This is a genomic window from Abyssibius alkaniclasticus (genome assembly GCF_020447305.1).
Taxonomy (GTDB): Bacteria; Pseudomonadota; Alphaproteobacteria; order Rhodobacterales; family Rhodobacteraceae; genus Abyssibius; species Abyssibius alkaniclasticus.
This window is the reverse complement of sequence record NZ_CP095732.1, coordinates 2,992,906-3,046,913: the sequence shown is the minus strand read 5'-3', so window position 1 is coordinate 3,046,913 and position 54,008 is coordinate 2,992,906. Positions and strand designations below refer to the sequence as shown.

At 61.8% G+C, this 54,008-nt stretch carries 58 protein-coding genes, 1 tRNA gene and 1 other RNA gene (2 of these 60 only partly in view); 32 read left to right on the top strand and 28 right to left on the bottom strand.

What is annotated here, in order from left to right:
• A protein-coding gene (gene serA / locus LGT41_RS15190; RefSeq protein WP_274127772.1) for a phosphoglycerate dehydrogenase crosses the window boundary here: on the top strand, positions 1–1,032 show its 3' portion. Its footprint begins 576 nt before the window's first position; the window shows 1,032 of its 1,608 coding nt (coding positions 577–1,608); its start codon lies beyond the left edge, outside the window; its stop codon occupies positions 1,030–1,032.
• Between the two features lie 22 nt (positions 1,033–1,054).
• On the opposite strand, the gene LGT41_RS15185 is transcribed toward serA, so the two are convergent.
• On the bottom strand, positions 1,055–1,807 hold the full coding sequence (locus LGT41_RS15185; protein WP_274127771.1) for a hypothetical protein: 753 nt from the start codon (positions 1,805–1,807) through the stop codon (positions 1,055–1,057).
• Positions 1,808–1,961: 154 nt separating this feature from the next.
• Here LGT41_RS15185 and LGT41_RS15180 point away from each other — a divergent pair, with 154 nt between their 5' ends.
• Genes LGT41_RS15180 through LGT41_RS15170 form a run of 3 tightly spaced genes read left to right on the top strand, consistent with a single transcriptional unit; the run spans position 1,962 to position 4,113 of the window.
• Positions 1,962–3,254: an adenylosuccinate synthase gene (locus tag LGT41_RS15180; protein WP_274127770.1), complete on the top strand. Its 1,293-nt coding sequence runs from the start codon at positions 1,962–1,964 to the stop codon at positions 3,252–3,254.
• On the top strand, positions 3,254–3,481 hold the full coding sequence (locus LGT41_RS15175) for a DUF2842 domain-containing protein (protein WP_274127769.1): 228 nt from the start codon (positions 3,254–3,256) through the stop codon (positions 3,479–3,481). Before LGT41_RS15180 ends, LGT41_RS15175 begins: the two co-directional genes overlap by 1 nt.
• Complete coding sequence (locus LGT41_RS15170) at positions 3,478–4,113, top strand: thiamine diphosphokinase (RefSeq protein WP_274127768.1); 636 nt, start codon at positions 3,478–3,480, stop codon at positions 4,111–4,113. The genes LGT41_RS15175 and LGT41_RS15170 overlap by 4 nt, the downstream gene beginning before the upstream one ends.
• Here LGT41_RS15170 and LGT41_RS15165 read toward each other — a convergent pair.
• A complete protein-coding gene (locus tag LGT41_RS15165; RefSeq protein ID WP_274127767.1) occupies positions 4,070–5,011 on the bottom strand; it encodes a DMT family transporter in 942 nt (313 codons plus the stop codon). The genes LGT41_RS15170 and LGT41_RS15165 overlap by 44 nt on opposite strands.
• A gap of 9 nt (positions 5,012–5,020) precedes the next feature.
• Positions 5,021–6,412, bottom strand: coding sequence for an L-serine ammonia-lyase (locus LGT41_RS15160; RefSeq protein ID WP_274127766.1), 1,392 nt, complete (start codon positions 6,410–6,412; stop codon positions 5,021–5,023).
• Positions 6,413–6,581: 169 nt separating this feature from the next.
• Here LGT41_RS15160 and rpiA point away from each other — a divergent pair, with 169 nt between their 5' ends.
• The 6 genes from rpiA (at position 6,582) to LGT41_RS15130 (ending at position 12,668) form a co-directional block, all read left to right on the top strand.
• Positions 6,582–7,334 carry a ribose-5-phosphate isomerase RpiA gene (rpiA, locus tag LGT41_RS15155; protein WP_274127765.1) on the top strand — a complete coding sequence of 251 codons (753 nt, stop codon included), beginning with the start codon at positions 6,582–6,584 and terminating at the stop codon, positions 7,332–7,334.
• Positions 7,331–8,695 (top strand): glutathione-disulfide reductase, encoded by a 1,365-nt coding sequence (gene gor / locus LGT41_RS15150; RefSeq protein ID WP_274127764.1) that lies wholly within the window; start codon positions 7,331–7,333, stop codon positions 8,693–8,695. The genes rpiA and gor overlap by 4 nt, the downstream gene beginning before the upstream one ends.
• Before the next feature lie 56 nt (positions 8,696–8,751).
• Positions 8,752–9,906, top strand: a complete 1,155-nt coding sequence (gene hflK / locus LGT41_RS15145) for an FtsH protease activity modulator HflK (RefSeq protein WP_274127763.1) — start codon at positions 8,752–8,754, stop codon at positions 9,904–9,906.
• Positions 9,903–10,907, top strand: a complete 1,005-nt coding sequence (hflC, locus tag LGT41_RS15140; RefSeq protein WP_274127762.1) for a protease modulator HflC — start codon at positions 9,903–9,905, stop codon at positions 10,905–10,907. The genes hflK and hflC overlap by 4 nt, the downstream gene beginning before the upstream one ends.
• Positions 10,904–11,089, top strand: a complete 186-nt coding sequence (locus LGT41_RS15135; RefSeq protein WP_274127761.1) for a DUF2065 domain-containing protein — start codon at positions 10,904–10,906, stop codon at positions 11,087–11,089. The genes hflC and LGT41_RS15135 overlap by 4 nt, the downstream gene beginning before the upstream one ends.
• Before the next feature lie 130 nt (positions 11,090–11,219).
• Positions 11,220–12,668, top strand: a complete 1,449-nt coding sequence (locus LGT41_RS15130) for a DegQ family serine endoprotease (RefSeq protein ID WP_420720191.1) — start codon at positions 11,220–11,222, stop codon at positions 12,666–12,668.
• Between the two features lie 89 nt (positions 12,669–12,757).
• On the opposite strand, the gene LGT41_RS15125 is transcribed toward LGT41_RS15130, so the two are convergent.
• The gene (locus LGT41_RS15125) at positions 12,758–13,858 is read right to left on the bottom strand and encodes a calcium-binding protein (protein ID WP_274127760.1); all 1,101 of its coding nucleotides are present in this window, start codon (positions 13,856–13,858) and stop codon (positions 12,758–12,760) included.
• A 75-nt stretch (positions 13,859–13,933) separates the two neighbouring features.
• On the opposite strand from LGT41_RS15125, the gene LGT41_RS15120 reads away from it, so the two are divergent.
• Genes LGT41_RS15120 through LGT41_RS15110 form a run of 3 tightly spaced genes read left to right on the top strand, consistent with a single transcriptional unit; the run spans position 13,934 to position 15,132 of the window.
• A complete protein-coding gene (locus LGT41_RS15120; RefSeq protein ID WP_274127759.1) occupies positions 13,934–14,056 on the top strand; it encodes a hypothetical protein in 123 nt (40 codons plus the stop codon).
• 33 nt (positions 14,057–14,089) lie between these two features.
• Positions 14,090–14,413 (top strand): 2Fe-2S iron-sulfur cluster-binding protein, encoded by a 324-nt coding sequence (locus LGT41_RS15115; RefSeq protein ID WP_274127758.1) that lies wholly within the window; start codon positions 14,090–14,092, stop codon positions 14,411–14,413.
• Entirely contained in the window at positions 14,413–15,132 is a 720-nt protein-coding gene (locus LGT41_RS15110; RefSeq protein ID WP_274127757.1) for an FG-GAP repeat domain-containing protein, read from the top strand. Before LGT41_RS15115 ends, LGT41_RS15110 begins: the two co-directional genes overlap by 1 nt.
• Here the strand turns inward: LGT41_RS15110 and purD are convergent.
• Positions 15,129–16,394, bottom strand: coding sequence for a phosphoribosylamine--glycine ligase (purD, locus tag LGT41_RS15105; protein WP_274127756.1), 1,266 nt, complete (start codon positions 16,392–16,394; stop codon positions 15,129–15,131). The two genes, LGT41_RS15110 and purD, sit on opposite strands and share 4 nt — an antisense overlap.
• A gap of 71 nt (positions 16,395–16,465) precedes the next feature.
• Here purD and xseA point away from each other — a divergent pair, with 71 nt between their 5' ends.
• Positions 16,466–18,022: an exodeoxyribonuclease VII large subunit gene (gene xseA, locus LGT41_RS15100; protein ID WP_274127754.1), complete on the top strand. Its 1,557-nt coding sequence runs from the start codon at positions 16,466–16,468 to the stop codon at positions 18,020–18,022.
• 8 nt (positions 18,023–18,030) lie between these two features.
• Here the strand turns inward: xseA and LGT41_RS15095 are convergent, their stop codons facing one another.
• Together LGT41_RS15095 and nudC are read right to left on the bottom strand one after the other, a co-directional pair.
• Positions 18,031–18,486: an SRPBCC family protein gene (locus LGT41_RS15095; protein ID WP_274127753.1), complete on the bottom strand. Its 456-nt coding sequence runs from the start codon at positions 18,484–18,486 to the stop codon at positions 18,031–18,033.
• Between the two features lie 2 nt (positions 18,487–18,488).
• Positions 18,489–19,463: an NAD(+) diphosphatase gene (nudC, locus tag LGT41_RS15090; protein ID WP_274127752.1), complete on the bottom strand. Its 975-nt coding sequence runs from the start codon at positions 19,461–19,463 to the stop codon at positions 18,489–18,491.
• Between the two features lie 67 nt (positions 19,464–19,530).
• On the opposite strand from nudC, the gene LGT41_RS15085 reads away from it, so the two are divergent.
• The 3 genes from LGT41_RS15085 (at position 19,531) to rsgA (ending at position 21,900) form a co-directional block, all read left to right on the top strand.
• Positions 19,531–20,616, top strand: coding sequence for an NAD(P)/FAD-dependent oxidoreductase (locus LGT41_RS15085; protein WP_274127751.1), 1,086 nt, complete (start codon positions 19,531–19,533; stop codon positions 20,614–20,616).
• A gap of 30 nt (positions 20,617–20,646) precedes the next feature.
• Positions 20,647–20,745, top strand: an RNA gene (ffs, locus tag LGT41_RS15080) — signal recognition particle sRNA small type.
• Positions 20,746–20,892: 147 nt separating this feature from the next.
• Positions 20,893–21,900, top strand: coding sequence for a ribosome small subunit-dependent GTPase A (gene rsgA, locus LGT41_RS15075; protein ID WP_274127750.1), 1,008 nt, complete (start codon positions 20,893–20,895; stop codon positions 21,898–21,900).
• Here the strand turns inward: rsgA and LGT41_RS15070 are convergent.
• Both LGT41_RS15070 and LGT41_RS15065 read right to left on the bottom strand, forming a co-directional pair.
• Complete coding sequence (locus tag LGT41_RS15070) at positions 21,897–22,679, bottom strand: Hint domain-containing protein (RefSeq protein WP_274127749.1); 783 nt, start codon at positions 22,677–22,679, stop codon at positions 21,897–21,899. The two genes, rsgA and LGT41_RS15070, sit on opposite strands and share 4 nt — an antisense overlap.
• A 302-nt stretch (positions 22,680–22,981) precedes the next feature.
• Positions 22,982–23,473, bottom strand: a complete 492-nt coding sequence (locus LGT41_RS15065; protein ID WP_274127748.1) for a phosphatase domain-containing putative toxin — start codon at positions 23,471–23,473, stop codon at positions 22,982–22,984.
• 109 nt (positions 23,474–23,582) lie between these two features.
• Between LGT41_RS15065 and LGT41_RS15060 the strand changes: the two genes are divergently transcribed.
• The 4 genes from LGT41_RS15060 to LGT41_RS15045 all read left to right on the top strand — a co-directional run bounded on the left by LGT41_RS15060 (position 23,583) and on the right by LGT41_RS15045 (position 26,896).
• Positions 23,583–25,334, top strand: coding sequence for a DNA polymerase III subunit gamma/tau (locus LGT41_RS15060; RefSeq protein WP_274127747.1), 1,752 nt, complete (start codon positions 23,583–23,585; stop codon positions 25,332–25,334).
• A gap of 57 nt (positions 25,335–25,391) precedes the next feature.
• Positions 25,392–25,736, top strand: coding sequence for a YbaB/EbfC family nucleoid-associated protein (locus LGT41_RS15055; protein WP_274127746.1), 345 nt, complete (start codon positions 25,392–25,394; stop codon positions 25,734–25,736).
• Entirely contained in the window at positions 25,736–26,332 is a 597-nt protein-coding gene (gene recR / locus LGT41_RS15050) for a recombination mediator RecR (protein WP_274127745.1), read from the top strand. Before LGT41_RS15055 ends, recR begins: the two co-directional genes overlap by 1 nt.
• A gap of 246 nt (positions 26,333–26,578) precedes the next feature.
• Positions 26,579–26,896 (top strand): DUF6280 family protein, encoded by a 318-nt coding sequence (locus LGT41_RS15045; RefSeq protein WP_274127744.1) that lies wholly within the window; start codon positions 26,579–26,581, stop codon positions 26,894–26,896.
• A 51-nt stretch (positions 26,897–26,947) separates the two neighbouring features.
• On the opposite strand, the gene LGT41_RS15040 is transcribed toward LGT41_RS15045, so the two are convergent.
• The 4 genes from LGT41_RS15040 to hisA are packed head-to-tail and all read right to left on the bottom strand — an operon-like array spanning position 26,948 to position 30,186.
• Entirely contained in the window at positions 26,948–28,366 is a 1,419-nt protein-coding gene (locus LGT41_RS15040; protein WP_274127742.1) for a mannose-1-phosphate guanylyltransferase/mannose-6-phosphate isomerase, read from the bottom strand.
• An 18-nt stretch (positions 28,367–28,384) separates the two neighbouring features.
• On the bottom strand, positions 28,385–28,702 hold the full coding sequence (locus LGT41_RS15035; RefSeq protein ID WP_274127740.1) for a phosphoribosyl-ATP diphosphatase: 318 nt from the start codon (positions 28,700–28,702) through the stop codon (positions 28,385–28,387).
• A 1-nt stretch (position 28,703) separates the two neighbouring features.
• A complete protein-coding gene (gene hisF, locus LGT41_RS15030) occupies positions 28,704–29,462 on the bottom strand; it encodes an imidazole glycerol phosphate synthase subunit HisF (protein ID WP_274127739.1) in 759 nt (252 codons plus the stop codon).
• A gap of 1 nt (position 29,463) precedes the next feature.
• Positions 29,464–30,186: a 1-(5-phosphoribosyl)-5-[(5-phosphoribosylamino)methylideneamino]imidazole-4-carboxamide isomerase gene (gene hisA, locus LGT41_RS15025; protein ID WP_274127738.1), complete on the bottom strand. Its 723-nt coding sequence runs from the start codon at positions 30,184–30,186 to the stop codon at positions 29,464–29,466.
• Between the two features lie 120 nt (positions 30,187–30,306).
• On the opposite strand from hisA, the gene LGT41_RS15020 reads away from it, so the two are divergent.
• Positions 30,307–30,690, top strand: coding sequence for a DUF2147 domain-containing protein (locus LGT41_RS15020; RefSeq protein ID WP_274127737.1), 384 nt, complete (start codon positions 30,307–30,309; stop codon positions 30,688–30,690).
• Here LGT41_RS15020 and LGT41_RS15015 read toward each other — a convergent pair.
• The 4 genes from LGT41_RS15015 to LGT41_RS15000 form a co-directional block, all read right to left on the bottom strand.
• Entirely contained in the window at positions 30,687–31,613 is a 927-nt protein-coding gene (locus LGT41_RS15015; protein WP_274127736.1) for a glutaminase, read from the bottom strand. The two genes, LGT41_RS15020 and LGT41_RS15015, sit on opposite strands and share 4 nt — an antisense overlap.
• Positions 31,613–32,254, bottom strand: a complete 642-nt coding sequence (hisH, locus tag LGT41_RS15010; protein WP_274127735.1) for an imidazole glycerol phosphate synthase subunit HisH — start codon at positions 32,252–32,254, stop codon at positions 31,613–31,615. Before hisH ends, LGT41_RS15015 begins: the two co-directional genes overlap by 1 nt.
• Positions 32,251–32,844, bottom strand: a complete 594-nt coding sequence (hisB, locus tag LGT41_RS15005) for an imidazoleglycerol-phosphate dehydratase HisB (protein ID WP_274127733.1) — start codon at positions 32,842–32,844, stop codon at positions 32,251–32,253. Before hisB ends, hisH begins: the two co-directional genes overlap by 4 nt.
• A 61-nt stretch (positions 32,845–32,905) precedes the next feature.
• Entirely contained in the window at positions 32,906–33,712 is an 807-nt protein-coding gene (locus LGT41_RS15000) for a DUF4198 domain-containing protein (protein WP_274127732.1), read from the bottom strand.
• A 21-nt stretch (positions 33,713–33,733) separates the two neighbouring features.
• On the opposite strand from LGT41_RS15000, the gene LGT41_RS14995 reads away from it, so the two are divergent.
• From LGT41_RS14995 to LGT41_RS14965, 7 genes are all read left to right on the top strand, one after another.
• Positions 33,734–34,855 carry a HupE/UreJ family protein gene (locus tag LGT41_RS14995; RefSeq protein ID WP_274127731.1) on the top strand — a complete coding sequence of 374 codons (1,122 nt, stop codon included), beginning with the start codon at positions 33,734–33,736 and terminating at the stop codon, positions 34,853–34,855.
• A gap of 75 nt (positions 34,856–34,930) precedes the next feature.
• A complete protein-coding gene (locus LGT41_RS14990; RefSeq protein ID WP_274127730.1) occupies positions 34,931–36,094 on the top strand; it encodes an isovaleryl-CoA dehydrogenase in 1,164 nt (387 codons plus the stop codon).
• A 13-nt stretch (positions 36,095–36,107) separates the two neighbouring features.
• Positions 36,108–36,551 carry a lysozyme inhibitor LprI family protein gene (locus LGT41_RS14985; protein ID WP_274127729.1) on the top strand — a complete coding sequence of 148 codons (444 nt, stop codon included), beginning with the start codon at positions 36,108–36,110 and terminating at the stop codon, positions 36,549–36,551.
• Positions 36,511–38,160, top strand: a complete 1,650-nt coding sequence (locus LGT41_RS14980; protein ID WP_420720190.1) for a carboxyl transferase domain-containing protein — start codon at positions 36,511–36,513, stop codon at positions 38,158–38,160. The genes LGT41_RS14985 and LGT41_RS14980 overlap by 41 nt, the downstream gene beginning before the upstream one ends.
• A gap of 88 nt (positions 38,161–38,248) precedes the next feature.
• A complete protein-coding gene (locus tag LGT41_RS14975) occupies positions 38,249–40,174 on the top strand; it encodes an acetyl-CoA carboxylase biotin carboxylase subunit (RefSeq protein ID WP_274129744.1) in 1,926 nt (641 codons plus the stop codon).
• Positions 40,167–41,018, top strand: a complete 852-nt coding sequence (locus LGT41_RS14970; RefSeq protein WP_274127728.1) for a hydroxymethylglutaryl-CoA lyase — start codon at positions 40,167–40,169, stop codon at positions 41,016–41,018. The genes LGT41_RS14975 and LGT41_RS14970 overlap by 8 nt, the downstream gene beginning before the upstream one ends.
• The gene (locus LGT41_RS14965; RefSeq protein WP_274127727.1) at positions 41,015–41,797 is read left to right on the top strand and encodes a crotonase/enoyl-CoA hydratase family protein; all 783 of its coding nucleotides are present in this window, start codon (positions 41,015–41,017) and stop codon (positions 41,795–41,797) included. The genes LGT41_RS14970 and LGT41_RS14965 overlap by 4 nt, the downstream gene beginning before the upstream one ends.
• A 120-nt stretch (positions 41,798–41,917) precedes the next feature.
• Here LGT41_RS14965 and LGT41_RS14960 read toward each other — a convergent pair whose 3' ends face one another.
• The 3 genes from LGT41_RS14960 to LGT41_RS14950 are packed head-to-tail and all read right to left on the bottom strand — an operon-like array spanning position 41,918 to position 44,925.
• On the bottom strand, positions 41,918–43,666 hold the full coding sequence (locus LGT41_RS14960) for a SulP family inorganic anion transporter (protein ID WP_274127726.1): 1,749 nt from the start codon (positions 43,664–43,666) through the stop codon (positions 41,918–41,920).
• Between the two features lie 48 nt (positions 43,667–43,714).
• The gene (locus tag LGT41_RS14955) at positions 43,715–44,041 is read right to left on the bottom strand and encodes a protein tyrosine phosphatase family protein (protein ID WP_274127724.1); all 327 of its coding nucleotides are present in this window, start codon (positions 44,039–44,041) and stop codon (positions 43,715–43,717) included.
• Entirely contained in the window at positions 44,038–44,925 is an 888-nt protein-coding gene (locus LGT41_RS14950; RefSeq protein WP_274127723.1) for an MBL fold metallo-hydrolase, read from the bottom strand. Before LGT41_RS14950 ends, LGT41_RS14955 begins: the two co-directional genes overlap by 4 nt.
• Positions 44,926–45,085: 160 nt before the next feature.
• On the opposite strand from LGT41_RS14950, the gene LGT41_RS14945 reads away from it, so the two are divergent.
• Positions 45,086–45,598, top strand: a complete 513-nt coding sequence (locus LGT41_RS14945; RefSeq protein ID WP_274127722.1) for a hypothetical protein — start codon at positions 45,086–45,088, stop codon at positions 45,596–45,598.
• Positions 45,599–45,884: 286 nt separating this feature from the next.
• Here LGT41_RS14945 and thrS read toward each other — a convergent pair whose 3' ends face one another.
• Positions 45,885–47,834 carry a threonine--tRNA ligase gene (gene thrS / locus LGT41_RS14940; RefSeq protein WP_274127721.1) on the bottom strand — a complete coding sequence of 650 codons (1,950 nt, stop codon included), beginning with the start codon at positions 47,832–47,834 and terminating at the stop codon, positions 45,885–45,887.
• Between the two features lie 126 nt (positions 47,835–47,960).
• Here thrS and LGT41_RS14935 point away from each other — a divergent pair, with 126 nt between their 5' ends.
• Positions 47,961–48,704 carry an alpha/beta hydrolase gene (locus LGT41_RS14935; RefSeq protein WP_274127720.1) on the top strand — a complete coding sequence of 248 codons (744 nt, stop codon included), beginning with the start codon at positions 47,961–47,963 and terminating at the stop codon, positions 48,702–48,704.
• On the opposite strand, the gene LGT41_RS14930 is transcribed toward LGT41_RS14935, so the two are convergent.
• Positions 48,701–48,913, bottom strand: coding sequence for a hypothetical protein (locus LGT41_RS14930; protein ID WP_274127719.1), 213 nt, complete (start codon positions 48,911–48,913; stop codon positions 48,701–48,703). The two genes, LGT41_RS14935 and LGT41_RS14930, sit on opposite strands and share 4 nt — an antisense overlap.
• Before the next feature lie 128 nt (positions 48,914–49,041).
• Here LGT41_RS14930 and LGT41_RS14925 point away from each other — a divergent pair, with 128 nt between their 5' ends.
• Positions 49,042–49,311, top strand: a complete 270-nt coding sequence (locus tag LGT41_RS14925; RefSeq protein WP_274127718.1) for a DUF2312 domain-containing protein — start codon at positions 49,042–49,044, stop codon at positions 49,309–49,311.
• A 191-nt stretch (positions 49,312–49,502) separates the two neighbouring features.
• On the opposite strand, the gene LGT41_RS14920 is transcribed toward LGT41_RS14925, so the two are convergent.
• The 6 genes from LGT41_RS14920 to LGT41_RS14895 all read right to left on the bottom strand — a co-directional run.
• Positions 49,503–49,577: transfer RNA gene (locus LGT41_RS14920), tRNA-Glu, on the bottom strand.
• Positions 49,578–49,677: 100 nt separating this feature from the next.
• Positions 49,678–51,417 carry a single-stranded-DNA-specific exonuclease RecJ gene (gene recJ, locus LGT41_RS14915; protein WP_274127717.1) on the bottom strand — a complete coding sequence of 580 codons (1,740 nt, stop codon included), beginning with the start codon at positions 51,415–51,417 and terminating at the stop codon, positions 49,678–49,680.
• Complete coding sequence (locus LGT41_RS14910; RefSeq protein WP_274127716.1) at positions 51,414–51,962, bottom strand: cysteine hydrolase family protein; 549 nt, start codon at positions 51,960–51,962, stop codon at positions 51,414–51,416. Before LGT41_RS14910 ends, recJ begins: the two co-directional genes overlap by 4 nt.
• Before the next feature lie 100 nt (positions 51,963–52,062).
• Complete coding sequence (gene glpX, locus LGT41_RS14905; RefSeq protein ID WP_274127715.1) at positions 52,063–53,034, bottom strand: class II fructose-bisphosphatase; 972 nt, start codon at positions 53,032–53,034, stop codon at positions 52,063–52,065.
• Positions 53,031–53,291 (bottom strand): hypothetical protein, encoded by a 261-nt coding sequence (locus tag LGT41_RS14900; RefSeq protein ID WP_274127714.1) that lies wholly within the window; start codon positions 53,289–53,291, stop codon positions 53,031–53,033. The genes glpX and LGT41_RS14900 overlap by 4 nt, the downstream gene beginning before the upstream one ends.
• A gap of 38 nt (positions 53,292–53,329) precedes the next feature.
• Positions 53,330–54,008, bottom strand: partial view of a homoserine dehydrogenase gene (locus tag LGT41_RS14895; RefSeq protein WP_274127712.1) — the 3' portion only. The gene runs 623 nt beyond the window's last position; 679 of the gene's 1,302 nt are visible here — the last part of the coding sequence; its start codon lies beyond the right edge, outside the window; its stop codon occupies positions 53,330–53,332.

Below are 54,008 nucleotides of genomic sequence, written 5' to 3'. Positions count from 1 at the left end.
GACCTGCTCGAAAAGGCCGATTTCGTCACGCTCCACCTGCCCAAAACCGAGAAAACCGCAAACCTGCTTTCTGCCGAGCGCATTGCCAGAATGAAACCCGGTGCGCGGCTGATCAACTGCGCGCGTGGCGGGCTGGTCGATGAGGTGGCTTTGGCGGCCGCGCTGGAATCTGGGCATCTGGCGGGCGCGGCACTTGATGTGTTCGAGGTTGAACCGGCGACCGACTCGCCGCTGTTCAACGCACCCAACGTTGTTTGCACCCCGCATCTGGGGGCGGCAACCTCCGAAGCGCAGGAAAATGTGGCGCTACAGGTGGCCGAACAAATGTCGGCCTATCTGATGGTCGGGGCCATTTCCAACGCGCTGAACGCGCCAAGCGTAACGGCGGAAGAAGCACCGGTGCTGAAGCCGTGGATCGAGCTTTGCGAATTGCTTGGCGGCTTTGCCGGGCAGGTGACAGACAATGCGATCAAGGAGATCGAGGTCGAGTTTGTGGGTGATGTTGCTTCCATGAACCTGCGCCCGCTGATGGCGGCCACCACCGCCAGCCTGCTTTTGCCATTGCTGGGTGAAGGTGGCGTGAACATGGTCTCCGCCCCCATCAAGGCGCGCGAAATGGGTATCAAGATTTCGGAAACCCGGCGCGATGCTCAGGGGGCTTTTGGCAGCTATATCCGGCTGATTGTGACCACCGAAAAGCAGCAGCGCGCGGTGGCCGGCACGATCTATTCCGATGGCCGCCCGCGCTTCATCCAGATCAAGGGCATCAACCTTGAAGCCGAGCCGATGCCAAACATGCTCTACACGACGAATACCGATATGCCCGGCTTTATCGGGGCGCTTGGCACCCAGCTTGGCGCGCTGAATATCAACATTGCCACATTTGCGCTGGGGCGCGCCAACAAGGCGGGCGAGGCGATTGCGCTGATCGGAATCGATGAAACGCTGGATGCCGCTGCTCTGGCCGCGATCGAGGCATTGCCACAGGTGCGGCAGGCAAAATATCTGCGTTTTGCGCGGTATTCATCGTAAGCCGCGTCGCCAATGGCACGGGTCAGGTTTCGCCCTGATCATCGGGCGCGGTTTTGGCAGTTTGCCGCTTGAAAAACCGCGCCCGCTTGGCCTTTAGCCGGGCGTGGGGCACGAATTTCGGGCAACCGCTTCCGATGCCCTGATAGCCAAGCAGGCCAAAATAATGGGGAAAGCGCGCCTGAACCAATGCGACCAGTTCATCATCAAACAGCCGCTGAACCCCCTTTGCACCGCGATAAAGATCGGGGCGCGTATCGGTTTTGAGAGTGTGGCTGACAACCGAGCCTGCGGGCAGGCCAAGATCGCGCACAACCTCGGCAAAATCCTCATGCAGATGCTCGTAGCGAATGACATGGTCGGCCAGAATCTTGCCGCTCAGCGTATAGTATTTTGGCGACATGATCCGGTCATACTCGCCCGCCCGCAATCGGTTGGCAAAATCCGCCCTGTAATCCGTATCGGCGCTTAGATACTCCAGCCGTTTGCCGCGAAAGAAATAGGCCGAAACGAGTTTGTCAAACGGGTTGCGTTCGCTGGTGACCACGCGGAACGCAGATATTTCCGGCCCGAATACCTTGTAGGTTTTACGCAAAAACGCGTGCTGGCCCAATTGGTCCAGTTTTTCATTGTCCATCGGCGTCGCATGGTCGTCGCCATCGCGTGGTGCCCGCAAAACGCCCTCACCCGCGGCCCCGCGAAATGCCGCGGCCAATGTGGAGCCTGCGGTTTTCATGGTTTTAATATAGATGAACCGGTATTCGCGGCTGATAATCATATGATCGCCTTTTTGTCTGGCGGCAGTTTGGCAAAGCTTCTGTGCAAAGGCCAGCAGGTGCCGGCGTTTTTGCGGCCATCAGGCGCATTGGCTGTTTCCCTTGGCCGCGCGTGGCGGTATAAGCCTGCCGTAACCGTTCGGGAGATCATCACACATGGCCAATGTCGTTGTCGTCGGCGCCCAATGGGGCGACGAAGGTAAAGGAAAGATTGTCGACTGGCTCAGCGAGCGCGCCGATGTCATCGCGCGGTTTCAGGGCGGGCATAATGCCGGTCATACGCTGGTGATTGATGGCGCGGTCTACAAGCTCAGCCTTTTGCCCAGTGGCATTGTGCGCGGCGGCAAGCTTTCGGTCATCGGCAATGGCGTGGTGCTGGACCCGTGGCACATGGTGCAGGAAATTGAAAAGCTGCGCGGCCAGGGCGTTGAAATTACGCCCGAAAATCTGGTTATCGCCGAAAACGCCCCGCTGATCCTGTCGGTTCATGGCGAGCTTGATCGCGCGCGCGAAAGCCAGAATTCGGTTGCCAAAATTGGCACGACGGGCCGCGGCATTGGCCCGGCTTACGAGGACAAGGTCGGCCGCCGCGCCATTCGCGTGGCCGATCTGGCCGATGATGCAACGCTGGAGCTGCGGGTTGACCGTTTGCTGATGCATCATGATGCGCTGCGCCGTGGCCTTGGCCTGCCGGAAATTGACCGCGCGGCCCTGCTGGTCGAGCTGAAAGCCATCGCCCCGCAGATTTTGCCCTATGCCGGCCCGGTCTGGAAAATTCTGAACGAGCATCGCCGCGCCGGAAAGCGGATTTTGTTTGAAGGGGCGCAGGGCGCGCTGCTCGATATCGACTTTGGCACCTATCCCTTCGTGACCTCGTCCAACGTGATTGCCGGGCAGGCCGCCACCGGCACCGGCATCGGGCCGGGATCGATCGATTTTGTGCTGGGCATCGTCAAGGCCTATACAACCCGCGTGGGCGAAGGGCCGTTTCCGGCGGAACTGCACGATGCCGATGGCCAGCGCCTTGGCGAGCGCGGGCATGAGTTTGGCACCGTAACGGGCCGCAAGCGCCGCTGCGGCTGGTTCGATGCGGTTCTGGTGCGCCAGACTTGCGCAACATCGGGTGTGAACGGCATTGCCTTTACCAAGCTCGACGTGCTGGACGGGTTTGAAACCCTGAAAATCTGCACCGGCTATGCGCTGGATGGCGCGGTGCTGGATTATCTGCCAACCGCCGCCGACCAGCAGGCCCGCTGCACCCCGATCTACGAGGAAATGGAAGGCTGGTCTGAATCGACCGAAGGCGCGCGCAGCTGGGCCGATCTGCCCGGCGCCGCCATCAAATATGTGCGCCGCGTCGAAGAGCTTATCGGCTGCCCTGTTGCGCTGCTGTCCACCAGCCCGGAGCGGGAGGACACCATTCTGGTGACCGACCCGTTTGCCGACTGATGGCGCTGTCATACAAAACCCGGCGACGGTTGAGCCTGCTGGCGCTGGTCGTCGGTCTTCCGGCCTATATTTTTCTGGCGGTCTATATCGTCACCTTGTTTGAGCGCCCGTCATTCCTGCTGGAACTGGGCATCTACATTGTGCTTGGCGTGGCCTGGGCCTATGCGCTGAAGCCGATTTTCAAGGGCGTGGGCAAGGCCGACCCCGATGCGCCGCCCGAAGAATGAAACGCTATGACCGCCCCGTAATGCTGCTGGGCAACGGGCCGGTTGCGCCGAACGCCCTGGCCAATATCGCCGCGCGCAACCTGCCCATTGTTGCGGTCGATGGTGGGGCGGATGCGGCATTGCGGCTGGGTTTGAAGCCTGACCTGATTATCGGCGATCTTGATTCCGCATCCTCGCTTGACCATTGGCGCGAAGCCGGGGTCGCGGTGGTGCAGGATACAGGCCAGGACACTACCGATTTTGAAAAAGCCATAAGCCGCATTACTGCGCCAAGGATATTTGCGCTTGGCTTTACAGGCGCGCGGGCCGATCACTACCTTGCCACAATGGCCACGCTGGTGCGAATGCACCGGCCCGAGATTGTGCTGCTCGATGATACCGACCTTGCCTTTGCCTGCCCCGACGCGCTTGCGCTGGAGCTTGAGGCAGGCAGCCGCGTGTCGCTGTTCCCGCTGCAAACGGTGCAGGCGCGCTCTAGCGGGCTTGAATGGGCGCTCGATGGGCTGACGCTTGCCCCCGGCGGGCTGCTGGGCACATCAAACCGCGCCATCGGGCCGGTGCGCATTTTTGGTGGGCGCGGGCTGTGGGTTATCCTGCCCGCCCGGGCGTTGGCGGCAAACTGGCCCGGCTGACCTGCCGTTCACGAAAGAATATGTAAATGCCTGAACTGACGATAATGGCGATGCCCAGGAAGGTCAGCGCATTTGGCAGATCGTTGAACACCAGATAGCCGATAATCGTGGCCGAGACGATTTCGAGATATTGCAGCGGGGCCAGAATGGCGATGCTGGCCATTGCAAAAGCGTAAGACAGCAGCATATGCGCCACAACGGTGGACAGGCCCACACCCATCAGCCAGACCCAATCCATGCCCACCGGCACAATCGGCACGATCGGTTGCCAGCCGATGATCGGGCCAAGGGCCAGCATTGGCACGATCAGCGCAACCGCGCCCGTGGCGGTATAGGCTTGCAGCACAACCTGGTTCATCCGCCGCCCCATGCGGCGCGTGAGTATCAGGTAGGTGGCGAAGAACACCGCCGCCAGCAGCGGCAGAACGGCGGTAAAGCCAAAGGTGCCAAAGCTAGGCTGGATGACCAAAAGCGCGCCGCCAAAGCCGACAAGGCTGGCCAGAATGCGCCGCCAGCCGACCGGCTCGCCCAGAAATACCGCGCCCATCAGCGTAACGATCATCGGCATCACGAAGAAAATCGCCAAAGTATCCGCCAGCGGCATGACCTTGAAGGCCGCAACGATGAGCATGGTCGCCACAACAAGCACGCCCCCGCGCAGCAGATGCAGGCAGATCTCGCGCAAACCCGGCCTGTGCAGCCAGCCGCGCCAATAGGCGAAAGCCAGCAGCACGGCGCCCTGCACCAAAAACCGCGCCAGCGCGATTTCCCCCACCGGCATTCCGGGCGAGGTGAGCTTGGCGAACATGTCAATGAACGGCCCGACAATGCCAAAGCCGATCATCAGCACAATGCCGCGCACGGGGGCATCGGCGGTTTCAATTTGCGCGGTGGTCACACTGGCCCCTTAGCATTCCGGCACATTCACAGCCAACCCGCCAAGCGAGGTTTCCTTGTATTTCTCGTTCATGTCGCGGCCCGTCTGGCGCATGGTTTCAACGCAGGCATCAAGGCTGACAAGGTGTTTGCCATCGCCGCGCATTGAAAGGCTGGCGGCGGAGACAGCCTTGATCGCGCCCAGACCGTTGCGTTCGATACAGGGGGCCTGGACCAGCCCTTTGATCGGGTCACAGGTCATCCCCAAATGGTGTTCCAGCGCAATTTCGGCTGCGTTTTCAACCTGTTCCGGCGTGCCGCCAAGCAGGGCGCATAGCGCGCCTGCCGCCATTGCGCTGGCCGAGCCGACTTCGCCCTGACAGCCGACTTCGGCGCCAGAGATAGAGGCGTTGAACTTGATCAACCCGCCGATTGCAGCAGCGGTGAGCAGAAACTCGGGAATACGGTCGCGCGTTGCGCCCGGCATATGGTCGAGGTAATAGCGCAAGGTGGCGGGCACCACGCCAGCCGCGCCATTGGTGGGGGCGGTCACCACCTGGCCACCGGCGGCGTTCTCCTCGTTCACCGCCATTGCATAGGTCGAAATCCAGTCATTGATGATATGCGGCGGGGCCTGGTTTTTGCCATGTTCCGCCTTCAGGCTGGTATGGATGGCCCCGGCGCGGCGGCGCACATTCAGCCCGCCGGGCAGAATGCCTTCGCCCTTCAGCCCCTGTTCGATGCAGTTTTCCATCACCGACCAGATTTTCGCAATCCCCTCATCCAGCGCGGCCGCGCTTCGATATTTCAGCTCGTTGGCGCGCTTCATTTCAGCAATGCTCAGCCCGCTTTCGGCCGCCATTGCCAGCATCGCCTTGGCGGTGCGGAACGGGTAGGGCACATCGGGCACGTCGATATGCCCGTGCTGCTGGTCAAGCTCGCGATCGGTCAGCACAAAGCCGCCACCAACCGAATAATAGGTCTGGCGGGCGTGCAGGTTGCCCTGCGCATCGAACGCCGAAAGCACCATGCCGTTGGCATGGCCGGGCAGGGTGGTGTCATAGTCAAATTCAAGGTCGCGCGCGGGGTTGAAGGCCAGCGCGCCCATGCTTTCGACCTGTATCACATGATCGGCCTCAATCGCGGCAAGTGTGGCGGCGGCGGCCTCGGCATCAAATGTTTCGGGGGCGAAACCGGCAAGGCCCAGAATGGTGGCGCGGTCGGTCGCGTGGCCCTTGCCGGTAAAGGCAAGGCTGCCATGCAGGCTGGCGTGCAGGCGTGCCGCCGCCCCTGCCCCCGGCACAATATCGCGCCCCGCGCGCAGCAGGTCCAGAAACCGGGCGGCAGCCACCATTGGCCCCATTGTGTGGCTGGATGACGGGCCGACACCGATTTTGAACACATCAAAGATGCTGAGAAACATGCGACTTCCCCCAAGAAATTTTGCAAGGTATCCGGCTTTGCGCGCCAGAATGCCACCCTGATTGCGACTGTTTGGCCCGAAATGGCGCAGTTGCGGCAATTCCGCCCTCGCGCCGCCGGTGAATTCACCCTATATAGCGCCCAATGCAACGCTGCCCAAAGGCCCGACCATGAAAATTCCGACCACACCCACCGATCGTGCAAAATATGCAGCTGCCAAAGCGGCGCTGGATCTGGTGCAGCCGGGAATGCGGCTGGGCATTGGCACAGGCTCGACCGCGGCCTGGTTTGTGGAGCTGCTGGGCGCGCGCGTGGCAAACGGTTTGGGCGTGGTCTGCGTGCCGACAAGCTCAACAACCGCCGCGCAGGCCAGCAAACTCTCCATTCCGCAGATCACGCTGGACGAGGCCGGTTGGCTGAACCTGACCGTGGATGGCGCCGACGAGTTCGATGCCGATCTGAACCTGATCAAGGGCGGCGGGGGCGCGCTTTTGCAGGAGATGATCGTCGCCACCGCATCCGATAGAATGGTCGTGATATCCGATGACAGCAAGGAAGTCGCGCAACTCGGTGCCTTTGCGCTGCCGGTCGAGGTGGTGCGTTTTGGCTGGGAAACCAGCCAGACTCTGGTGGCAAGGCTGATTGCGGCGATGGGCTACAAGAACGTGAAGATCGCCCGCCGCATGAAGAACGGCGCGGCTTTTGTGACCGATGAAGGCCATTACATTCTCGACCTGCATCTGGGCGCGATTACCGATGCGCGCGGCCTGTCAACCGCGCTCAACCGTATTCCGGGGGTTGTGGAAACCGGGCTGTTCATCGACATCGCCCATGCGGTGCTGGTCGGCTATGCCGATGGGCGTATTCGTGAAATTGGTGCCAATGGCGAAGGGCCGGAGCGCCATGTGGAGGTGCCGCAATGAGCTTTGATTATGATCTGTTCGTCATCGGTGGCGGCTCGGGCGGTGTGCGCGCGGCGCGCATGGCTGCGGGCACTGGTGCGCGCGTGGCACTGGCCGAGGAATTCCGCATGGGCGGCACCTGTGTCATTCGCGGCTGTGTGCCCAAAAAGCTGATGGTCTATGCATCGAGCTTTAGCCAGGCCTTTGAAGATGCGGCCGGATTTGGCTGGGATGTGCCATCGGCCAGCTTTGACTGGACCAAGCTGATTGCCGCAAAGGATGCCGAGATCACCCGGCTTGAAGGCCTGTATCGCGGCGGGCTGAACGGCGCGGACGTCACCACCTATGACGCCCGCGCGACGCTGTCCGATGCGCATGGCGTGACGCTATCCACCGGCGAAACCTTCACGGCGGCGCATATTCTGGTGGCCACGGGCGGGCGCCCCTTTGTGCCGGACGTGCCGGGGGCGGAACATGCGATAACCTCGAACGAGGTCTTTGACCTGCCGGAAATGCCCAAGCGCGTGCTTGTTGTTGGCGGCGGTTATATCGCTTGCGAATTTGCCGGCATTTTCAACGGGATGGGCGCCAAAACCCACCAGTTTTACCGCGGCGCGCAAATTCTGCGTGGCTTTGATGGCGAGGTGCGCGGCCATGTCTCTGACGCGATGATCGCGCGCGGGATCGATTTGCACCTTGGCACCGATGTTGTGAAAATCGACAAACAGGCCGACGGGCTGCATGTAAGCTGCACCAATGGCGCGGTGTGTGTGGTCGATCAGGTGCTTTATGCAACAGGCCGTGTGGCCAATACCGAAGGTCTGGGGCTGGAAAGCCTTGGCCTGAGCCTTGGCAGAACCGGCGAAATTCCGGTGAATGAGTATTCGCAAACCGCCATCCCCTCGGTTTATGCCGTTGGCGATGTCACCAATCGTGTGAACCTGACCCCGGTGGCCATTCGCGAGGCAATGGCCTTTGTCGATACTGTGTTTCGCGGCATTCCAACGCCGGTTGACCATGATCTTGTTCCAACAGCCATATTCACCCAGCCCGAAATCGGCACGGTGGGCATGGGCGAGGATGAGGCAGCCAAGACATGCGATATTCAGGTTTATCGCGCCGCCTTCCGCCCGATGGCAAATATACTGGCAGGGCGCGATGAACGGATGCTGATGAAGCTGATCGTGGCCAAGGACAGCCAGAAAGTGCTAGGCTGCCATATCGTCGGCCCTGCTGCGGGTGAGATGATCCAGATGGCGGGCATTGCCATCAAGATGGGGGCTACCAAGGCCGATTTTGACCGCACTTGCGCAGTGCATCCGACCGCGGCCGAAGAGCTTGTTACCATGAAGAACCCGATAGAAGTGGCGCAGGTGGCTTGAAATCACCGGCCCGAAGGTCCAATTTCAACTAGGAAGCAAAGAAAAGGCGTGTGCCGATGAGCGATGATAAAGGCGGCCCCTGGGGCGGCAAGGGTGGCGGCGACAACAAGGGCGGCGATCGTGGCCCCTGGGGTGGCGGCAACCGTGGCCAGAATGGTGGCGGCAATGGTGGTGGGCAGCGCCCGCCCAACCAAATGCCCGACCTCGATAGAATTGTCAAAAAGGGCCAGGAGCAGCTGCGCGTTCTGATGGGCGGCGGCGGTGGCGGCGGCAATGGCGAAGGCGCCGGCCCCGGCATGGGGCGCGGTGCGTGGTTCCTTGTGGCCATTGCGGCGGTTGGTGTCTGGCTGTTCATGTCGTTCTATACGGTGAAGCCCGAAGAACAATCGGTTGAGCTGACGCTTGGCGAGTTTTCGTCCGTGGGCGAGCCGGGGCTGAACTTTGCCCCCTGGCCGATTGTTACGGCCGAAATTCTGCCGGTCACGCGCGAGAATATCGAAGATATTGGCGTGGGCAACCGCGGCAACCGGTCTGAAGACGGGCTGATGCTCACCGGCGACGAAAACATTGTTGATATTGATTTTCAGGTGGTCTGGAACATTTCCGACCCGGCGAAATTCCTGTTCAACCTGGCCGACCCGCGCGAAACCATTCGCGCCGTTGCCGAAAGTGCGATGCGCGAAGTGATTGGCCGCAGCCAGCTTGCGCCAATTCTGAACCGCGACCGTTCGCAGATTTCAGACGAGGTGGAGGCGCTTATTCAGGCCACGCTTGATAGCTATGACAGCGGTGTGAATATCGTGCGTCTGAACCTTGACAAGGCCGACCCGCCGCGCGAGGTGATTGACTCGTTCCGCGACGTGCAGGCAGCCGAGCAAGAGCGTGACACGCTGGAAAAACAAGCCGATGCCTATGCCAACCAGGCTGTGGCGGAAGCCCGTGGTCAGGCGGCACAGCTGCTTGAGGAAGCCGAAGGCTACCGCGCGCAGATCGTGAACTCGGCCCAGGGTGAGGCGAGCCGCTTCCTTGCTGTGCTTGAAGAATATCTGAAAGCACCGGAAGTGACGCGCCAGCGCCTTTATCTTGAAACGCTGGAACGGGTCATGGGCTCGGTTCAGAAAGTGATTATCGACAGTGCCGCGCAAGGCGGGCAGGGGGTTGTGCCCTATCTGCCGCTGAGTGAGTTGCGCAGCGGGAGGGCTGGCCAATGAACAAGCTATACATTCTATACGGTGTCCTGATCGCCGGAATCGTTCTGGTTGCATCTTCGGTTTTCGTCGTTGACGAGCGTGAAAAGGTGCTTGTTCTGCAATTCGGTCAGGTGCGCGATGTGCGTGAAACGCCGGGAATTGCCTTCAAACTTCCGTTCATTCAAGAGGTCGTGCGCTATGATGACCGCATTCTGTCGCTTGAAACCGATGAACGCGAAATCACCCCGGCCGATGACCGCCGTTTGGTGGTTGACGCTTTCGCGCGCTATCGCATTACCGATCCGGTGCAGTTCCGCCGTGCGGTTGGCAGCATTGGCGCAGCCGAAGACCGGCTCGTAAACGCCATGAACGCGGCATTGCGCAACATTTTGGGTAATGTGACTTCGGGTGAGATCCTGTCGAATGACCGTGCCATACTCATGGCGCGTATTCGAGACAATATGTTCTCGGAGGTTGGTGGTTTGGGGGTTGAAGTGATCGACGTGCGCATTCGCCGCGCCGACCTTCCCCAGCAGAACCTTGCCGCCACATTTGCGCGTATGCAGGCCGAACGGCAGCGTGAAGCGGCAGACGAGCGCGCCCGTGGCCGCGAGGCTGCGCAGCGCGTGCGCGCGCAGGCCGACCGCACCAAGGTCGAGCTTGTGTCGGCCGCCCAGCGTGACAGCGAAATCATCCGCGGTGAGGCTGACGCACAGCGCAACGCAATTTTCGCCGAGGCCTTCGGGCAGGATCCGGAATTCTTCGAATTCTACCGCTCGCTCAACGCCTATGAAATTGCGATGACGGGTGAAAATTCCACCCTGGTAATCTCGCCCGATAGCGAGTTCTTCAGCTACTTCAACTCCAGCACGGGGGCAGGTGTTGCACCGCTGGTCATGCCGGCGGCGACCGAAGCCACGCCAATGGCCATAGAAGCCCCCGCTGAAGCCGCGCCTGCTGATGCTCCGGCCGATGTGCCTGCTGAGGCACCTGCCGAGGCGGCAACAGAACCGGCGCAATGATCGACAAGATCATTTTCGCCATCGGCTTTTTGGCCGTAGCAGAGGGGCTGGCGCTTGCGCTGGCCCCTTCGCGTTTGGGTGACATGCTGCGCCTGATTGCCAGCCTGCCGCGCCAAACCCTGCAACAAATTGCCATAAGCCTGATTGCCGCTGGCGCTGTTTTGCTTTGGGTGGCAAGTTAATGCCGATGTCACGCGCATGTGACAAATCCATGCGCCCGCACGAATTGTGTTCTGGTCATTTGAGGCCAATTAATAGGCTGGGAGGCGAGAATCGCCTCATCCAGTGTCAAAGGGAGAGTTCATTTTGACCATGACTGAAATATTGTTACCCGCCAAACGCCCGATAGCGGGCCGCGTGATGCGCAATGTCACCATTGCTGCAACGGCGCTTATGTTTAGCCTTGGTGCGCCACTGTCCGCACAAGACAACCCGGGAAGCCTGGCCGATCTGGCGGAATCGGTTAGCCCGGCGGTTGTGAACATCACAACCTCCACAGTTGTTCGCGAAGCCGCAAACGATCTGGTCGTGCCCGAAGGCTCGCCATTTGAAGACCTGTTTCGCGACTTTCAAAACCAAACCCCCGATCAGCGCGAACGTCGCGGCTCGGCGCTTGGTTCGGGCTTCATCATTTCGGCAGATGGCTATGTGGTGACAAACAACCACGTGATCGCCGATGCCGACCAGATTGAGATCGAGCTGTTCAGCGGTGAGGTTTTCAGCGCCGAACTGGTCGGGGCCGATCCGCGCACCGATTTGGCCCTGCTCAAGATCGACGCCGGTTTTGACCTGCCCTTCGTGCCGTTTGGTGATTCCGATGTCATGCGCGTCGGCGATTGGGTTCTGGCCATTGGCAACCCGCTCGGGCAGGGGTTTTCGGTATCAGCCGGTATCGTTTCGGCCCGCAACCGCACGCTTTCGGGCAATTACGATGACTTCATCCAAACCGATGCCGCCATCAACCGCGGCAATTCCGGCGGCCCGCTCTTCAACATGCAGGGCGAGGTTGTGGGCGTGAACACGGCCATCCTGTCGCCCTCGGGCGGTTCTATCGGCATCGGGTTCTCGATGGCGTCGAATGTCGTGTCGGGCGTGGTTGACCAGTTGCGCGAATTTGGCGAAACGCGGCGTGGCTGGCTGGGTGTGCGCATCCAGAACCTGACGCCCGAAATCGCCGAAAGCCTTGGGCTGGATTCGGTTGACGGCGCGCTTGTATCCGACGTTCCCGACGGGCCGGCACGCGATGCCGGAATCGAGGCCGGCGATGTCATTCTGAAATTCGCCGGGCTGGACATTGCCAGCACCCGCGAATTGGTGCGCCGCGTAGCCGAAGCCCCTGTGGGCGAGGAAGTATCGGTCGAGGTCATGCGCAATGGTCAGATTGTCGAACTGGCCGTGAAGCTTGGCCGCCTTGAAGAAGCAATGGGCGATGTCCAACCCGAACTGGGCCAGGGCAATTCCAGCGCCCCTGCCGAAGCCTATGGCATGAGTCTGTCGCTGCTCGACAATGACCTGCGCGGCCAGTTTGGCCTTGGCAGCGACGAAACGGGCGTGGTGATTACCGCCGTGGAACCCAGCAGTGAAGCCGCCGGCAAAGGCCTTCGGGCCGGCGATATCATCGTCGAGGTCAACCAGGAACTGGTGTCACGGCCCTCGGATATCGTCGACCAAATCCGCCGCGCAACCGATTCCGGGCGCCGCACGGTGCTGATGCTGGTGCGCCGCGATGGCAACGGCCGCTTTGTCGCGCTTGCGCTTTAGCATTGGCCTGAACACGAAAAGGGGCGCAGATTGCGCCCCTTTTTTTATGTGAAATTCGGCAGAGGTTTTAGCCAGAGTTACTTAAAAATTTAGGTAAAGCTGAAATCGTCAGCGCCAAGATTGACGGCTTCAAACTGTGCAAGCGTTACCTGCAAACGGTCGTTCCAGTAAAGCGCGGTATCGGCGCCGTTTTGCACGATCGTCAGCGCGCCCAGCCCGCCAGCAAGCCCGTCAATTTGCAGCATGTCCAGACCATCTTCAAAATCGGTGATCAGGTCGCTGCCGCGCTGGTCTGCGGCAAAAACGAAGGTATCGGCCCCGCCATCGCCTTGCAAAACATCGCGTCCATTGCCGCCGACCAGCAGATCATTGCCACTGCCGCCTTCCAGCCGGTCGCGCCCGCTATTGCCATACAGCCTGTCAGCGCCCGCGCCGCCGATCAACCTGTCATGCCCGGCCCCCCCGGCCAGCGTATCGGCCCCGGCCCCCGAGCGCAGCACATCATTGCCGCCGCCACCGCGTGCGCTGGAACCAGCCGCGCTGCCGCCAAGCGTCATGTCATCATTGCCCGCCCCGCCGAGCAGCAGATTTGTGCCGCTGCCATCGCTCAGAATGTCATTGCCGGTGCCGCCGCGAATGGTGTCATTCCCAAGCCCGCCGATCAGCGTGTCATTGCCCGCCCCGCCTTTGATGACGCTGTCACCGCGCATGTAATAGGCATTGGCATTGGCGTTGAACACATCATCGCCTGCTCCGCCGATGAAGCGATAGCCGCTTTGCGCCAGCATATCGCCCAGCGCGCCGCCAATTTCGGCCACCCAGCCGGGGCTATTCTCGGCGCCAAGACTCTGCCAATAGGCGTTTACGATCAGCGGTTCGGGCAGGTGCAGCTTGCCAATTTCTACGGCACCACCTTCATCCATCCGCCAAAAGGAAATGGCGCGCAGCGTAACCGTCTGGCTTTCGCCAAGGCTTGTGCCGTCATCCGGTGTGCTGGCGTCAAACTGCATTCCGAATTTTGGCTGGCGCAGCGTTTCGCCCGCAATCCAGCCGCCAGAATTGACGGGCAGAAGCATGGTGGAACTGCCGCTGAGCGCGCCTGCAAAAAACACGTCGGGGGCCACAAAATTGCCGGCACCGCCCAAAAAATGGAACCCGAAATCTGTTGCTGAAATATTGACCTGTGCCATCACGACCCCCGATTTGATGCACTCAAACTCGCACAAAATTTGATAAAATTCAAAATAGATCTGAAGGAAAGGTTAATGGCTAAAGCGTTGAAAATATTACTAAAACAAGTAGAAAATGCACCAAATACCCTGCGCGTCGTCGCAGAGGGCGCATCAGGTGGCGCGAAGGGGCTGGAACCGCTCTGTCTGAATGGCTAGATAGGCTCAAACGATTGCCCGGAAGGAAGTTTTATGGCGAAGATCACATATATCGAGCATAACGGCACCCGCCACGAGGTTGAGGTGGCCAATGGCCTGACCGTGATGGAGGGCGCGCGTGACAATAACATTCCGGGGATCGAGGCCGATTGCGGCGGCGCCTGCGCCTGTTCGACCTGTCATGTCTATGTCGACCCGGACTGGGTTGATAAACTGCCCGCACGCGACCCGATGGAAGAAGACATGCTCGATTTCGCCTGGCAGCCCGATAGTCTGCGCTCGCGCCTGACTTGCCAGCTCAAAGTCTCGGACGCGCTGGACGGTCTGGTCGTGCAAATGCCCGAAAAGCAGATCTGATGCGTATTATGGGCATAGTGCTGGTGTTTTGCGCCAGCTTTGCCCAAGCCCAGCCGGTTATCCTTGGCGCCGAATTCACCGAGCCGACCACGCGCTACCAGCATGGTGTGTTTGGTGAAACCGAGGAATGGGGCGCTTTGGCGCTTACCGCCAATGCCTGCCCGCCCTGCGACCAGGCCGACAGTATGCGCCGGGTGCTGCGCTTGCCCGACAGCCGTGTTTTTGAAGACAACGCCCCCCGCCTTGCCGATTTGGATGGCGATGGCGCGCCAGAGGTTGTGGTGGTGGAAACCGACTTGCGCCTGGGCGCGCGGCTGTCGGTTTACGGGCTGGAAGGGCTGATCGCCGCCACCCCCTTCATTGGCCGCCCGAACCGCTGGCTGGCCCCTGCGGGTTTTGGCGATTTCAACGGCGATGGCCGCACCGATATTGCCTATATCGAAACGCCACATCTGGGGCGGGTGCTGCGGATATTCACGCTTGAGGGCGCTGAATTGCGCGAAATCGCGCAGATGGCGGGCATCACAAACCATGTTTTTGGCGATGCGGCCATTCGCGGCGGTGTGCGCGATTGCGGCGCGGGGGCCGAAATTGTGGGGGCCAGCCCGGATTGGGGCCGCATTCTTGTTGCGCGCGTGCAAAACGGGCAGATCACATTCGCCGATGCGGGGCCGCTGACCAGCCCCGCCGCGCTGGATGATGCGCTGACCTGCCCTTAACCCAGGGCGCGGTGGCAGATGTCGCTGCGGTAAAACCCGCCCGGCCAGTCTATCAGCGCTACGGCCTCATAGGCACGGTCGCGTGCGGCCTGCAGGCTGTCGGCCCGCGCGGTGACATTCAGCACCCGCCCGCCACTGGCCACAACCTTGTTGCCATCGCGCGCGGTGCCTGCATGGAACACCTGCACGCCGGGCAGGGCATTTGCGGAATCCAACCCGCCAATCACCTCGCCCTTGCGATAGGCGCCGGGATAGCCGCGCGCAGCCATCACCACGGTTACCGCATGGTCATCGGCCCAGTTCAACTGCGCCTGGCCAAGCGCGCCTTCGGCACAGGCCAGCAGCACATCCAGAATTTGCCCGCCGAGCCGCGCCATCAGCACCTGGCATTCCGGGTCGCCAAAGCGCACGTTATATTCGATCAGCCGCGCGACGCCGTTCTTGATCATCAGCCCCGCAAACAGCACGCCCTGAAATGGCGCGCCACGTCTGGCCATTTCGGCAATGGTCGGGCGGATGATGGTATTCAGGCATTGCTCGACCAGCGCATCATCCAGCACCGGCGCGGGGGAATAGGCGCCCATGCCGCCGGTATTCGGCCCCTCGTCGCCGTCATAGGCGCGCTTGTGGTCCTGCGCGCCGGCCAGCGCCAGCACATCGCGTCCATCGGTCAGCACGAACAGGCTGGCCTCTTCGCCATCCATGAAGTCTTCGATGACAACCGAAGCGCCTGCTTCGCCAAACCCGCCCGCGAACATTTCCTCGACTGCCGCCTCGGCTTCGGCCAGCGTCATGGCCACGACCACGCCCTTGCCCGCCGCCAGCCCGTCGGCCTTGATGACAATGGGCGCGCCCTGTTTGCGCACATGAGCAAGCGCCGGGGCGGCAGATTCGAACCGTGCCCATGCAGCCGTTGGCGCGCCCGACGCGTCGCACACCTCTTTGGTAAAGCTTTTGGAGCTTTCAAGCTGTGCTGCCGCCGCCGATGGCCCGAAGGTAAGAATGCCCGCACCGCGCAGCGCATCGGCCAGCCCGGCGGCCAGCGGTGCTTCCGGGCCGATCACCACAAAATCCACCGCCTCGGCCCTGGCCAGCGCGACCACGGCATCGGCGTCCATAATATCAAGCGGCAGACAATCGGCGACCTCGGCAATGCCCGCATTGCCGGGGGCGCAGATCAACCTGTCGCATTTCGGGTTCTGCCCGATTGCCCAGGCCAGCGCATGTTCGCGCCCGCCACTGCCCAAAATCAGAATATTCATGCATACCACCCGCTTGGCCTTCTGTTCGCGCCGTTCTAAGGTTGGCAGGCAGCTATGGCAAGGACGCGGCGATGAACGAGCTACTCGACGATACAGATTCCGGCTCAAACGCCCCCGAATTTTCGGTATCCGAGCTTTCGGGCGTGCTGAAACGCATGATCGAGGGCGAGTTTTCGCATGTGCGGGTGCGCGGCGAGCTTGGTCGCGTGTCGCGCCCGGCCTCGGGGCATATTTATCTGGACCTGAAGGACAATAACGCCGTGCTGGCCAGCGTCATCTGGAAGGGCACGGCCAACAGGCTGCCCATGCGGCCCGAAGAAGGCATGGAGGTTGTTGCCACCGGGCGGCTGACGACCTTCCCCGGCCAAAGCCGCTACCAGCTTGTGGTGGAAAGCATGGCCCCTGCGGGTGTGGGGGCGCTGATGGCGATGCTGGAAAAGCGCAAGAAGGCACTGGCGGCCGAGGGGCTGTTCGATGCAGCGCGCAAGCGTCCGCTACCCTATCTGCCCCGCGTGATCGGCGTTATCACCTCGCCCAGCGGGGCGGTCATCCGCGATATTCTGCACCGTCTGCGCGACCGTTTTCCAAGCCGCGTGGTCATCTGGCCTGTCGTTGTGCAGGGTGAAGCCTGTGCCGGGCAGGTGGCGGCCGCAATCCAGGGCTTCAACGCGCTGCCCCAGGGCGGCGCTGTGCCGCGCCCCGATGTGCTGATCGTGGCGCGCGGTGGTGGCTCGGTCGAAGACCTGTGGGGGTTTAACGAGGAAATCGTCGTGCGCGCAGCGGCAGAAAGCAGCATTCCGCTGATTTCAGCCGTGGGGCATGAAACCGATACCACGCTGATCGACCTGGCCGCCGATATGCGCGCGCCAACCCCCACGGCGGCAGCCGAAATGGCGGTGCCGGTGCGGGCCGATCTGCTGGCCACGCTGGCCGGGCTGGACCAGCGCCGCCAGGGGGCGGCTGCGCGCCTGCTGTCGCAACGCAGCCAGCGCCTGCGCGACCTTGCGCGCGCTTTGCCCAGCCCTGAAGGGCTGCTGGCCGACCGCCGCCAGCGGCTGGATTATGCCGGGGCCAACCTGCCGCGCGCATTGGTGCATCTGACACAGAAAAAGCATCTGGCGCTGGGTGCGGGCCGCGCCGGCCGCTTTGGGCCAGCCCTGCTGCGCGAAGGTATCCTTCAGCGCGCGCGACGGCTCGACAGGGCCGAAAACCGCCTGAATGCGCTGCGCGAAGCCCAGCGCGCCCGCCGTATCGACAGATTCGCCCAGCTTGCGCCGCGCCTTCGCCCCGAATTGCTGGCCCGCCAGACACGCCAGCTGCATGGCCAGCTTGACGGGGCTACAAGCCGCGCCGGGGCTGCCTATGCGCGCAGCCTTGCGGCGCTGGCCCGCAACCTTGGCGCGCTCGACCGCACGCTCAACACGCTGTCCTACCAATCCACCCTTGCGCGTGGCTATGCCGTGGTGCGCAGCCAGGGGCAGGTGGTGACGCGCGCCGCCGCCTTGCAGGGTGCTGCTCCAATCGAGGTTGAATTTGCCGATGGCCGCATTGCCGCGCAAACCGGGGGCACGGCACCCGCGCCAAAGCCCCTGAAAACCCCGCCAGGCAAGCAGGGCAGTCTGTTTTAGCGCCGCTGTCAGGGCTTGTATTCGGCTTCCATCTGCGTGGCCATGCGCGCCGCCGCCTCGGCCAGGTATCGCTCGAACCGCGCGCGCGCCAGTTGCAGCGTTTGAAAAATCAGCCGCCCCGCCAGCGAGCGCGCGGCGGTGTCAATGCTCATCTCCATCTCGCATTGCGCAGCGCCGGTGGCGGTGAAAGCATAGGTCACGCGCACGTCAAACTTGCTGGAGCCCGTGCTGAACTCGATCCGCTCATGCGGATCATAGCCTGTCAGCCGGACATTGAAACGCCGCATCCGGCCCCGAAAATCAGCCTCTACCCGCCATTCGCTGCCCAACTCCACGCCTGTGCCATTGATGCGGGTGAATTTGGCGCCGCCCGCGCCTTCGCGTTCAAACCGGGCGAAATCGCTGGCGGCGTTGAAGGCAAATTCCTGGGGGGTGGCGATGCTGCGGCGGTGTTCTAGATGCATGGTCAGTCCTGGGTCAAATCATCAAGCGCGCCCTGTGCCCAGGCCTGCAACAGCGTATGGGCTATGGCGCCTTTACGGGCGGGCATAATTTCATCATCCTGGCCGGCCAAAGCCAGCGCAAGGCGTTCGCGGCTGACCCAGAATGCCGCTGCAAGCTCGTTTGGGTCAATGGTAATGTCGCGCCCTGCCGCCTCGGCATAGCAGCCAAGCATCAGCGAGCTTGGAAAGGGCCAGGGCTGGCAGGCCAGATAGCGCACCGCATTGCAGGTAATGGCGGTTTCTTCGGCCACTTCGCGGCGCACGGCGCTTTCCAGGCTTTCGCCCGGTTCAACAAAACCTGCCAGCAGCGAATACATCTTTTCGGGCCAATGCGGCGAGCGGCCCAGCAGCACATCATTGCCATGCACCACAAGCATGATGACAACCGGGTCGGTGCGCGGAAAATGAGACGCGGAGCAGGCCGGACAATTGCGTTGCCAGCCCCCTGCGGCGCTTTGGCTTGGCGCGCCGCATCTGGCGCAGAAACGGTGGGTTTCATGCCAGCCCAAAATCGCCTTGGCGGTGGCGGCATCGCCCGCATCATCGCCCGAAAGCGCGGTAATTGCGTTGCGCAAGTCGGTAAAGTGGCTGCCTTGCGGCAGGTCGGGGTGGGTTTGCGCGCTCCTGTCCAGAAAGCCCGCCGGCGCTTCGCCGTCTGTCGGCCCTTCCCAGTTTGAGACATCATGCGCAAAACGCGGCGCGCCGTCGATCAGCCCCAGAAACACCGGGGCGCCAGTCGCGTGGCCAACAAAGGCGTGGTCGGTTGGCAGCCAGCACAGGCGCGGTGCCTGCGCGCCCTCCACAAGCGGCTTGCCGCGCCATAGCAGCATGGTGCGTGCATCGGGTTGCTGCGCAAGCGCATCCGCGCTGGCGCGCAAATGCTGCGCACGGTCCAGCCGCCCGCCTGCAAATGTGATGTTCTCGCCGTTCTTGCCCATAGGTCTTGCTGCTTTCAGCCCGCCTGCTAACCTGGGCAGAACCTAGACGCATAAGGACGGGCGGGCAATGACCAAGGCGCTGATTGTTGGGGCGGGTATTAACGGGCTATGCACCGCCTGGGCGCTGCTGCGCGCCGGGTGGCAGGTGCAGATCGTCGAGGATGGCCCCATTCCCAACCCGCTTTCGGCAAGCTGGGATTATCACCGCATCATCCGCCCGCATTACGCGGCGTTTCCGGGCTATGGCGCGCGCATCGGTGCGGCCCATGCGGCCTGGGAGGCACTTTTTGCCGATATCGGCAGCGCGCCCTATGTGGAAACGGGCGCGATTTCCATTTCGCATCAGCAAGGCGACCCGGCGGATATTTCCGCCAGATCGCTGGCCGAAACCGGTGTCGCGCATGAGGTTCTGGCCCCCGAGGATCTGGAAAAACGCTTCCCGATGATCGAATCATCGACCGCGCGCTTTGCGCTGCTGTCAGGCGGTGGCGCGCTGCTGGCCGATCAGATCATCACCGGGTTGCTGCGCTGGCTGGTGGCCCGGGGTGCCGTGCTTGTGCCGCAGTGCCGCGTGCTGGCGGTTGATACGGCGCGGGGCGCGATCTCCACCACTCAGGGCGCCATGCAGGCCGACCAGTTGATCGTGGCGGCCGGCATTGGCCTGCCCGCTCTGTTCCCCGATATGGCCGCCTTCACCCCGCGCCGCAGCCTTGTGGTTTATGCCGACCCGCCGCCGCATTGGCAGGCGGCCTGGGCCAGCGGCCCGTGCTGGACAGGTATTGGCGGCGATGATGATTGCTGGGGCATTCCACCCATCGGCGATATTCCCATGAAGCTGGGGCTTGGCCGCCTGTCGCACGTGGCCAACCCGCAGTTTGACCGCCCCACCAGTGCCGCAGATACCGCCGAAATTCTTGCAGGCTATATCGGCATTTTCAAGGATGCCGAAGCCTTCCGCCCACGTTTCACGCTTGCCAATTTCTACCTGATGGCGCCCGATGAGCGGTTTTTGCTGCAACGGCGCGGTGAAACCCTGGTGTTGACGGCCGATAGCGGCCACGGGTTCAAGTTCGGCGCGCTGACCGGGCTGGATGTGGCCGCAGCCCTTGCGGGCGACGAGGCGGCCATCATGCAGCGGCTGGCAGGCTATTGACCCTGTTGCCGCGCCCCCCTATATCGGGGGTGAGAGGTTGGCGCGGGCGAGCGCCTCGCCAACCCGGCCAGGTCCGGAAGGAAGCAACCGTAACGAGCCCCGCTTGGGTCGTTGTCCAGCCTCTCACTTAACGCCTGTTTGCGAAAGGATACGCCATGACCGCCATTGCAATCCTTCGGGCCGCCGCCTGATTTCAGGCCAGCCGCCCTTTGAACATTCGCCTAACCCCTGCTGTGCGGGGCCAAGGCACATTGTTTTGCCAAACAGGGTAATATTTTGACATATTCCACACTTGCCGATCTTGGATGGTCGGCCCATTTCGCGCGCCAGCTTGACGATGACAGCACGGGCACGCCCGCACGCCTGTGCGAAATTCACCGCGACCGGGTCGAGGCGCTGTCGCCCGCCGGCCCGCTTACCTTGCGCAGCCCAGACTCGACCGGCGCCTATGCTGTGGGCGATTGGGTTCTGGCCAGGGATGGCCTTGTTCTGTCGCGTCTGGAGCGGCTAACAACCGTCTCGCGCCGCGCGGCGGGCGAGGCAGCGCAGCGGCAGCTAATTGCCGCCAATGTCGACACGCTTGGCATTGTCACAAGCTGCAACGACGATTTCAATGTCGCGCGGCTGGAACGCTACCTTGCGCTTGCCGCGATGGGCGGCAGCCTGCCGCTGATCATTCTGACCAAGGCCGATCTGACCGATGAGCCCGACGATTTTCGCCGTCAGGCCGAGGCGCTGTCGCCGATGGTCAGTGCCATCGCGCTCAATGCGCATGATGCGGCGGCGGTCGACCAGCTTACCCCCTGGTGCAAATCGGGGCAGACGCTGGCGCTTGTCGGCTCCTCCGGCGTTGGTAAAACCACGCTGCAAAACGCGCTGACGGGCATTATTGATGCCACGCAAGACATTCGCAGCGATGATGCCAAGGGCCGCCACACCACCACCGCCCGCGCGCTGCGCCCCACTTTGGCCGGCGGCTGGCTGATCGACACGCCCGGAATGCGCGAGCTGCGCCTGACCGATGCGGCCGAGGGCATTGATGCGGTGTTTGACGATATAGTCTCGCTGATCACCCAGTGCAAATTCAACGATTGCGCCCATGAAACCGAACCGGGCTGTGCCGTGCAAGCCGCCATTGCCGCAGGCGCGCTGGATGCCGGGCGGCTGAAACGCTGGCGCAAACTGAAGAACGAAGACCGCTACAGCACGGAATCGGTTCACGACGCGCGCGAGCGATATCGCAAGCTCGGCAAAATGTATAAGGCGCATAAAAAGCCGCGTTAACAGGCCAGAATTCGCGCCTCGATCGATGTCAGCGTTGGTCTGACCGATGGCTCCGTCCGCTCTGCTGCAAACCGCGCGGGAAAGAGCCGCTGCAACTCGGCATAGCTTTGGCGCGTCGCCGGGTTGTCGGCCGCCTGTGACGGATGAAAGCTTTCGCTCAGCGCGCCGTTCGCCCAAATCAGCTCGTGCTTATCGAACATAATGTGGAAATAGCGCACGAATTGCATGGAATATGCGGGCCTGATCGTGCGGTCATTGACAAGGTCTTTGGCGTGAACAAGCAGTTGCGGGCTGTCAAACAGCAGGTTGGCCGTGGCGCTGTCTATCAGCATCCGATGCGCGGGTGAAACAGTAAGCGCGCTATGCGGCTTGCCCGGCCCAAAGGCATTCGCCGCAATGCAAATCGGGCGGTTGGGGCCGATTGCGCCAACACTTGTTGTGCCGATCCAGCGAATTTCCTGCGCGCCACTGTCAAGCGTGGCCACGCTGTCGCCAATTTCAAGCGATTCGACCGGAACTTCGCCAGCGGGCGTGGCAATCATCGTGCCTTCGGCAAAACAGAAAACGCCATCTTCATTTGGCCCCACGCGGTGGTTGCCATTCTTGAACATGCCGTTGGCTTCGTTTGTGGGCGGGCCAAGCACCAGTGTGTAAAGTTTGCCGGTGTCGGGGCCGGACGTGATTCTGATGATGGCGATTCGCGACGATGCGTCCGGGTCAATCGGCTTGTTCCCGTTGGCCCAATTCGCAGACCCTTCGTATTTAACGGTAAATGTCACATTTGTCTGCGTGACATTATTGTAATCCGTATAACTTATACGGTCATCCGCCGCCTCGTTTGCAGCAGTATTCGGATCATTTCCGACAAAATTCTCGGCACCAGAATTTATAGTAAAGTTTAGCGGATTAGTGTTATTGACGACGAACCCAGCGGCATTTGAAAAACTGTTTATGCCTTGGCCGACATAGTTAAATACAGCCATTGTCCGCCCTCCAAAATAGTTACCAGAAACTTAAGGTTGAACCCAAAGCTCATCAATCAATCACAGAATTACTTTAGCATATTTGTCGTCGAAAGTCGTTAACTTTCACTTGATGAAATGCAACTTGCCCACAGGAATTGCGCATCGGTTTCCACAGCGCCCGGGCGTATGTTGCGCAAGGCTGCAAGCGCCGTATCGGCCTGCATCGCGCGTTCGACCATCAGCCGCAGCAGCACCATGCCCGACCGGCCCTGCCCGCCGTAGCAATGTGCTAAAACACGCCCGCCGCCATCCAGCACGTCATGCAGCCGTGCCGAAAGCCCGTCCCATGCCGCCCCGAAAGCAGGCGTGCCAAAGTCGCGCACGGGGAAATGCGCCCATGCAACCCCGTGCTGCGCCAAAAGACCGCCCATATCGGCCATATTATGGCGCTCCATTTCCGCCAATTCTGTCATCGATACAACAATGTCCGGCCGCCACGCGCGCAGCACGGCCATGTCATCCAGTGCCGCGCCAAAGCGGCCGGGCAGGGGGCAAATGCCCAATCTGCCGCCCTTTGGCGCTGCCAGCTCTGCAATTGCAAATGTCATATTCACCCCCGTTCCGCCCAGCCTAGCCAAAGCCGCAAAACTGGCAAGGGGCGCGCTTGTGCTTTGGCCGAGCGCGCCCTAGTCTGGCGGCCAAGCAGCAAGGCCAAACATGACCGACACCACCCCAAGTTACCGCGTGCTTGCGCGCAAATACCGCCCCGAAACCTTTGCCGATGTGATCGGGCAGGATGCGCTGGTGCGCACGCTGAAGAACGCGTTCGAGGCCGACCGGATTGCCCATGCCTTCATCATGACCGGCATTCGCGGCACCGGCAAAACCACCACGGCACGGATCATTGCAAAGGGGCTGAACTGCATCGGCCCCGATGGCACCGGCAAGCCCACAATCTCGCCCTGCGGGCAATGCGAGCCCTGCCTTGCCATTGCCGAAGGTCGCCATGTCGATGTGATCGAGATGGACGCCGCCTCCAACACCGGCGTTCAGAATATCCGCGATGCGATTATCGAGGGCGTGGCCTATCGCGCCGCCTCGGCCCGCTACAAGGTGTTCATCATCGACGAGGTGCATATGCTGTCGACCTCGGCCTTCAATGCGTTGTTGAAAACGCTGGAAGAGCCGCCCGCGCATGTGAAATTTATCTTCGCCACAACCGAAATCCGCAAAGTGCCGGTGACGGTGCTTTCCCGCTGCCAGCGGTTCGATCTGCGCCGCATCGAGCCCGAAGACATGCTCGCCCTGCTGCGCAAGATCGCCAAGGCCGAAGGCGCTGAAATTGCCGAAGACGCGCTGGCGCTGATCACCCGTGCTGCTGAAGGTTCGGCGCGCGATGCAACTTCGCTGCTCGATCAGGCCATCAGCCACGGGGCGGGGGAAACCACGGTGGCGCAGGTGCGCGCCATGCTTGGCCTTGCCGATCGTGGCCGCGTGCTGGACCTGTTCGACCTGATCGTGAAGGGCGATGCGGCGGGTGCCCTGGGCGAGCTTGCCGGCCAATATGCCGATGGCGCCGACCCGATGGCCGTTTTGCGCGATCTGGCCGAAATCACCCATTGGGTTTCGGTCCTCAAAATCACACCCGAGGCGATAAACGACCCGACGATAGGTGCGGATGAGCGGGACCGTGGCCAGACCATGTCGGCTGCTTTGCATATGCGCGTGCTGACCCGCATGTGGCAAATGCTGCTCAAGGCGCTGGAGGAGGTGGCCAGCGCGCCCAATGCGATGATGGCCGCTGAAATGGCCATTATCCGCATGACCCATGTCGCCGATCTGCCCAGCCCCGAGGAACTTGTGCGCCGTCTGGCCGATGCGCCACCGCCCCCAAGCCCGCCATCCGGTGGTGGCGCCGGTGGCGGTGGCGGTGGTGGCGGCGGTGGTGGGGGTGGCGCTGCGCCGCGCGGGGCGTTCAACGGCGCGAATCTGTCCATCGTTGCCGATATGGCCGAGGCACCCGACCCGCTGGCGCGCTATGCGCAGTTTGAAGATGTCATCACCCTCATCCGCACGCGGCGGGACATGCAACTGCTGGTCGAGGTTGAAACCCATTTGCGGCTGGTGCGCTATGCGCCGGGGCGGATTGAATTTGCACAGGGCAATGATGCCCGCGCCGACCTTGCCCAACGGCTTTCCCAGCGGCTGCAAAGCTGGACCGGGGCGCGCTGGGGCGTTTCGGTTGTGGCTGAAAGCGGCGTCGATGCGGCGCCCACAATCGCCGAGATCCGCGCGCAAACCCGGGCCGACCTGACAGCGAAGATCATGGAACATCCGCTTGTGGCCGCGGCCCTGGCCGCTTTTCCCGGTGCCGAGATGCGCCCGCCGTCGATTGACACTCCGCTTGAAGATTTGGCCGAGGCCGAGGATATGGGTGCAGAGAACTGGGACCCGTTCGAAGAAGACTAACCCTTGTTGCGCGCTTGCCCGCTGCTTAAATGAAGGGCGAAGCGATAGGAGAATGACATGCTGAAAGGTTTGGGCCAGATCGGCGATATGGCCAAGATGATGAAACAGGCGCAAAAACTGCAAAGCCAGATGGCCGAGGTGCAGGAAAGCCTTGATACGATCAGGGTCGAGGGGCGTTCGGGCGCCGGGCTTGTCACCGCCACAGCCACCGCCAAGGGCGAGCTGATCGGGCTGGAGATCGACCCGTCCATCTTCAACCCCGACGAAAAGGAAGTGGTTGAAGACCTGATTCTGGCCGCCATCAAAGATGCGCAATCCAAAGCCGGCGAGGCGGCACAGGCCGCGATGGCCAAAGTCACCGAAGGGTTGGACCTGCCGCCCGGCATGAAACTGCCCTTCTGATGTCGGGCACCCGCGCTGTTGATACGCTGATCGACCTGATGGCCCGCCTGCCGGGGCTTGGGCCACGCTCGGCCCGGCGCGCGGTTCTGGCAATGATTCGCAGCCGCGGCCTGCTGCTCGACCCGCTGGCGCAAGCCTTGGCCGAAGTGGCCCGCGATGTGCGCGAATGCGTGCGCTGCGGCAATATCGCCACCGAAGACCTGTGCCCGATCTGCACCGATGCCCGCCGCGATGCCCGCCAACTGGCCGTGGTGCAGGAAGTTTCCGACCTTTGGGCGATGGAGCGCACGCTGGCCTTCAAGGGGCGGTATTTCGTGCTTGGCGGCCTGCTTTCGGCGCTGGATGGGGTAACGCCCGAACGGTTGCGCATTCCCAAACTGGTGCGCAATTGCGCCGAAGGCGTGGATGAGGTTATCCTTGCGCTCAGCGCAACGATAGACGGGCAAACCACCGCGCATTACATTGCCGAACAGCTTGCGGGGCAGGGAATCACCCTCACCACCCTTGCACAGGGCGTTCCCGTGGGTGGCGAACTTGATTTTCTGGACGATGGCACGATCAGCGCGGCCTTGCGCGCCCGAAAAGGGCTGCAATAGCAAAATCTTGCCGGGTTGACCCGAGGAAAGTTTCGCTTCTCACGCCGCCGTGATTTTTTACCATTTGGTAATGATTCCAACCGTTTACCACCTTGCAAATCGCGCGGCCATTGAAATTGCGGCAATTTTTTGCCTAGACATGCAAAAAATGCATAGGAGATTTGCGTTTCAGCCCCTATGTAACTGTCAGAAAAACGTCATATTGCACTGCACACAGACGCAGACTGTATAAAGACTGGATAGAATATGTTCGACGATGTAGATAGCGCCGCTTTCACAAGCGAGCAGGGCAACCGTGCCCAGCGGCTTTTTGCTGCCGTCGTGTTGGCCGCTTTGGATGACGCGATTGCTGATGACAAGAAATACGGCAACGGCCCCGAAGTGATTGCCCGTTGGGCGCGTTCGCGCGATGGCCGCGAGGTGCTGATGTGCGCCGGGATCGAGCCGAACGAGCGTTCGGTCGGCGGCATGATGGATTTCGTTCGCCGTGGTGTGCGCACCTCGGTTGCGCTGTCGCGCGAAGAAAGCGAACGCCAGCATCAGGCCCAGCTCGCCGCTGCTTAAAGCCGCACAAAACCGTATGAATTCGGGCCCCCAGGCGGGGCCCTTTTCGTCTCAGTCGCGCGCATAAACATCATCATAGCGGATGATGTCATCTTCGCCCAGATAGTCGCCCACCTGCACTTCGATCAGGATCAGCGGCGCATCAGTGGTGTTTTCCAGCCGGTGCTTGGCGCCAAGCGGCACGAAAAGCGACTGGTTGGCCTTCACATCGCGCGTCGCCTCGCCCACGGTCACGCGGGCCAGCCCCTCAACCACCACCCAATGTTCCGAGCGTTGCTTGTGGCTTTGCAGGCTCAGCTTGCCGCCGGGGCGCACGAAAATGGTTTTCACCTGAAACCGGGTGCCTTGCGCCCGTTGCTCGAACCAGCCCCAGGGGCGGAAATGGCGCTTGAAGGCGGTTGCCGTGGCGTTGTTGTGCGATTTCAGCAGCGCCACGACCGATTTGACCGCCTGCGCCTTGGCCATATCGGCCACCAGCACGGCATCATTCGTGGCGACGGCCACGATATTGCGCAAGCCCAGCCCGACAAGCGTTGTGCCGCCCGGCTCGCTGCTCAGCAACGTATCAGCACAGTCCAGCGCCACCGCGCCGCCCAGCGTGGCCACGCCGTGTTCATCACGCGCAGCATCCTCCCAGATCGCCTTCCAGTCGCCAAGGTCGCTCCAGCCTGCCGCGATCGGCACGACATCCACATTTGCGGCGCGCTCCATCACGGCATAGTCAATTGAAATGGCGCGCACCTCGCCAAAGCCCGCACCAAGGCGCAGAAAGTCGAGGTCGCGGGCGGCGTTGTCCAGCGCGGCTTGCGCAGCAGCCAGAACATCTGGCGCATGGGTGGAAAAGGCCGCCAGCATCGCTTCGGGCGCGCACAGGAAAATGCCCGCATTCCACAGGCTGCGCCCCTCGGCCAGCAGGGCTTTGGCGCGCGCCGCATCGGGTTTTTCGATGAAACGCGCCACGGGGCCGGGGGTGTTGGGCGCCGCATTCTCTGCGGGTTCGATATAGCCATAGCCGGTTTCAGCCCGGTCAGGCTGCACCCCGAAGGTAACAAGCCTGCCGATTTGCGCAGCCTCAAGCCCTGCCTTCAGCGCCGGCATGAACGCCGCAGCATCCATTTTATGATCGGACGGCATGACCAGCATCGCACCCTTGCCCTGTGCGCGGCACAGCAAGGCGGCAGCGGCAATCGCCGGGGCGGTATCGCGCGGGCAGGGCTCGACAACCAGGTCAACCTCAACGCCCAGTTCAGCGGCCTGCTCGGCGACGACAAAGCGAAAGTCATGCGCGGTCAGCAGCATGGGCCTGCCAAGCCCCAGCGCCTGCGCGCGCAAAAGCGTGTGTTGCAGCAGGCTCGCTTGGCCCGCAAACCGGTTGAATTGCTTGGGGTGGTCGGCGCGGCTGGCCGGCCAAAGCCGCGTGCCACCGCCGCCGCATAAAATGACCGGGGTTATGTCAGCCAGTTGCGCCATAGCCCCCCCCACATACCGCTATTTCCCGCGGCTTTCTTTTTCAACAATGCCGGATGTGCCTTCGCGGCGCTCAAGCTCGCGCAGCACGTCATCCCACTCCACATCACAGGCCGACAGCATCACCAGAAGGTGGAACAGCACATCGGCGGCTTCTTCCGTCAGGTTTTTCTTGTCGCCCCTGGCGGCGGCAATAATCGCCTCGACCGCCTCTTCGCCAAACTTCTCGGCGCATTTTTCGGGGCCGCGCGCGAACAGCTTGGCGGCATAGCTCTGGCTCGACTTGTCGGCCTTGCGTTTGTCAATCGTCTTGGCCAGGCGGCGCAAAATTCCGGGCATGTTACATCCTTACCGCAATGCCAGCCGCCGCCATATGGGCCTTGGCCTGCGCAATGCTATAGGTTCCAAAATGAAAAATCGAGGCGGCAAGCACGGCACTTGCATGGCCTTCCAAAACACCCTCGACCAGATGGTCAAGCGTGCCCACCCCGCCCGAGGCGATAACCGGAATGCGCACGGCGTCGGCAATGGCGCGGGTCAGCGGCAGGTTGAAGCCTGCGCGCGTGCCATCGCGGTCCATCGAGGTGAGGAGGATCTCACCCGCGCCCTTGCTTTCCATCAGCAGCGCGAATTCCACCGCATCAATGCCGGTGGGCCGCGTGCCGCCATGCGTAAAAATTTCCCACTTTCCGGGGGCAACGGTTTTGGCGTCTATTGCCACGACAATGCACTGGTTGCCGAATTTATTGGCCGCCTCGGCAATAATTTCAGGCCTGGCCACGGCGGCCGAGTTGAAAGAAACCTTGTCCGCCCCCGCCAGCAACAGCGCGCGCACATCGGCCGTGCTGCGCACCCCGCCGCCAATGGTCAGCGGCATGAAGCATTGCTCGGCCGTGCGGCGGGCAAGGTCGTGCATGGTGCCACGGTTTTCCAGCGTGGCGGCAATGTCGAGGAAACACAGCTCGTCCGCGCCCGCCGCATCATAGGCGCGCGCGGCTTCAACCGGGTCGCCCGCATCGACCAGCCCGGTAAAGTTCACACCCTTCACAACGCGGCCGTCCTTCACATCGAGGCAGGGGATGATGCGGGTTTTGAGCATGTCAGAACTTCAGCAATTCAATGGCCTGGCCGATATCCAGCTTGCCATCATAAATCGCCCGCCCCGAAATGGCTCCGTTGAGCGGCGCGCCGCTGGCCTTCAGCGCGGCCAGATCATCCAGCGATGAAACCCCGCCCGAAGCGATGACCGGAATATTCACCGCCCGCGCCAGTGCGGCGGTCGCGTCCACATTCACGCCCTGCATGGCGCCATCGCGGTCGATATCGGTGTAGATGATCGCCGCCACGCCCGCATCTTCAAACCTTGCGGCCAGATCCAGCGCCATGATATCGGTGGTTTCCGCCCAGCCCTGCACGGCGACCATGCCGGCGCGCGCATCAATGCCCACGGCAATCTTGCCGGGGTGACGCAGCGACGCTTTGCGCACAAGATCGGGGTCACGCACCGCAACAGTGCCCAGAATGACCCGCGCAATGCCTTGGCCAATCCAGTAATCTATCGTGTCCATATCGCGAATGCCGCCGCCCAGTTGCGCGGGCACATCACAAGCCGCCAGAATGGCGCGCACGGCGTCTCCGTTCACCGGCGCACCGGCAAAAGCTCCATTCAAATCAACCAGATGCAGCCATTCGCAGCCCGCATCCTGAAAGGCGCGGGCCTGTGCGGCGGGGTTGTCGGAAAACACCGTGCTTTGCCCCATATCGCCCTTGTAAAGCCGCACACAATTGCCGTCTTTCAGGTCGATGGCGGGGTAAAGGATCATGCTGGCTCTCCGGTAATTTGCGCTGTTTTAGCGCAAAGCGCGGCGGATGCAACCTTCCGCCACGTCGGTCTTGACCGAATGTGGCAAGCGGGCATTCTGCCACCAATGCAGGAGGAGTCCATGTTCAAACATATTCTGGCTTTTGCGCTTGCCGCCCTGCCCGTGATGGGCAATGCAGGCGATGTGACCGGCACTTGGCGCACGGCCACGGGTGAGACAGGCGCCTATTTGCACGTAAACGTCGCGCCCTGTGCATCGGATGCGGCGCTGACCTGTGGCACGATCGTGCAAGCCTTCAATGCCACGCGCGACGATCTGGTTGGCAAGCTGATCATCTGGGATATGCAGCCCGATGGCGAGAACAGCTGGCGCCGTGGCCGTATCTGGGCACCGGATGACGACAAGACCTATCGCAGCAGCATGGAATTGCGCGGCGATGTGTTGCGTGTTCAGGGCTGCGTGGCCATCTTCTGCCGCGGGCAGGACTGGACGCGCGCAAACTAGCCAAATACCGACCAGCCGGTGCGTTTCGCCAAAAGATGCATCGCATCGGTGCCAAGTTTGGAATTGCCGAACTGGTTCAGCCCCGGTGACCAGACTGCAATGCTTGCCCGCCCGGGCGCGATGACCAGAATGCCGCCGCCAACCCCGCTTTTGCCCGGCAGCCCCACGCGATAGGCAAAATCGCCCGAGCCGTTGTAATGCCCGCAGGTCATCATCAGCGCGTTGATACGCCGGGCGCGCTCATGCGACACAAGCTGCGGCATCCCTTCGGCGCTGACCAGAAACCGCCCGGCCAGCGCAAGCTGCGCGCAACTCATCTCGATTGCGCATTGGTGAAAATAGGTGCCAAGCGTCAGTTCCGGTGCGCAAAGCAGGTTGCCATGCGAGCGCAGGTAATAGGCCAGCGCAAAATTCCGGTTGCCGGTGGCAATTTCCGATTTCGCCACCGCCTCGTTGATGTGGATACTGTTGTCATCGGCCGCTTCACGAATGAAGCGCAGCAATGCACCCAGCAATTCCTTGGGCGAGGAGCCGTGCAAAATCGTGTCGGTCGTGACAATCGCACCGGCATTGATGAACGGGTTGCGCGGCTTGCCCTTTTCCTGCTCAAGCAGCAGGATGGAATCAAAGGCAAGCCCCGAGGATTCCACCCCGACCCGCTGCCAAAGCTGATCACCGACCGAGCCGAGCGCGAAGGCCAGCGCATAGACCTTTGAAACCGACTGGATGGAAAACGGCACGCCCGCATCGCCCGCCGTGTAAAGCTTGCCATCGGGCGTGGCCACGGCAATGCCGAACTGGTTGGGGTCTATCGCCGCAAGCTCAGGAATGTAATTGGCCACCGCGCCACGGTCTTCCTGATCGCGCATCTGGGCGGCAATGTCGGAAACGATTTGCCCAAGATCGGCGCTTCGTTTCCCCATCAGGGCGCCCATTTCAGGAAATTGGCAATCAGCCCCAGCCCGGTTTTCTGGCTTTTTTCCGGGTGGAACTGCGTGCCGATAATGTTGTCGCGCCCAACCACAGCGGTGATTTTGCCGCCATAATCCACATGCGCCAGCACCTCGTCCGGATTGTGCGCAGCCAGATGGTAGGAATGCACGAAATAGGCATGTGCGCCTGCATCAATGCCCGCCAGCACAGGGTGGGGGCGGTCGATGACCAGCTCGTTCCAGCCCATATGCGGCACTTTCAGCGCCAGATCGCTAGGGCTGATCTGTTCAACATCGCCCGCAATCCAGCCAAAGCCACGGGTTTCAACCCCATGTTCGCGGCCCCAATCGGCCAGCATCTGCATTCCCACGCAAATGCCAAGAAAGGGCACGCCGCCATCCAGCACACGGGCCTCCATCGCCTCGAACAAGCCCTGGCGCGCGGCCAAACCAGCGCGGCAATCGGCAAACGCGCCCACACCGGGCAGCACAATGCGGCTTGCACTGGCCAGCGCAGCCGGGTCAGCCGATACCACCACCGAGCCGGCTTCGGTTTCGCGCGCCATCCGCTCGAATGATTTCGCCACCGAATGCAGGTTGCCGCTTTCGTAATCGACAATAACCGTGGTCATTCGTGCAAGGTGCCCTTGGTCGATGGCACGGCATCGCCTTTGCGCGGGTCAAGCTCCAGCGCATCGCGCAGCGCGCGCGCCACGGCCTTGAACGCGGCTTCTGCCATATGGTGCGCGTTGATGCCATCAAGGCATTCCACATGCAGGGTTATGCCGCCCTGCATGGCGAAGGCGTTGAAAAACTCGCGCACAAGCTCGGTGTCGAATGTGCCGATTTTTTCGGCGGAGAAATCGACCTTCCACACCAGATAGGGGCGGCCCGAAAGGTCCAGCGCCGCACGCACCAGCGTGTCATCCATCGGCAACAGGCAAGACCCGTAGCGCGTGATGCCGCGCTTGTCGCCCACCGCCTGAGCCACGGCGCGGCCAAGGGCAATGCCCACATCCTCTACGGTATGGTGGTCGTCAATGTGCAAATCGCCCGTGGCGCGCACTGACAAATCGATCAGCGCGTGGCGGGCAAGCTGTTCCAGCATATGGTCGAAAAACCCGATGCCGGTTTTCACATCATAGCTGCCAGCACCATCAAGATTGACTGAAACCGCGATCCTGGTCTCGCTTGTATCGCGCGAAATCTCTGCCTTGCGCATCTCCGCCTCCGTTCTGCGTTTGCGCCCTTATAGGGGCCACGGCTGCGCGCGCCAAGCCCTGCTATTGTGCCTCATAGGTCAGGCTTGCCCAAAGCGAATGCCAGACATAGCCAACATCGGCATCCTGGGCAAAGGGCTCGATCATCTTGACCGCGTTCAGCATGACATCGCCCGGCCCCGTGGGGGGGATAACCGCGCGCCCCTGATCGTCGGTGACGACTTTCGTGCGCGTCAGCACGCCGCCTTCGGGCACATAAAAAATGTCGATCTGAATGTCGGGGGCGGGGGCGTTCATATAGATCAACTGCACGGGCAGGCCGGCTGAAACATCATCGGTATAGGGGTTGGCCCCGGCAACAAGCTCGTAAAACATGCCGGTATGGCGGTCTTGCCCGGCACCATCACCCACGGCGATCAGTGTTTTGGCAAAGCGCGTGAAGGCCTCGCTGAAACCGGACTCGGGCAGGCCGCGCGCCCGATGCGCCTCGGCCACCCAGCCCATGCCATGCAGGTTGATGAAATCCGCAAAGGGCTGCCATTCCTCCCAGTTGACCAGCGAACTGGTCGAAAAATGTGTGACAATATTCAGCCCCTCGGCCACGGCCGGCTGGTTCACGGCCGGATAATCGCCAATCCGCCCGGTGACATCGGCGCGCGCATCCTGCCCCCATATTTCGAATGTATTGAACTGGCGGGGCGAATAGCCATAGGTATTGCCGTTGAAATCCTGCCCGACCTTGATGTCGATTTGCAGGTTCTCGCCGGGCTCGGGCGTAAAATTCTGCGGCATCAACCAAAATTCATGCGCGCCAAGCGGCTGCAAATTCAGGGTTACAATAATCGTGGCAATCGCGCTAAGTCTGATCATAGATTTACCGTTAGGATATGTATGACCCCCACTATACTGCGCTTTGCCGCCACGTCACTGTTCGTTTTCGTGAGCGGGCTGCTGGCCAGTGCCGGCGCCCATGAAATCCGCCCCGCCATCGCCGATCTTTACCTTGAGCAGGGTGAATTGCGGCTGGAGATCCGCCTGAACCTTGAAGCCATCGTTGCCGATATCGAGCCGGGGCTTGCGAATACCACAGAATCCGTCAATGCCGCGCGCTATGAAGCGCTGCGCGCCATGCCGCCCGAAGACCTGCTGGCCGCCTTTGACAAGGCCGCCTTTGCCAACAGCATTTTTGCGGTATTGGATGGCACGCCACTGCCAATAGAAGTGGTGGAGACCAGCGCCGGGCCGGTGGGTGACATTGCCTTGCTGCGCGATTCCAGCGTAACGCTGCGCGCCGATCTGCCTGCCAGTGGCGGGCTGACGGTGGGCTGGGATGCAGGTTTCGGCCCGCTCGTGCTGCGCCTGATGAACGAGGGTTCAGACTATTCGGTCTATCTGGAGCCCGGCATGACCACCGATATGCTGCCCGTAGACGGCGCCATCCAGCAATCTTTCGGCGAGGTTTTCTTCAGCTATATCAGCGTCGGGTTCAAACATATCCTGCCCTTGGGCATTGACCATGTGCTGTTCGTGATCGGCTTGTTCCTGCTTTCCACCCGGTTCAGCCCGCTCTTGTGGCAAATCTCGGCCTTTACCGTGGCCCATACGATTACGCTGGCGCTGGGGCTGTTTGGCGTCGTGCAGGTCAGCGCGGCAATTGTCGAGCCGCTGATCGCGCTGTCCATCGCCTATGTGGCCATAGAAAACGTGATTTTCAGCAAACTCACCCGCTGGCGACCGGCGCTGATTTTTGGCTTTGGCCTGCTGCACGGTCTGGGCTTTGCCGGTGTCTTGCAGGAGTTCGGGCTGAGCGAGGGCAACGAGGTTGCCGGGCTGCTCGGCTTCAATGTCGGCGTTGAAATTGGCCAGATCACCGTTGTGGCACTGTGTTTTCTTGCGGTGGGCATCTGGTTCGGGCGCAAACCGTGGTATCGTGCCGCCATCACCATTCCGGCCTCGCTCGCCATTGCAATCATGGGGCTTTACTGGTTCGTCGAGCGCACGTTTCTGGCCTGACAATTCACTTGATTTTGAACTGAACATATGTTCAGTTCATACAGGGTAACACAGGGGGGCACACAGGGGGGCACCATGTTTAACGCATCCATGAATTTCGCTTTGGGCGAGGATATCGAGGCGCTGCGCGACATGGTGCATCGCTTCGCGCAAGACCGGATCAAGCCGCTTGCCGCGGAAATCGACCAATCCAACCATTTCCCGCCCGCGCTTTGGCGCGAATTGGGCGATATGGGCCTGCTGGGCATAACCGTGCCGGAAGAATTCGGCGGGGCGGGCATGGGCTATCTTGCGCATGTCGTGGCGGTCGAGGAAATCGCCCGCGCCTCGGCCTCGGTGTCGCTGTCTTACGGGGCGCATTCCAACCTGTGCGTGAACCAGATCAAGCTGAACGGCAGCGACGCGCAGCGCGCCAAATACCTCCCCGGGCTCATTTCCGGCGAACATGTGGGTGCGCTGGCAATGAGCGAGGCCGGGGCCGGTTCCGACGTTGTGTCGATGAAACTGCGCGCCGAGAAACGCAACGACCGTTACGTGCTGAACGGCACGAAATACTGGATCACCAACGGCCCCGATGCCGACACGCTGGTTGTCTATGCCAAGACCGACCCCGATGCCGGCCCGCGCGGCATGACCGCCTTTATCGTTGAAAAAACCATGAAAGGCTTCTCGACTTCGCCGCATTTTGACAAGCTCGGAATGCGCGGCTCCAACACGGCAGAGCTGGTGTTTGAAGATGTCGAGGTGCCGTTTGAAAACGTGCTGGGCGAGGAAGGGCGCGGCGTGGCTGTGCTGATGTCGGGGCTTGATTATGAACGCGTCGTGCTGTCGGGCATCGGCACCGGCATCATGGCCGCCTGTCTGGACGAGGTTATGCCCTATCTGGCGAGCCGCAAGCAATTCGGCCAGCCGATTGGCAGCTTCCAGCTGATGCAGGGCAAAATCGCCGATATGTATACGGCCATGAACTCGGCCCGCGCCTATGTCTACGCCGTTGCCGCCGCCTGCGACCGTGGCCAGGTGACAAGGCAAGACGCCGCGGCTTGCGTGCTTTACGCCTCGGAAGAAGCCATGAAACAGGCCCATCAGGCCGTGCAGGCAATGGGCGGCGCCGGCTTCATGAACGAAAGCGCAGTTTCCCGCCTGTTCCGCGATGCCAAGCTGATGGAAATTGGCGCTGGCACGAGTGAAATCCGCCGGATGTTGATCGGGCGCGAAATGATGAAAGAGTATAGTTAGAAAGGAATATATCATGCGATTTATAGCACTTGTTGCCCTCACCCTCACCCTTGCCACCACTGCCCATGCCGACCGCGCCGAGGATGCGCAGGCGCTGATGGATTGCGCGGCGGGTGACGATCCGCAGGCCTGTATCGGCACGATCGCCAATGCCTGCCTTGAGACCGCCACCAACCCCGAGGCCGAACTGGCCTGTTACGAGCGCGAAACCGCCGCATGGCGCTACCCTGCCGAGGGGTTATTCGTAGCCCAGGCCGAGCGCCTTTCCGCCATTGCCGATGATCTGCCGGACTTCCTGGAAAAATCGCAGGAGGGATGGGAGGATTATGCCTATAACCACTGCGCCATGATCGGCTTTTCAGAACCCGACATTGCCCGCCAGCCGGTAATCGAGGCGAACTGCGCCCTGCAAATGAATGCCGACCGCATCATCGAACTCATGTATCTGGGGCAGTAACAACCCCTTGCCAGCATCGGAGCCGCCCGTGCCCAACGACCAAGCCCCAAGCAAGCAAGACCAGCACCTTGCCCTGCTAAGCACCATCGCCAAAGCCGCCGCGCTGTCTGCGGGCGGTGGCGGTGAGAAGGCCCGCGCGCGCCACCTTGCGCGCGGCAAGATGCTGCCGCGCGACCGTGTGGCCGGGGTGCTGGATGCAGGCTCGCCGTTTCTGGAAATCGGCGCGCTGGCCGCGCATGGCATGTATGATGGGGCGGCACCCGGCGCGGGGATCATCACCGGCATCGGGCAGGTGCATGGCAACTGGGTCATGGTCGTGTGCAACGATGCCACGGTCAAGGGCGGCACCTATTACCCGATGACGGTGAAAAAACACCTCCGCGCGCAGGAGATTGCCGAGGCCAACCGGCTGCCCTGCATCTACCTGGTTGATAGTGGCGGCGCGAACCTGCCCAATCAGGACGAGGTGTTTCCGGATCGTGACCATTTCGGGCGGATTTTTTACAATCAGGCGCAAATGTCGGCCAAGGGCATTGCGCAAATTGCCGTGGTCATGGGCTCTTGCACCGCCGGTGGTGCCTATGTGCCGGCCATGTCCGATGTCTCGATCATCGTGCGCGAACAGGGCACGATTTTCCTTGCAGGCCCGCCGCTGGTGAAGGCCGCAACGGGCGAGGTGGTGAGCGCCGAGGATCTCGGCGGCGGCGATGTGCATACCCGCCTGTCTGGCGTCGCCGATTATCTGGCCGAGGATGACGCCCATGCGCTGGCACTGGCGCGTGATGCGGTCGCCGCGCTCAACCTTACCCCAAGAACCCATGCCGCGCTGCAAAAGGCCGAGCCGCCCAAGCTCAACCCCGATGAGCTGCTCGATATTCTGCCCGCCGATCTGCGCACGCCCTATGACATCCGCGAGGTCATCTGGCGGCTGGTGGATGCCAGCAAGTTTGACGAGTTCAAGGCCCGTTTCGGCACCACGCTGGTCTGTGGTTTTGCGCATGTCAACGGCATCCCGGTCGGCATTATCGCCAATAATGGCGTGCTGTTTTCGGAAAGCGCGGTCAAGGGCGCGCATTTCGTGGAACTGTGCAGCCAACGCAAAATCCCGCTGGTGTTTTTGCAAAACATCACCGGCTTCATGGTCGGCCAAAAGTATGAATCCGAGGGTATTGCCCGCCACGGGGCCAAGCTGGTGACGGCTGTCGCCACCACCAACGTGCCGAAAATCACCATCCTCGTCGGTGGCAGTTTCGGTGCGGGCAATTACGGCATGGCCGGCCGCGCCTATTCCCCGCGCTTCCTGTGGACATGGCCAAATTCCCGCATTTCAGTGATGGGCGGCGAGCAGGCCGCAGGCGTGCTGGCCACGGTAAAGCGCGACGGGATCGAGCGCACGGGCGGTTCTTGGAGCGCCGAAGACGAGGCCGAATTCAAGCGCCCGACAATCGAAATGTTCGACGAGCAAAGCCACCCGCTCTACGCCTCCGCCCGGCTCTGGGATGACGGCGTGATCGACCCGCGCCAAACCCGGCAGGTGCTAACGCTCAGCCTGCTCGCCAGCCTTAATGCCCCTGTAGAGGAGACACGTTTCGGCGTGTTCCGGATGTAATGTTGCGCGCAAAAATCCGCAAGCCGCGGCCCTACCCGCCCACCCTCACGCATGAACACCGGGCCTTGCGGGTTTTGGAGATGGAATGATGTTCACGAAAATCCTCATCGCCAACCGTGGCGAAATCGCCTGCCGGATCATCGACACCGCTCGTAAAATGGGCGTGGCCACGGTCGCCGTCTATTCCGACGCCGATGCCAATGCCCGCCATGTGGCTCTGGCCGATGAGGCGGTGCGCATTGGCGCAGCACCTGTGGGCGAAAGCTATCTGCTGGGCGATGTCATCATTCAGGCGGCGCTGGAGACCGGGGCGCAGGCCATCCATCCGGGCTATGGCTTCCTGTCCGAAAACCCCGATTTTGCGGATAAAATAGCCGCTGCGGGCCTGACCTTTATCGGCCCCAGCGCCAGTGCCATTCGCGCGATGGGCCTGAAGGATGCCGCCAAGGCGCTGATGGAGCAGGCGGGCGTGCCGGTTGTGCCGGGCTATCATGGTGCCAACCAAGACCCTGCATTTCTGGCCGAACGCGCCGCCGAAATCGGCTATCCGGTTCTAATCAAAGCCCGCGCGGGCGGCGGTGGCAAGGGGATGCGGCGCGTCGATGACCCCGCCGATTTTGCCGAAAACCTTGCCGGAGCCGCGCGCGAGGGCAAGGCCAGTTTTGGCGATGCGGCGGTGCTGATCGAGAAATACATCCTCAACCCCCGCCACATTGAAATTCAGGTGTTTGGCGATAATCACGGCGAAGCGGTTTACCTGCATGAGCGTGATTGCTCGCTGCAACGCCGCCACCAAAAGGTGATCGAGGAAGCCCCCGCCCCGGGGATGACCGAGGCCGTGCGCGCCGCAATGGGGCAGGCGGCGGTGAAGGCGGCCAAGGCCATCGGCTATTCCGGCGCGGGCACGGTGGAATTCATCGTCGACGGGGCGGGCGGGCTGCGCGAAAACGGGTTCTGGTTCATGGAAATGAACACGCGCCTGCAGGTCGAACACCCGGTGACAGAGGCAATTACCGGCGTTGATCTGGTCGAATGGCAGTTGCGTGTGGCCGCGGGCCAGCCCGTGCCACTGGCGCAGGAAGACATCCCGCTCAACGGCCATGCCTTTGAGGCGCGGATCTATGCCGAGGATGTCGCGCGCGACTTTCTGCCCGCCACCGGCCATCTGCACCACCTGAAATTCGGCACAGGCGCGCGCGTGGATACCGGCGTGCGGCAGGGCGATGATATTTCGCCCTTCTACGACCCGATGATCGCCAAGCTTACCGTGCATGGCCCCGACCGTGCCATCGCCCTTGCCAGCCTTGGCCGCGCTTTGGGGGAAACCGAAATCGCGGGCCTGACCACCAATATCGGCTTTCTTGGCGCGCTTTGCCGCCATAGCGGGTTTGCGCAAGGGCAGGTCGATACCGGGCTGATTGCGCGTGATCTTGAGGCGCTGCGCGACATGGGCACCCCCAACCCCGCCTTGCGCGCGCTGGCAGCACTGGCGGCGCTCAACCTGCCCAACCCGCAGCCCCATGCGGGCTTTACCCAATGGGCGCCGCTTACCCGCCATGTGGTGCTGGAGGGCGAAGATATTTCCGTCACCTCGCTTGGCCCGAACCGCTTTCAGGTGGGCGATGAAACCCTGCAACTTGCCCCTGCTGGCCCCGCATGGCGTGTCACGGCGGGCAGGCAGTTCACCGCCACCCTGCTGCGCTTTGGCGACCGGGTCGACGTGTTTGCCCAAGGTCAGCACTATGGCGCGACCATAACCCAGCCGGGCGCAAGCGCCGACGAGGCGGGCGGCGATACCATTCGCGCGCCCATGCCCGGGCTTGTGAAGCTGGTCAGTGCTGCGGCCGGGCAGGTGGTGAAAAAAGGCGCAGCCCTTATGGTGCTGGAAGCCATGAAGATGGAACATACAATGGCCGCCCCGCGCGATGGCACCATCGCCGCTGTGCATGTCGCCGCCGGTGCGCAGGTGATCGACGGCGCGCTGCTGCTGGAAATGGAGCCGCAAGATGGCTGAGCAGGTCCGCATCGTTGAAATGGCCCCGCGCGACGGGTTGCAAAACGAGGCGCGGCTCGTGCCAACGCCCGACAAGATTTCGCTCATCAACCAGCTTTCGGCCTGTGGTTTTGACGCCATCGAGGCGACGAGCTTCGTTTCCCCCAAATGGGTGCCGCAAATGGGCGATGCGGCGGAGGTGATGGCCGGCATAACCCGCGCGCCCGGCGTTACCTATTGGGTTCTGGCCCCGAATATGCAGGGCTACGCGGCGGCGCGCGCCGCTGGTGCCGATGGCGTGGCGATTTTCGGCTCGGCTTCAGAAAGTTTTTCCCAGAAAAACATCAACTGCTCGATCGCTGAAAGCCTTGCGCGGTTCAAACCCGTGGCCGAAGCAGCGGCGCGTGACGGATTGGCGCTGCGCGGCTACGTGTCTTGCGTTACAGACTGCCCCTATGAAGGCGCGATTGCCCCCCGCGCCGTGGCTGAAATTGCGACCAGACTGGCCGCATTGGGCTGTAGCGAAATCTCGCTGGGCGATACAATCGGCCAGGCCCGGCCCGAAACCACTGCCCAGATGCTCGATGCCGTGCTGGCGCAACTGCCCGCCAGCCAGCTTGCCGGGCATTTCCACGACACGGCGGGCCGCGCGCTGGAAAATATCGGCGTTGCGCTCGACAAGGGGCTGCGCGCCTTCGATGCCGCCGTTGGCGGGCTTGGCGGCTGCCCCTATGCGCCGGGGGCTGCGGGCAATGTCGACACGCTGAAGGTAGATGCGATGCTTAAAATGCTGGGCTTTGAAACCGGGCTCGACAGCGCAAAACTTGCCGCCGCCGCCCAATTCGCCAAAGGATTGCGCCAATGAGCCATGCCACCTTGCTGGAAAGTCGCGATGCGCGTGGCATTGTCACCCTCACGCTGAACCGCCCCGATATGCATAACGCAATGGATGCGCAGATGATGGATGATCTCGCCGCCGCGGCAAGCGCGCTCGGGGCCGATACTGGCGTGCGCGCGGTTATCCTGACCGGGCAGGGGGCCAGCTTCTGCGCGGGCGGCGACCTTGGCTGGATGCGCAAGCAGATATCCGCAACCCGCCCGCAACGCATGGCCGAGGCGCGGCGGCTGGCCGATATGCTCAACACGCTCAACACCATGCCCAAACCGCTGATTGGCGCGATCAATGGCGCAGCCTTTGGCGGTGGCGTGGGCCTGGCCTCGGTCTGCGATATCGCGCTGGCTGCCGATACCGCAAAATTCGGCCTGACCGAAACCCGCCTTGGCCTGATCCCCGCCACCATCGCGCCCTATGTGCTGGCGCGGATGGGCGAGGGCAAGGCGCGGCGCGTCTTCATGTCGGCGCGCCGGTTTGATGCCGCCGAGGCGCTGGCGCTCGACCTTGTGGCGCAAGTGGTTGCGCCAAATGCGCTGATGGATGCGGCGATGCGCGAAGCCGAAGCCTATCTCGCCTGCGCCCCCGGCGCAGTGGCGGCCGCCAAGGCGCTGGCCCGCAGCCTTGGCGCACCAATTACAGGCGAAGTGATCGATGCCACCATCGAACGCCTTGCCGATACATGGGAAAACCCCGAAGCCACCGAGGGGATTGCCGCGTTTTTTGAAAAGCGCAAGCCGGGTTGGATGTAGGGTAAAAAGGTGCGCAATAAATGCGCACCTTACATCAGCGAGTGTCCATCACCCGTAGGGTGCGCATTCATTGCGCACCTCTTTGGCCGCATTCATTGCGCAGCTTTCCCGCCGCCCCGATCACACACCACCCCGCCGCGCCGCAAATGCCCTGCGCGCGCATCCCTCATCCAGCGCGCAAATCGCATCGTATTGCGTTAAAAACACCTGCCCGCCAAGCTCTTGCAGGAAATGGCTGCGCTGCAAGCGGTCCATCACCGGGCCCTTCACCTCGGATAAATGCAGCTTGATCCCCGCCTCTTTCAGCCGCGCATTCACCGCCTCAAGGCTTTCCAGCGCCGACAGGTCGATGAAATTCACCGCCGGACAGACCAGCACCACATGGCGGATGGCGGGGTTTGCGGCCACGGCGGCATTGATCCGGTCTTCGATAAACCGCGCATTGGCGAAAAACAGGCTTTCATCAAAACGGATGGAGTAGATCGTCGGGCTGACCACAACCTCGTGGCGGTTCACATTGCGGAAATGCTCGGTGCCCGGCACCTGCCCGACCACGGCAAAATGCGGGCGCGAGCTGCGGTAAAGATGCAGGAAGATCGACAGGCCGACCCCCGCCAGAATGCCGCTTTCCACCCCCGTGCCAAGCGTCACCAGAATGGTGGCCAGCATCGCCGCGAAATCGCCGCGTGAATAGCGAAAGCTGCGCGCCAATGCGCCCAGATCGACCAGCGACAGCACCGCCACGATGATGGTTGCCGCCAGCGTGGCCTTGGGCAGATAGTGCAGCAGCGGGGTCAGAAACACCGCCGCCGCCGCAATGCCCACCGCCGTGAACGCGCCGGCCGCCGGGGTTTGCGCCCCGGCCTCGAAATTCACGACCGAGCGTGAAAACCCGCCAGTGACCGGAAAGCCGCCTGATGCCGCCGCGCCAATATTCGCCGCGCCCAGCGCAATAAGCTCCTGATCCGGGTCAATCCGCTGGCGGCGCTTGGCAGCCAGGGTTTGCGCCACCGAAATGGTTTCGACATAGCCGACAATGGAAATCAGCAGCGCGGGCGTCGCGATCTGCATCCACAGCGCAAGGTCAAGCGGCGGCAGGGTCGGCCTGGGCAATCCGCTGGGAATTTCGCCCACAATCGCCACGCCCGCACCCGCAAGGCCCAGCGCCCATGTCGCCAGCGTTGTTGCCGCCACCAAAGCCACAGGTGCCGCCTTGGTCAGCAGATCGGCCAGCCGTGGCCTGGCCCCGCGCGCCACCAGAAGCGGCTTCAGCGCCTTGCGCGACCAGAATAAAAACGCCGTGGCAAACACCCCGATGACCACGGTTGGCAGGTTGATCGCGCCAATATTGGCCCAGATCGAGCCCGCAAGCTCGACCAGATTATGCCCACCCCCCGGCACGCCCAGAATATGGCGCAGCTGGCTGGCGGCAATGATCAGCCCCGAAGCGGTGACAAAGCCCGAAATCACCGGATGCGACAGGAAATTCGCCAGAAATCCCAATCGCAGCGCCCCCATCGCCAGCAGCATCAGCCCCGACAGGAAGGCCAGCGCAATCGCTGCACCCAGATATTCCGGCGTGCCCTGTGCGGCCAACTCGCCCACGGCCGCCGCCGTCATCAGCGAGGTGACAGCCACTGGCCCCACCGCCAGCGCGCGGCTTGTGCCAAACAGCGCATAAATCACCAAAGGCGCGATCGAGGCATAAAGCCCCACCTGTGCCGGCAGGCCCGCCAGCAGCGCATAGGCCAGCGATTGCGGGATCAGCATGATCGTCACAATCACCGCCGCCAGCAGGTCATTTTCCAGCGTTTGGCGCGAATAGTCGCGCCCCCATGTCAGAATGGGGAAGAGTTTCGAAATTGTCATGAAGGCACCGAAAGCGGGCAGGGCAGCGCCCGAAGGCGCTGCAAATTTCTAGCGCGTGGCTTTATAAAGCATGGCCGCACGGCCGCCAGATTTGCAATAGCCAAGCACATTGCCACTGGCCCCGTTCAGCGCGGCGGCAAAATCTGCAACCGTGGTTGGCCCCGGCCCGGCAGGGGTCATCGGCACATAGTGAAACGCCAGACCATGATCGGCGCAGGCCGCCTCGATCATCGCTGCGGTGGGCTGGCCCGCCTCCTCGCCATCGGGACGGTTGCAGATGACGGTGCCAAACCCGGCGGCCTTGACGGCGGCAATATCGTTCACGTCAAGCTGGCCGGTGGCTGAAAACGTGTCGCTCAGTTTGTTCAGGTTCATTTTGGTCCTCCAAGCCGGTTCACCGGCACTTTCAGGTAAACATTTCCGTCGTTTTCAGGCGCGGGCATTTTTCCGGCCCGCATATTCACCTGAATCGACGGCACGATCAGCCGCGGCATTCCAAGGCTTGCATCGCGCGCATTGCGCATCGAAACGAAATCCTCGATGCTTTTGCCAGCGCCGACATGCACATTCAGCGCGCGTTGCTCGGCCACCGTGGTTTCCCAGGCAAATTCCTCGCGCCCCGGCGCCTTATAGTCATGGCCCACAAAAATGCGGGTCGCATCCGGCAGGGTCAGAATTTTCTGTATGGACTTGTAAAGATTCTCGGCCGAACCACCGGGAAAGTCGCAGCGCGCCGTGCCGAAATCGGGCATGAACATCGTATCGCCCACAAAGGCTGCGTCTTCAATCACATAGGTCAGGCAGGCGGGCGTATGGCCGGGCGTGTGCATCACGCGCCCCGAAAGCCCGCCAATTTCAAACCTGTCGCCTTCCTTGAACAGCCTGTCGAACTGGCTGCCATCGCGCTGAAACTCGGTGCCGGCGTTGAACACCTTGCCGAACGTATCCTGCACCACGGTAATCTGGTCCCCAATCCCGATCTTGCCACCCACCTGCTGCTGCAAATAGGGCGCGGCCGAAAGATGGTCGGCATGGACATGGCTTTCCAGCAGCCAGTCCACATCCAGCCCATGCGCCTTCACATAGGCCACAATCGCATCGGCGCTGCGCGTATCGGTATGGCCCGAGGCATAGTCGAAATCGAGAACCGAATCGACAATCGCACAGGCTTTGCTGTTCGGGTCCATCACCACATAGGAAACGGTATTGGTCGCCTCATCAAAAAAGGCCTGAACTCTGGGCGAATTGGGGGGGGACATGCTGCGCTCCGTTTTTCACATCTGATAGGTGTTATATAGGGCGCTGAAACATATTACAAGGTTTGAATATGATCTGTTGGGCAAAATTTATCTGTTAGCTATTTCCTGCCACTATGGTATCATCAGCGAAACTTAACGATGCGCAAAAGTGAAGAGAAAAATGAAGCTGAGTATTGTTTTTGCATTTGTTGCGATTGTTTTAACAGGCTTAAATGGATGTGCTGAGGTAAGCCCTCAACCGACCTTAAGCGGCCCTAGCGAAGTAAACGTTCCTCTGCCAGCGGTGCGCGGCACGCCAGCAGCTGCGGTTATGCGGAACGCAGATGGATCGTTCACCGGATATTGGGGTTCATTCTGGGCACCAGGAATACTAGGTGGTGTAGGTTTTGTAGCTCAAACGAAGGTCTATCAGATCAACCTGTCGGACATGACGTTGACTGGTGTAACTTGCGAAGCGCAAGTCAGTTCGCTTCCGGGTGGCGGCGGGGGCGGCCCGGTGCCATGTAGTGATGGAACGACCATTTACATGAAAATACTCAATTTCCCAAGTTTTTCGGGGGTAGAATTTATGCCAGAAAGCGATCTGACAAGTGCGACCTGGATTGGCTGGGGACGTGCAAATGCCAACCTTTTAACACTACTTGCAAAGTTCAACACGGCGACTGCTGGTTAATATATCTGCTAATCACTTTTTAGAGGCCGATCAAAAACCAGAAAAAACAATCGTTTACGAGCCGCTTCTGTTTCTGCACGCTATTAGGCGCGGGTCATGAATTTTGACGGCTTGGTACTTGGCAAATTGCTGTGATCAGTCGCTGTTCAACCATCCAGCCTACCGCAGTACCTCATCAAGGGCTAGGTCTTCTGATGAAAACCGCCGCTCGCCGCAAAGCCCAGGCGCAAGCCAGACGCGGCCATCTTCAACATCGTGGCGGAACAGCTCATACCCTCAATTGACATCAGGCCAGATCCGGCGGCGTCGCCTCGCCCTTCAGCGCGGCCACAGCCTCATCCAGCCCCACAACCTTGCTGCCCTGCTCGCCCAACCGGCGGATGGAGACGGTACGCTCCTCAACCTCTTTCATGCCCACGGCCAGAATCGCGGGCACCTTGGTCAGCGAATGTTCGCGGACCTTGTAGTTTATCTTCTCATTCCGGCAATCGGCCTCGGCCCGCACACCGGCGGCGCGCAAAGCGGCCACAACCTCATGCACATAGGCATCGGCATCCGACACGATCGCCGCCACAACCACCTGGCGCGGGGCCAGCCAGAAGGGCAGTTTGCCGGCATGTTCCTCGATCAGAATGCCAAGAAACCGCTCAAAACTGCCCACAATCGCGCGGTGCAGCATGACCGGGCGGTGCTTGTTGCCATCTTCGCCGATATAGGTTGCATCCAGCCGTTCGGGCAGCACGAAATCCACCTGCAGCGTGCCGCATTGCCAGTCCCGGCCAATGGCGTCTGTCAGAACAAATTCCAGCTTCGGCCCGTAGAACGCACCTTCGCCGGGGTTCAGCTCATAGGCATAGCCCGCCGCCTCGGTGGCGTTGCGCAGCGCACCTTCGGCACGATCCCAGGTATCGTCAGAACCTGCGCGCTTTTCCGGCCGGTCGGAAAACTTCACCTTGAAGTTCTCAAACCCCAAATCCTTGTAAACGCTGGCCAAAAGATTGATGAAATCTTCGGTTTCCGCCTCGATCTGGCGTTCCTCGCAGAAAATATGCGCATCATCCTGCACAAAGCCGCGCACGCGCATGATGCCGTGCAGCGCGCCCGAAGGCTCATACCGGTTGCAGGCGCCAAATTCCGCCATGCGCAACGGCAGGTCGCGATAGGATTTCAGCCCGTGGTTATAAATCTGCACATGGCAGGGGCAGTTCATGGGTTTCAGCGCGTTGATGCGCTTTTCGCGCGCATGGTCCTCATCCACCTCCACAATGAACATGTGTTCCTGGTAGTTTTCCCAATGGCCCGAAGCTTCCCACAGCTTGCGGTCCACCACCTGCGGCGTGTTCACCTCCACATAGCCCGCACCACGCTGGCGTCGGCGCATATATTGCTGCAATTCCTGGTAAACCGTCCAGCCATTCGGGTGCCAGAACACCATGCCGGGGGCTTCTTCCTGCATGTGGAACAGGTCCATCTCGCGCCCGAGCTTGCGGTGGTCGCGCTTGGCGGCCTCCTCCAGCATATGCAGATGCGCCTTCAGGTCATCCTTGTGCCGGAAGGCCACGCCGTAAATGCGTTGCAACTGTTCGCGGCTGGAATCGCCGCGCCAATAGGCCCCGGCCACATTCATCAGCTTGAAGGCATCGGCCGGAATTTGCCCCGTATGCACCAGATGCGGGCCACGGCACAGGTCTTGCCAATGGCCGTGCCAATACATGCGGATGTCCTCGCCTTCGGGAATCGCCTCGACCAGCTCCACCTTGAAGGGCTCGTTCGTGGCCTTGTAATGCGCCAAAGCGCGGTCGCGGTCCCAGACCTCAAAGCGCACGGCATCGCGCGCGGCGATGATCTCGCGCATCTTTTTCTCAATAACTTCAAGGTCTTCTGGCGAAAACGGCTCGGCGCGGTCAAAGTCGTAATACCAGCCGTTCTTGATGACCGGGCCGATCGTGACCTTCACATCGGGCCAAAGCTCCTGCACGGCGCGCGCCATGACATGCGCGCAGTCATGGCGGATCAGTTCCAGCGCGATCGTTTCATCCTTCACCGTGTGCAGCGCAAAGCGGGCATCGGCCACAATCGGCTCCGACAAATCGGCCAGCCGCCCGTCAATCGAACAGGCCAATGCCGCCTTGGCGAGCGATTTGGAAATATCGGCGGCAACCTCGCCGCCGGTAATGCCGGCAGGGTAGTCGCGCTTGGCCCCATCGGGCAGAGTCAGGGAAATGCTTTCGGCCATAGCCGTATCCTTTCGTTACTTGGCGCCTACGAAACGCCCGGTTGTGGTGTTGGAGTTGCAGAATTAGCGTGCAGAACGGCCATGTCAACCGCTTGAATCGCCCGGCATTCCGTGCATTCTGCCGCCATGACATATTCAACACATACAATGCCCGATGGGCGCGCCATTGCCTTTCATCAAACACCGGGTGCCGGGCCGGGCGTGGTGTTTCTGGGTGGTTTCAAGTCCGACATGACCGGCACAAAGGCGCAGTTCCTGCAGGGCTGGGCCGAAGCGCATGGCCGCGCCTTTCTGCGGTTCGACTATACCGGGCACGGCGCGTCATCCGGTGCGTTCGAGGATGGCTGCATCGGCGATTGGGCGCGCGATGCCATTGATATCATTGCTGAAAAAACCACCGGCCCGCAAATATTGGTTGGCTCGTCTATGGGCGGCTGGATCGGGCTGCTGGTGGCGCGTGCCATGCCCGAACGGCTGGCCGGCTTCATCGGCATTGCCGCTGCCCCCGATTTTACGGAAGATTCGATGTGGGCCGGCTTTGGTGCCGAACAGCGCGCCGATCTGCTGAACAAGGGCCGCGTCGAACTGCCGTCAGACTATGGCGATGGCCCCTATATCATTACCCGAAAGCTGATAGAGGATGGCCGTAACCATTTGGTTTTACGCGATGATTTGCACCTGAATGTGCCGGTGCGCCTGTTGCAGGGTTCTGCCGATGTCGATGTGCCGCCAAGCGTGGCGCAGACCCTGTTTGATCATTTGCAGGGCCAAGATATCCGGCTGGTCCTGGTGAAAGGCGCGGATCATCGTTTTTCGTCGCCACGCGCATTGGCACTGCTGGCCAATACGTTGCAAGAGATTGAAACTTAAAGAAAAATCCCAAGCATCGACACCATGAAGCCCAGAAAAAACACGCCCATTGCCAGCGCGTTGATCAGGTAGACGGTCCGGAATCGCGGCGCGTTTTCCGCTGCACTCAGCGGTGAGGATTTCAGCCGATAGGCCATCAGCAGGCTGATCAGCACCCCGATCAGCCCCAAACCGGCCAGCCCGGCCCCCGCCCAGATAAGAATTTGCATGGTCATATGTCCTTGTTTTCTTGGGGGTTAGCTAGAGCAAGCGGGGCCAGAGCGCAAGCAGGGCTTGCCGATTTTCGCCGCCCTCGCTAGGGTCGCGCCGAACCAACCAATCAAGGCGGAAAAGCATAATGGACGTGACCGACGACGACAATTCCAACCCCAGCCAATATCGCATTACCGCCACGGAGCTTCGCGCTTTTGTCGAGCGTTTTGAACGGCTTGAGGTGGAAAAGAAAGACCTTGCCGACCAGCAGAAAGAGGTGATGGCCGAGGCAAAGGGCCGGGGCTATGACACCAAGGTGCTGCGCAAGATCGTCTCGCTGCGCAAGAAAGACCCTGCCGAAATTTCCGAGGAAGAGGCCGTGTTGCAGCTTTATCGTGAAGCGCTTGGCATGTAGGCTAGAAGTTACATTGTAACCGCGTTTCGGGCGCTTAAAGTTACAATGTAACCGCATTTTCGTGCAAAACGGCAGAGTCAAGCCACTTTCAAGGGCCGTTTAGCGGCCCTTTTGTGCGTTTAGCGTGTCAAAACGCGCATATTTTGCGCGCAGAAAATCAGCTGAAATATTAGAGGAGTGTTAACCAGAGCTGGTACGCCCTAGGGGAATCGAACCCCTCTTGCCAGAATGAAAATCTGGAGTCCTAACCGATAGACGAAGGGCGCATCCGGCTCTGGTGAGGGGTATTTACTGACCCGCGCCACGCGATGCAAGAGGCTTTTTCGAGATTGTGGCGAAAATTTTCGGCCAGGGGCCGGGGGGCGGCTAATGCGCCGGGGCGGCGTCCTCAAGTTGCAGTTTCGCGCGCCGCCGCCCGCCCCAATCGTCGATTTCCAGCCGCCCGGCAAAATGGAACGGTGCGCCGCCATGCGCTTGGAGCGCGGCACCAAGCGGGGTGGTGAAGGCGCCAAAGGCGATGGCGTCGAGCTTGGCGTGACCGTCGGTCAGGGTCAGGCGCAAATGGGTTTCGCCCGCGCGTTTGGCAAAGCTGATGCGGGCTGCGGCAATGGCAAAGCGCGGGGCCGGGGCGGCAGCACCGAACGGGCCGGCGCGGGCGATATCTTCCAGAAAATCGGGTGTGGCGGTGCCTGCACCTATGGTTGCGGTCAGGTGCAGATCGCGCGGGCCGGGCGCGGCGGCACCCTGGGCGTGCAGCAGGGCGGTGAGCCGGTCCATTGCGGCGGCAAGCTGGCCCTCGGCCACGGTAAGGCCCGCGGCCATTTTATGCCCGCCACCGGCCTCCAACAGCCCTTCGCGCACCAGTTTGGCAATGGCACCGCCAAGGTCGACCCCGTTGACGGAACGGCCCGAGCCCTTGCCGATGCCGCCATCAAGCCCGATGACCACGGCGGGGCGGTTGAAACGCTCTTTCAGTCGCGCCGCGACGATGCCGACCACGCCGGGGTGCCAGCCCGCGCCCGCCGCCCAGACCAGCGCGCCGCCGGTGCTGCGGCTTTCGGCCTGGGCGATGGCGGATTGCAGCACCTCGGCCTCGATCGCGCGGCGCTCGGCGTTCAGCACATCGAGCCGTTTGGCAAGGCTCTGCGCCTCGGTCGCATCTTGTGTGGCCAGCAGCCGCGCGCCCAGATCAGCCGCGCCAACACGGCCACCGGCATTGATGCGCGGGCCAAGCAGATAGCCGAGGTGGTAGGCTTCGGGCGCGCGGTTCAGCCCGGCCATATCGGCCAGTGCCGCCAGCCCGATATGGCCGCGCTGCGCCATGATGGAAAGCCCCTGGCGCACCAGCGCGCGGTTGAACCCGATGAGCGGGGCGATATCGGCCACCGTGGCCAGCGCGACCATGTCGAGCAGGCCCATCAGGTCGGGCGTGTCGGCGCCCGCGTCGCGCAACAAACGGTTGGTTTGGGCAAGGAACAGAAACACCACACCCGCCGCGCAAAGATAGCCAAGCGCCCCGTCCTCATCCTGCCGGTTGGGGTTGACCACAGCATGGGCGCGGGGCAGAGTTTCGCCGCCAAGATGGTGGTCAAGCACCAGCACATCGCAGCCCGCCGCGGCGATGGGCGCGTGGCTGAGCGTGCCGCAATCAACGCAGATGATCAGGTCATGCGCCGCGCCAAGTGCCTGCATGGCGGGGGTATTGGGGCCGTAGCCTTCTTCAATCCGGTCGGGGATGTAAAGCGTGGCGGTTTGGCCGCGGGCGTGCAGATAGCGCAGGATCAGCGCGGCCGAAGCGCCGCCATCGACATCGTAATCGGCGAAAATCGCAATGCGTTCAGCGCCTTGCATGGCGGCCAGAAAGCGTGCGGCGGCCCTTTCCATATCGCGCAGGCGCAAAGGGTCGGGCATGAGCGCGCGCAGCGTGGGGGCCAGATGCGCGGCCGCCTCGGCGGGGGCGATGCCGCGCGCGGCCAGAATGCGCGCCAGCGGTTCGGACAGGTCGGCCTGCTGCACAAGCTGGGCGGCGCGGCGCAGAACATCGTCATCCGGGCCAAACCAGCACCGGCCGGTAAGCGAGGTTTCAACGCCGAGAAACGCGCTCATACCAGTGCGGCCGTGGGTTTGGCGGTGACGAATTCGCCGTGGATTTGCGAAATGGCGGCAGCGTGGATGGCGGCGGAGGTCAGCGGGCGCATGGGCATCTGGCCCGCCTGCCAGCGCGTATTGGCGTTGGAGGCGAAGGCCGCGCAGGCATCATGGGCGAGCGTGACCTCAAAGCCAAGATTGGCGGCCATGCGGCAGGTGGTGGACACGCAATGCGGCGTGGTCAGCCCGCAGATCACCAGCCCGGGGATGCCCTTGAGCCGCGCCTGCAAATCGGTGCCGATAAAGGCGGAATTGACCGATTTCTCGATAATGGGTTCGTTGCTTTGCGGCATGGTTTCGGGCTTGAATTCGGCGCCATCGCCGGTGAGCGGGCTGCCCTTTTCGGTAGACATATGGCGGATATGGAAGATTGGCGCGCCGCGCCCCCGCCATGCAGCCAGCAGGCGGGCGGCATTGGCCTCGGCTTGCGGGTTGTTGCGCGCGCCCCACTGGGGGGCGTCAAAGCCGCGTTGAATATCGATCAGAATCAGGGCTGTGGTCATTGCGCGCGCCTATCGCTGTCGGGTGCGGCACAAGGGCCGCGAAACGGTGCAGGGCAGCGCGGGCGCAAGGCTGCGGCAGGCGCAGGGTTGCCGCGCTGCCTTAGTTGTCGTCGATCCGCACGCGGTAGAACAGCCGCCGGACCGAGCCGGTTTTGGAGCGCATGAGCAGGGTTTCGGTTTCCAGATAATCCCCGTCACGCCGCGCGCCCCGCACGACAGAGCCATCGGTCACGCCGGTGGCGGCGAAAATCACATCGGCGGTGACCATGTCATCGCGGCGGTAGATCTTGTTGAGGTCGCTGATACCCGCCTTGGCGGCGCGGCCACGTTCATCATCATTGCGAAACAGCAAGCGGCCCTGAATTTGCCCGCCCATGCATTTGAGCGCGGCCGCGGCCAGCACCCCTTCGGGCGCCCCGCCCGAGCCCATATACATATCGATGCCGGTCTTGGCGGTCTCGGCGCAGTGGATAACGCCCGCCACATCGCCATCGGTGATCAGGCGGATGCGCGCGCCCGTGGCGCGGATTTCGCGCACGAGGTCTTCGTGGCGGGGGCGTTCCAGCACGCAGACCATCAGATCGGCCGGTTTGCAGCCCTTGGCGGCGGCCAGTGCGGCGATACGCTCGGTCGGGGACATGTCGAGCGACACAATATCGGGCGCGAAGCCCGGGCCGATGGCCAGCTTGTCCATATAGACATCGGGCGCATGGAGCATGGAGCCGCGCGGCCCCATCGCGATGACCGCCAGCGCGTTGGGCATGTCCTTGGCGGTGAGGGTCGTGCCTTCCAGCGGGTCGAGCGCAATGTCAACGCCCGGGCCGTTGCCCGTGCCCACCTCTTCGCCAATGTAAAGCATCGGCGCTTCGTCCCGCTCGCCTTCGCCAATGACCACGACACCGGCAATATCCAGCAGGTTGAGCTGGCTGCGCATGGCATCGACCGCGGCCTGATCGGCGGCTTTTTCATTGCCCGAGCCAATAAGCCGGGCCGAGGCGATGGCGGCGGCTTCAGACACACGGGCAAGCCCGAGTGACAGCATCCGGTCGGCGAAGAGGGCGGAATCTATCATTGGGCCTGCTGCATGGGGGAAATCTCGAAGTTTTCGATATTGATCTGATACCAGGCATCGGCATCGGAATTGGTTTTGCACATCACGGTATAGACATTGGCGACGTCGGTGGCGGTGGTGTTGCCTTCGATGCGCGCGCAGTCAAAGCCCTGCATGGAAATGGCCATTGCAAGGTTGGCGCGGTTCTCATCTTCGGTCTGGGCCATGAGCGGGGTTGCCATTGCAGCCAGAACAAGGGTGGTTTTCAGGATAGTCATTCAAATTCCTCCAACGGAGTTTCACTCGTGATGCCTATTTATACATTCTCGATGCGGATCGCCACAGGCGCTGCGAGGCAAGCCTCAAGTGCGCTGATTTCCGCCAATGCCGCATCCAGCACGGCGCGCGGCGTGGTGTGGGTCACGATGAGCAGGGGCGCGGTATCGCCATCATGGTCATACTGGCGGCAACGGTCGATCGACACACCATGCGTGCCCAGAATGCCGGTGACGCGCGACAGCACCATTGGCGCATCGAGCAGGGCAAAGCGCAGGTAATATTCGGCATCCGAACCCGAGGCCGAGCGCGGTGCGCCCGCAAGTTCGCCCGCCGGAATGCCGAAGGTCGGCATGGTCAACCCGCGCGCGATATCGACGATATCGCCCATGATGGCGCTGGCGGTCGGCCCTTCACCGGCGCCGGGGCCGGAGGCGACGATCTGGCCGATGAAATCGCCCTCGACCACCACCATATTGGTGACACCTTCCAACTGGCCAAGCGGCGAGTTGGCGGGCACAAGGCAGGGCTGCATCCGCTGTTCCAGCCCGTCGGCATTCATCCGCGCAACGCCCAGCAACTTGATGCGATAGCCCATGTCGCGGGCATTGTGGATGTCGGGGAGCGAAATACGCTCGATGCCCTCGATCGTAACACCGGAATAATCGACCTTGGTGCCAAAGGCCAGGGCGGCCAGAACGGCAAGCTTGTGGGCCGCG

What these genes read in the sequence shown, in the direction of transcription:
- LGT41_RS15185 (WP_274127771.1), bottom strand. Translation starts at nt 1,807, where the DNA reads ATGATTATCAGCCGCGAATACCGGTTCATCTATATTAAAACCATGAAA.
- LGT41_RS15180 (WP_274127770.1), top strand. Translation starts at nt 1,962, where the DNA reads ATGGCCAATGTCGTTGTCGTCGGCGCCCAATGGGGCGACGAAGGTAAA.
- LGT41_RS15175 (WP_274127769.1), top strand. Translation starts at nt 3,254, where the DNA reads ATGGCGCTGTCATACAAAACCCGGCGACGGTTGAGCCTGCTGGCGCTG.
- LGT41_RS15170 (WP_274127768.1), top strand. Translation starts at nt 3,478, where the DNA reads ATGAAACGCTATGACCGCCCCGTAATGCTGCTGGGCAACGGGCCGGTT.
- LGT41_RS15160 (WP_274127766.1), bottom strand. Translation starts at nt 6,412, where the DNA reads ATGTTTCTCAGCATCTTTGATGTGTTCAAAATCGGTGTCGGCCCGTCA.
- rpiA (WP_274127765.1), top strand. Translation starts at nt 6,582, where the DNA reads ATGAAAATTCCGACCACACCCACCGATCGTGCAAAATATGCAGCTGCC.
- gor (WP_274127764.1), top strand. Translation starts at nt 7,331, where the DNA reads ATGAGCTTTGATTATGATCTGTTCGTCATCGGTGGCGGCTCGGGCGGT.
- hflK (WP_274127763.1), top strand. Translation starts at nt 8,752, where the DNA reads ATGAGCGATGATAAAGGCGGCCCCTGGGGCGGCAAGGGTGGCGGCGAC.
- hflC (WP_274127762.1), top strand. Translation starts at nt 9,903, where the DNA reads ATGAACAAGCTATACATTCTATACGGTGTCCTGATCGCCGGAATCGTT.
- LGT41_RS15135 (WP_274127761.1), top strand. Translation starts at nt 10,904, where the DNA reads ATGATCGACAAGATCATTTTCGCCATCGGCTTTTTGGCCGTAGCAGAG.
- LGT41_RS15130 (WP_420720191.1), top strand. Translation starts at nt 11,220, where the DNA reads ATGACTGAAATATTGTTACCCGCCAAACGCCCGATAGCGGGCCGCGTG.
- LGT41_RS15125 (WP_274127760.1), bottom strand. Translation starts at nt 13,858, where the DNA reads ATGGCACAGGTCAATATTTCAGCAACAGATTTCGGGTTCCATTTTTTG.
- LGT41_RS15120 (WP_274127759.1), top strand. Translation starts at nt 13,934, where the DNA reads ATGGCTAAAGCGTTGAAAATATTACTAAAACAAGTAGAAAATGCACCA.
- LGT41_RS15115 (WP_274127758.1), top strand. Translation starts at nt 14,090, where the DNA reads ATGGCGAAGATCACATATATCGAGCATAACGGCACCCGCCACGAGGTT.
- LGT41_RS15110 (WP_274127757.1), top strand. Translation starts at nt 14,413, where the DNA reads ATGCGTATTATGGGCATAGTGCTGGTGTTTTGCGCCAGCTTTGCCCAA.
- purD (WP_274127756.1), bottom strand. Translation starts at nt 16,394, where the DNA reads ATGAATATTCTGATTTTGGGCAGTGGCGGGCGCGAACATGCGCTGGCC.
- xseA (WP_274127754.1), top strand. Translation starts at nt 16,466, where the DNA reads ATGAACGAGCTACTCGACGATACAGATTCCGGCTCAAACGCCCCCGAA.
- LGT41_RS15095 (WP_274127753.1), bottom strand. Translation starts at nt 18,486, where the DNA reads ATGCATCTAGAACACCGCCGCAGCATCGCCACCCCCCAGGAATTTGCC.
- nudC (WP_274127752.1), bottom strand. Translation starts at nt 19,463, where the DNA reads ATGGGCAAGAACGGCGAGAACATCACATTTGCAGGCGGGCGGCTGGAC.
- LGT41_RS15085 (WP_274127751.1), top strand. Translation starts at nt 19,531, where the DNA reads ATGACCAAGGCGCTGATTGTTGGGGCGGGTATTAACGGGCTATGCACC.
- LGT41_RS15065 (WP_274127748.1), bottom strand. Translation starts at nt 23,473, where the DNA reads ATGACATTTGCAATTGCAGAGCTGGCAGCGCCAAAGGGCGGCAGATTG.
- LGT41_RS15060 (WP_274127747.1), top strand. Translation starts at nt 23,583, where the DNA reads ATGACCGACACCACCCCAAGTTACCGCGTGCTTGCGCGCAAATACCGC.
- LGT41_RS15055 (WP_274127746.1), top strand. Translation starts at nt 25,392, where the DNA reads ATGCTGAAAGGTTTGGGCCAGATCGGCGATATGGCCAAGATGATGAAA.
- recR (WP_274127745.1), top strand. Translation starts at nt 25,736, where the DNA reads ATGTCGGGCACCCGCGCTGTTGATACGCTGATCGACCTGATGGCCCGC.
- LGT41_RS15045 (WP_274127744.1), top strand. Translation starts at nt 26,579, where the DNA reads ATGTTCGACGATGTAGATAGCGCCGCTTTCACAAGCGAGCAGGGCAAC.
- LGT41_RS15040 (WP_274127742.1), bottom strand. Translation starts at nt 28,366, where the DNA reads ATGGCGCAACTGGCTGACATAACCCCGGTCATTTTATGCGGCGGCGGT.
- LGT41_RS15035 (WP_274127740.1), bottom strand. Translation starts at nt 28,702, where the DNA reads ATGCCCGGAATTTTGCGCCGCCTGGCCAAGACGATTGACAAACGCAAG.
- hisF (WP_274127739.1), bottom strand. Translation starts at nt 29,462, where the DNA reads ATGCTCAAAACCCGCATCATCCCCTGCCTCGATGTGAAGGACGGCCGC.
- hisA (WP_274127738.1), bottom strand. Translation starts at nt 30,186, where the DNA reads ATGATCCTTTACCCCGCCATCGACCTGAAAGACGGCAATTGTGTGCGG.
- LGT41_RS15020 (WP_274127737.1), top strand. Translation starts at nt 30,307, where the DNA reads ATGTTCAAACATATTCTGGCTTTTGCGCTTGCCGCCCTGCCCGTGATG.
- LGT41_RS15015 (WP_274127736.1), bottom strand. Translation starts at nt 31,613, where the DNA reads ATGGGGAAACGAAGCGCCGATCTTGGGCAAATCGTTTCCGACATTGCC.
- hisH (WP_274127735.1), bottom strand. Translation starts at nt 32,254, where the DNA reads ATGACCACGGTTATTGTCGATTACGAAAGCGGCAACCTGCATTCGGTG.
- hisB (WP_274127733.1), bottom strand. Translation starts at nt 32,844, where the DNA reads ATGCGCAAGGCAGAGATTTCGCGCGATACAAGCGAGACCAGGATCGCG.
- LGT41_RS15000 (WP_274127732.1), bottom strand. Translation starts at nt 33,712, where the DNA reads ATGATCAGACTTAGCGCGATTGCCACGATTATTGTAACCCTGAATTTG.
- LGT41_RS14995 (WP_274127731.1), top strand. Translation starts at nt 33,734, where the DNA reads ATGACCCCCACTATACTGCGCTTTGCCGCCACGTCACTGTTCGTTTTC.
- LGT41_RS14990 (WP_274127730.1), top strand. Translation starts at nt 34,931, where the DNA reads ATGTTTAACGCATCCATGAATTTCGCTTTGGGCGAGGATATCGAGGCG.
- LGT41_RS14985 (WP_274127729.1), top strand. Translation starts at nt 36,108, where the DNA reads ATGCGATTTATAGCACTTGTTGCCCTCACCCTCACCCTTGCCACCACT.
- LGT41_RS14980 (WP_420720190.1), top strand. Translation starts at nt 36,511, where the DNA reads ATGCCGACCGCATCATCGAACTCATGTATCTGGGGCAGTAACAACCCC.
- LGT41_RS14975 (WP_274129744.1), top strand. Translation starts at nt 38,249, where the DNA reads ATGTTCACGAAAATCCTCATCGCCAACCGTGGCGAAATCGCCTGCCGG.
- LGT41_RS14970 (WP_274127728.1), top strand. Translation starts at nt 40,167, where the DNA reads ATGGCTGAGCAGGTCCGCATCGTTGAAATGGCCCCGCGCGACGGGTTG.
- LGT41_RS14965 (WP_274127727.1), top strand. Translation starts at nt 41,015, where the DNA reads ATGAGCCATGCCACCTTGCTGGAAAGTCGCGATGCGCGTGGCATTGTC.
- LGT41_RS14960 (WP_274127726.1), bottom strand. Translation starts at nt 43,666, where the DNA reads ATGACAATTTCGAAACTCTTCCCCATTCTGACATGGGGGCGCGACTAT.
- LGT41_RS14955 (WP_274127724.1), bottom strand. Translation starts at nt 44,041, where the DNA reads ATGAACCTGAACAAACTGAGCGACACGTTTTCAGCCACCGGCCAGCTT.
- LGT41_RS14950 (WP_274127723.1), bottom strand. Translation starts at nt 44,925, where the DNA reads ATGTCCCCCCCCAATTCGCCCAGAGTTCAGGCCTTTTTTGATGAGGCG.
- LGT41_RS14945 (WP_274127722.1), top strand. Translation starts at nt 45,086, where the DNA reads ATGAAGCTGAGTATTGTTTTTGCATTTGTTGCGATTGTTTTAACAGGC.
- thrS (WP_274127721.1), bottom strand. Translation starts at nt 47,834, where the DNA reads ATGGCCGAAAGCATTTCCCTGACTCTGCCCGATGGGGCCAAGCGCGAC.
- LGT41_RS14935 (WP_274127720.1), top strand. Translation starts at nt 47,961, where the DNA reads ATGACATATTCAACACATACAATGCCCGATGGGCGCGCCATTGCCTTT.
- LGT41_RS14930 (WP_274127719.1), bottom strand. Translation starts at nt 48,913, where the DNA reads ATGCAAATTCTTATCTGGGCGGGGGCCGGGCTGGCCGGTTTGGGGCTG.
- LGT41_RS14925 (WP_274127718.1), top strand. Translation starts at nt 49,042, where the DNA reads ATGGACGTGACCGACGACGACAATTCCAACCCCAGCCAATATCGCATT.
- recJ (WP_274127717.1), bottom strand. Translation starts at nt 51,417, where the DNA reads ATGAGCGCGTTTCTCGGCGTTGAAACCTCGCTTACCGGCCGGTGCTGG.
- LGT41_RS14910 (WP_274127716.1), bottom strand. Translation starts at nt 51,962, where the DNA reads ATGACCACAGCCCTGATTCTGATCGATATTCAACGCGGCTTTGACGCC.
- glpX (WP_274127715.1), bottom strand. Translation starts at nt 53,034, where the DNA reads ATGATAGATTCCGCCCTCTTCGCCGACCGGATGCTGTCACTCGGGCTT.
- LGT41_RS14900 (WP_274127714.1), bottom strand. Translation starts at nt 53,291, where the DNA reads ATGACTATCCTGAAAACCACCCTTGTTCTGGCTGCAATGGCAACCCCG.